General features: G+C 63.0%; 60 protein-coding genes and 1 tRNA gene (1 of these 61 only partly in view). 7 read left to right on the top strand and 54 right to left on the bottom strand.

The window, feature by feature from the left end:
- On the top strand, positions 1-751 hold the 3' portion of the coding sequence (gene waaF, locus CK222_RS13335) for a lipopolysaccharide heptosyltransferase II (RefSeq protein WP_245433042.1). The gene continues 254 nt to the left of window position 1, outside the view; the window shows 751 of its 1,005 coding nt (coding positions 255-1,005); the start codon falls outside the window, past its left edge; it ends in the stop codon at positions 749-751.
- Positions 752-755: 4 nt separating this feature from the next.
- Here waaF and CK222_RS13330 read toward each other — a convergent pair whose 3' ends face one another.
- Positions 756-1,883: a hypothetical protein gene (locus CK222_RS13330; RefSeq protein ID WP_245433026.1), complete on the bottom strand. Its 1,128-nt coding sequence runs from the start codon at positions 1,881-1,883 to the stop codon at positions 756-758.
- A 60-nt stretch (positions 1,884-1,943) separates the two neighbouring features.
- On the bottom strand, positions 1,944-3,470 hold the full coding sequence (locus CK222_RS13325) for an NAD(P)H-hydrate dehydratase (RefSeq protein ID WP_095800864.1): 1,527 nt from the start codon (positions 3,468-3,470) through the stop codon (positions 1,944-1,946).
- Positions 3,471-3,816: 346 nt separating this feature from the next.
- Between CK222_RS13325 and CK222_RS13320 the strand changes: the two genes are divergently transcribed.
- The gene (locus CK222_RS13320; RefSeq protein ID WP_006205430.1) at positions 3,817-4,155 is read left to right on the top strand and encodes a P-II family nitrogen regulator; all 339 of its coding nucleotides are present in this window, start codon (positions 3,817-3,819) and stop codon (positions 4,153-4,155) included.
- Positions 4,156-4,215: 60 nt separating this feature from the next.
- Entirely contained in the window at positions 4,216-5,625 is a 1,410-nt protein-coding gene (glnA, locus tag CK222_RS13315) for a type I glutamate--ammonia ligase (RefSeq protein WP_066989632.1), read from the top strand.
- Between the two features lie 242 nt (positions 5,626-5,867).
- On the opposite strand, the gene CK222_RS13310 is transcribed toward glnA, so the two are convergent.
- Positions 5,868-6,908 (bottom strand): glutamine synthetase beta-grasp domain-containing protein, encoded by a 1,041-nt coding sequence (locus tag CK222_RS13310; protein WP_066989630.1) that lies wholly within the window; start codon positions 6,906-6,908, stop codon positions 5,868-5,870.
- A 309-nt stretch (positions 6,909-7,217) separates the two neighbouring features.
- On the opposite strand from CK222_RS13310, the gene CK222_RS13305 reads away from it, so the two are divergent.
- Positions 7,218-7,412, top strand: a complete 195-nt coding sequence (locus CK222_RS13305) for a DUF2735 domain-containing protein (protein WP_067321438.1) — start codon at positions 7,218-7,220, stop codon at positions 7,410-7,412.
- A 78-nt stretch (positions 7,413-7,490) separates the two neighbouring features.
- On the opposite strand, the gene CK222_RS13300 is transcribed toward CK222_RS13305, so the two are convergent.
- From CK222_RS13300 to CK222_RS13270, 7 genes are all read right to left on the bottom strand, one after another.
- Positions 7,491-9,380, bottom strand: coding sequence for an MFS transporter (locus CK222_RS13300; protein WP_095800677.1), 1,890 nt, complete (start codon positions 9,378-9,380; stop codon positions 7,491-7,493).
- 180 nt (positions 9,381-9,560) lie between these two features.
- A complete protein-coding gene (locus CK222_RS13295; RefSeq protein WP_095780451.1) occupies positions 9,561-10,352 on the bottom strand; it encodes an ATP12 family chaperone protein in 792 nt (263 codons plus the stop codon).
- A gap of 10 nt (positions 10,353-10,362) precedes the next feature.
- Positions 10,363-11,238, bottom strand: coding sequence for a DMT family transporter (locus CK222_RS13290; RefSeq protein ID WP_176477645.1), 876 nt, complete (start codon positions 11,236-11,238; stop codon positions 10,363-10,365).
- 41 nt (positions 11,239-11,279) lie between these two features.
- A complete protein-coding gene (locus tag CK222_RS13285) occupies positions 11,280-12,266 on the bottom strand; it encodes an RluA family pseudouridine synthase (RefSeq protein ID WP_095800675.1) in 987 nt (328 codons plus the stop codon).
- A 122-nt stretch (positions 12,267-12,388) separates the two neighbouring features.
- On the bottom strand, positions 12,389-13,219 hold the full coding sequence (locus CK222_RS13280) for an aspartyl/asparaginyl beta-hydroxylase domain-containing protein (RefSeq protein ID WP_067321452.1): 831 nt from the start codon (positions 13,217-13,219) through the stop codon (positions 12,389-12,391).
- A 200-nt stretch (positions 13,220-13,419) separates the two neighbouring features.
- Entirely contained in the window at positions 13,420-14,727 is a 1,308-nt protein-coding gene (locus CK222_RS13275; protein WP_066989617.1) for a replication-associated recombination protein A, read from the bottom strand.
- Positions 14,728-14,771: 44 nt separating this feature from the next.
- Positions 14,772-16,265: a DegQ family serine endoprotease gene (locus tag CK222_RS13270; RefSeq protein ID WP_095800674.1), complete on the bottom strand. Its 1,494-nt coding sequence runs from the start codon at positions 16,263-16,265 to the stop codon at positions 14,772-14,774.
- Positions 16,266-16,414: 149 nt separating this feature from the next.
- Here CK222_RS13270 and CK222_RS13265 point away from each other — a divergent pair, with 149 nt between their 5' ends.
- Positions 16,415-17,008 (top strand): hypothetical protein, encoded by a 594-nt coding sequence (locus CK222_RS13265; RefSeq protein ID WP_141247060.1) that lies wholly within the window; start codon positions 16,415-16,417, stop codon positions 17,006-17,008.
- A 66-nt stretch (positions 17,009-17,074) separates the two neighbouring features.
- Here CK222_RS13265 and rplQ read toward each other — a convergent pair whose 3' ends face one another.
- The 31 genes from rplQ to rpsL form a co-directional block, all read right to left on the bottom strand.
- Positions 17,075-17,506 carry a 50S ribosomal protein L17 gene (rplQ, locus tag CK222_RS13260; protein WP_095800672.1) on the bottom strand — a complete coding sequence of 144 codons (432 nt, stop codon included), beginning with the start codon at positions 17,504-17,506 and terminating at the stop codon, positions 17,075-17,077.
- Between the two features lie 104 nt (positions 17,507-17,610).
- Positions 17,611-18,621 (bottom strand): DNA-directed RNA polymerase subunit alpha, encoded by a 1,011-nt coding sequence (locus CK222_RS13255; protein ID WP_059188661.1) that lies wholly within the window; start codon positions 18,619-18,621, stop codon positions 17,611-17,613.
- Positions 18,622-18,720: 99 nt separating this feature from the next.
- On the bottom strand, positions 18,721-19,110 hold the full coding sequence (rpsK, locus tag CK222_RS13250; RefSeq protein ID WP_006205444.1) for a 30S ribosomal protein S11: 390 nt from the start codon (positions 19,108-19,110) through the stop codon (positions 18,721-18,723).
- 157 nt (positions 19,111-19,267) lie between these two features.
- Complete coding sequence (rpsM, locus tag CK222_RS13245; protein WP_027170351.1) at positions 19,268-19,636, bottom strand: 30S ribosomal protein S13; 369 nt, start codon at positions 19,634-19,636, stop codon at positions 19,268-19,270.
- A gap of 223 nt (positions 19,637-19,859) precedes the next feature.
- Positions 19,860-20,450 carry an adenylate kinase gene (locus tag CK222_RS13240; protein WP_095800671.1) on the bottom strand — a complete coding sequence of 197 codons (591 nt, stop codon included), beginning with the start codon at positions 20,448-20,450 and terminating at the stop codon, positions 19,860-19,862.
- Complete coding sequence (secY, locus tag CK222_RS13235; RefSeq protein ID WP_066989608.1) at positions 20,447-21,787, bottom strand: preprotein translocase subunit SecY; 1,341 nt, start codon at positions 21,785-21,787, stop codon at positions 20,447-20,449. Before secY ends, CK222_RS13240 begins: the two co-directional genes overlap by 4 nt.
- A 278-nt stretch (positions 21,788-22,065) precedes the next feature.
- Positions 22,066-22,539, bottom strand: coding sequence for a 50S ribosomal protein L15 (gene rplO / locus CK222_RS13230; protein ID WP_067321465.1), 474 nt, complete (start codon positions 22,537-22,539; stop codon positions 22,066-22,068).
- A gap of 23 nt (positions 22,540-22,562) precedes the next feature.
- A complete protein-coding gene (gene rpmD / locus CK222_RS13225) occupies positions 22,563-22,760 on the bottom strand; it encodes a 50S ribosomal protein L30 (protein ID WP_027170355.1) in 198 nt (65 codons plus the stop codon).
- A 25-nt stretch (positions 22,761-22,785) separates the two neighbouring features.
- Positions 22,786-23,355: a 30S ribosomal protein S5 gene (rpsE, locus tag CK222_RS13220; RefSeq protein ID WP_027046810.1), complete on the bottom strand. Its 570-nt coding sequence runs from the start codon at positions 23,353-23,355 to the stop codon at positions 22,786-22,788.
- A gap of 126 nt (positions 23,356-23,481) precedes the next feature.
- Positions 23,482-23,844 carry a 50S ribosomal protein L18 gene (gene rplR, locus CK222_RS13215; protein ID WP_066989604.1) on the bottom strand — a complete coding sequence of 121 codons (363 nt, stop codon included), beginning with the start codon at positions 23,842-23,844 and terminating at the stop codon, positions 23,482-23,484.
- A gap of 89 nt (positions 23,845-23,933) precedes the next feature.
- On the bottom strand, positions 23,934-24,467 hold the full coding sequence (gene rplF, locus CK222_RS13210; RefSeq protein WP_067321468.1) for a 50S ribosomal protein L6: 534 nt from the start codon (positions 24,465-24,467) through the stop codon (positions 23,934-23,936).
- A gap of 113 nt (positions 24,468-24,580) precedes the next feature.
- Complete coding sequence (gene rpsH, locus CK222_RS13205) at positions 24,581-24,979, bottom strand: 30S ribosomal protein S8 (protein WP_095800670.1); 399 nt, start codon at positions 24,977-24,979, stop codon at positions 24,581-24,583.
- Between the two features lie 12 nt (positions 24,980-24,991).
- Entirely contained in the window at positions 24,992-25,297 is a 306-nt protein-coding gene (gene rpsN / locus CK222_RS13200) for a 30S ribosomal protein S14 (RefSeq protein WP_059188495.1), read from the bottom strand.
- 26 nt (positions 25,298-25,323) lie between these two features.
- Positions 25,324-25,902 carry a 50S ribosomal protein L5 gene (rplE, locus tag CK222_RS13195; protein ID WP_095777622.1) on the bottom strand — a complete coding sequence of 193 codons (579 nt, stop codon included), beginning with the start codon at positions 25,900-25,902 and terminating at the stop codon, positions 25,324-25,326.
- A complete protein-coding gene (gene rplX / locus CK222_RS13190) occupies positions 25,895-26,209 on the bottom strand; it encodes a 50S ribosomal protein L24 (RefSeq protein ID WP_059188493.1) in 315 nt (104 codons plus the stop codon). Before rplX ends, rplE begins: the two co-directional genes overlap by 8 nt.
- A 12-nt stretch (positions 26,210-26,221) precedes the next feature.
- The gene (gene rplN, locus CK222_RS13185) at positions 26,222-26,590 is read right to left on the bottom strand and encodes a 50S ribosomal protein L14 (RefSeq protein WP_006205457.1); all 369 of its coding nucleotides are present in this window, start codon (positions 26,588-26,590) and stop codon (positions 26,222-26,224) included.
- Positions 26,591-26,671: 81 nt separating this feature from the next.
- Positions 26,672-26,911 (bottom strand): 30S ribosomal protein S17, encoded by a 240-nt coding sequence (rpsQ, locus tag CK222_RS13180; RefSeq protein ID WP_040970380.1) that lies wholly within the window; start codon positions 26,909-26,911, stop codon positions 26,672-26,674.
- Between the two features lie 11 nt (positions 26,912-26,922).
- Positions 26,923-27,123: a 50S ribosomal protein L29 gene (gene rpmC / locus CK222_RS13175; RefSeq protein WP_095800669.1), complete on the bottom strand. Its 201-nt coding sequence runs from the start codon at positions 27,121-27,123 to the stop codon at positions 26,923-26,925.
- Positions 27,124-27,135: 12 nt separating this feature from the next.
- A complete protein-coding gene (gene rplP / locus CK222_RS13170) occupies positions 27,136-27,549 on the bottom strand; it encodes a 50S ribosomal protein L16 (RefSeq protein WP_027170364.1) in 414 nt (137 codons plus the stop codon).
- 27 nt (positions 27,550-27,576) lie between these two features.
- Entirely contained in the window at positions 27,577-28,299 is a 723-nt protein-coding gene (gene rpsC / locus CK222_RS13165) for a 30S ribosomal protein S3 (protein WP_066989596.1), read from the bottom strand.
- Positions 28,299-28,688: a 50S ribosomal protein L22 gene (gene rplV / locus CK222_RS13160; protein WP_066989594.1), complete on the bottom strand. Its 390-nt coding sequence runs from the start codon at positions 28,686-28,688 to the stop codon at positions 28,299-28,301. Before rplV ends, rpsC begins: the two co-directional genes overlap by 1 nt.
- A gap of 2 nt (positions 28,689-28,690) precedes the next feature.
- Entirely contained in the window at positions 28,691-28,969 is a 279-nt protein-coding gene (gene rpsS, locus CK222_RS13155; RefSeq protein WP_006205463.1) for a 30S ribosomal protein S19, read from the bottom strand.
- A 16-nt stretch (positions 28,970-28,985) separates the two neighbouring features.
- Positions 28,986-29,819, bottom strand: coding sequence for a 50S ribosomal protein L2 (gene rplB / locus CK222_RS13150; protein ID WP_040970375.1), 834 nt, complete (start codon positions 29,817-29,819; stop codon positions 28,986-28,988).
- A gap of 22 nt (positions 29,820-29,841) precedes the next feature.
- Positions 29,842-30,135 (bottom strand): 50S ribosomal protein L23, encoded by a 294-nt coding sequence (locus CK222_RS13145; protein ID WP_040983033.1) that lies wholly within the window; start codon positions 30,133-30,135, stop codon positions 29,842-29,844.
- Positions 30,132-30,752, bottom strand: coding sequence for a 50S ribosomal protein L4 (gene rplD, locus CK222_RS13140; RefSeq protein ID WP_066989592.1), 621 nt, complete (start codon positions 30,750-30,752; stop codon positions 30,132-30,134). The genes CK222_RS13145 and rplD overlap by 4 nt, the downstream gene beginning before the upstream one ends.
- Positions 30,752-31,468 (bottom strand): 50S ribosomal protein L3, encoded by a 717-nt coding sequence (gene rplC / locus CK222_RS13135; RefSeq protein ID WP_067321479.1) that lies wholly within the window; start codon positions 31,466-31,468, stop codon positions 30,752-30,754. Before rplC ends, rplD begins: the two co-directional genes overlap by 1 nt.
- A 94-nt stretch (positions 31,469-31,562) precedes the next feature.
- Positions 31,563-31,871: a 30S ribosomal protein S10 gene (gene rpsJ / locus CK222_RS13130; RefSeq protein ID WP_006205468.1), complete on the bottom strand. Its 309-nt coding sequence runs from the start codon at positions 31,869-31,871 to the stop codon at positions 31,563-31,565.
- 66 nt (positions 31,872-31,937) lie between these two features.
- The gene (gene tuf, locus CK222_RS13125) at positions 31,938-33,113 is read right to left on the bottom strand and encodes an elongation factor Tu (RefSeq protein ID WP_066989565.1); all 1,176 of its coding nucleotides are present in this window, start codon (positions 33,111-33,113) and stop codon (positions 31,938-31,940) included.
- 100 nt (positions 33,114-33,213) lie between these two features.
- Positions 33,214-35,304 carry an elongation factor G gene (gene fusA, locus CK222_RS13120; RefSeq protein ID WP_067321482.1) on the bottom strand — a complete coding sequence of 697 codons (2,091 nt, stop codon included), beginning with the start codon at positions 35,302-35,304 and terminating at the stop codon, positions 33,214-33,216.
- Between the two features lie 29 nt (positions 35,305-35,333).
- A complete protein-coding gene (gene rpsG / locus CK222_RS13115) occupies positions 35,334-35,804 on the bottom strand; it encodes a 30S ribosomal protein S7 (RefSeq protein WP_041003106.1) in 471 nt (156 codons plus the stop codon).
- A gap of 62 nt (positions 35,805-35,866) precedes the next feature.
- The gene (rpsL, locus tag CK222_RS13110; protein WP_006202128.1) at positions 35,867-36,238 is read right to left on the bottom strand and encodes a 30S ribosomal protein S12; all 372 of its coding nucleotides are present in this window, start codon (positions 36,236-36,238) and stop codon (positions 35,867-35,869) included.
- A 463-nt stretch (positions 36,239-36,701) separates the two neighbouring features.
- Here rpsL and CK222_RS13105 point away from each other — a divergent pair, with 463 nt between their 5' ends.
- Together CK222_RS13105 and CK222_RS13100 are read left to right on the top strand one after the other, a co-directional pair.
- Positions 36,702-36,983 (top strand): transcriptional regulator, encoded by a 282-nt coding sequence (locus CK222_RS13105; protein ID WP_066989908.1) that lies wholly within the window; start codon positions 36,702-36,704, stop codon positions 36,981-36,983.
- 97 nt (positions 36,984-37,080) lie between these two features.
- Positions 37,081-38,010 (top strand): Gfo/Idh/MocA family oxidoreductase, encoded by a 930-nt coding sequence (locus CK222_RS13100; protein WP_067321488.1) that lies wholly within the window; start codon positions 37,081-37,083, stop codon positions 38,008-38,010.
- A gap of 25 nt (positions 38,011-38,035) precedes the next feature.
- Here CK222_RS13100 and CK222_RS13095 read toward each other — a convergent pair whose 3' ends face one another.
- From CK222_RS13095 to CK222_RS13035, 13 genes are all read right to left on the bottom strand, one after another.
- Positions 38,036-38,701 (bottom strand): O-methyltransferase, encoded by a 666-nt coding sequence (locus CK222_RS13095; protein WP_095800668.1) that lies wholly within the window; start codon positions 38,699-38,701, stop codon positions 38,036-38,038.
- Positions 38,702-38,776: 75 nt separating this feature from the next.
- Positions 38,777-42,973, bottom strand: a complete 4,197-nt coding sequence (rpoC, locus tag CK222_RS13090; RefSeq protein ID WP_066989905.1) for a DNA-directed RNA polymerase subunit beta' — start codon at positions 42,971-42,973, stop codon at positions 38,777-38,779.
- Between the two features lie 145 nt (positions 42,974-43,118).
- Entirely contained in the window at positions 43,119-47,255 is a 4,137-nt protein-coding gene (rpoB, locus tag CK222_RS13085) for a DNA-directed RNA polymerase subunit beta (protein WP_066989583.1), read from the bottom strand.
- Between the two features lie 265 nt (positions 47,256-47,520).
- Positions 47,521-47,901: a 50S ribosomal protein L7/L12 gene (rplL, locus tag CK222_RS13080; protein ID WP_066989581.1), complete on the bottom strand. Its 381-nt coding sequence runs from the start codon at positions 47,899-47,901 to the stop codon at positions 47,521-47,523.
- Between the two features lie 54 nt (positions 47,902-47,955).
- Complete coding sequence (rplJ, locus tag CK222_RS13075) at positions 47,956-48,474, bottom strand: 50S ribosomal protein L10 (protein ID WP_095800667.1); 519 nt, start codon at positions 48,472-48,474, stop codon at positions 47,956-47,958.
- Between the two features lie 436 nt (positions 48,475-48,910).
- A complete protein-coding gene (gene rplA / locus CK222_RS13070; RefSeq protein WP_095800666.1) occupies positions 48,911-49,609 on the bottom strand; it encodes a 50S ribosomal protein L1 in 699 nt (232 codons plus the stop codon).
- A 4-nt stretch (positions 49,610-49,613) separates the two neighbouring features.
- Positions 49,614-50,042 (bottom strand): 50S ribosomal protein L11, encoded by a 429-nt coding sequence (gene rplK, locus CK222_RS13065; protein WP_059189557.1) that lies wholly within the window; start codon positions 50,040-50,042, stop codon positions 49,614-49,616.
- A gap of 159 nt (positions 50,043-50,201) precedes the next feature.
- Entirely contained in the window at positions 50,202-50,726 is a 525-nt protein-coding gene (nusG, locus tag CK222_RS13060) for a transcription termination/antitermination protein NusG (protein ID WP_066989575.1), read from the bottom strand.
- Between the two features lie 27 nt (positions 50,727-50,753).
- Positions 50,754-50,957, bottom strand: a complete 204-nt coding sequence (gene secE, locus CK222_RS13055) for a preprotein translocase subunit SecE (protein WP_095800665.1) — start codon at positions 50,955-50,957, stop codon at positions 50,754-50,756.
- A gap of 358 nt (positions 50,958-51,315) precedes the next feature.
- Positions 51,316-51,391 (bottom strand) — tRNA-Trp (locus CK222_RS13050).
- 36 nt (positions 51,392-51,427) lie between these two features.
- Positions 51,428-51,817 carry a metal-dependent hydrolase gene (locus CK222_RS13045; RefSeq protein WP_245433025.1) on the bottom strand — a complete coding sequence of 130 codons (390 nt, stop codon included), beginning with the start codon at positions 51,815-51,817 and terminating at the stop codon, positions 51,428-51,430.
- Between the two features lie 210 nt (positions 51,818-52,027).
- The gene (locus tag CK222_RS13040; protein WP_067321502.1) at positions 52,028-52,513 is read right to left on the bottom strand and encodes a group II truncated hemoglobin; all 486 of its coding nucleotides are present in this window, start codon (positions 52,511-52,513) and stop codon (positions 52,028-52,030) included.
- 98 nt (positions 52,514-52,611) lie between these two features.
- A complete protein-coding gene (locus CK222_RS13035) occupies positions 52,612-54,156 on the bottom strand; it encodes a hypothetical protein (RefSeq protein WP_095800863.1) in 1,545 nt (514 codons plus the stop codon).
- Positions 54,157-54,393: the final 237 nt, after the last annotated feature.

Below are 54,393 nucleotides of genomic sequence, written 5' to 3'. Positions count from 1 at the left end.
CACCAAGGCGGCCCTGGTGCCGTGGCTGGCGGGCATTCCCGAGCGCATTGGATATCCGCGCGAGCTCCAGTTCGGCATCGTCAACCGGCTGCCGGCGGGATGGCTGAAAACCTTCGTGGCCTTCGGCCCGCGTAAGACAAGGCTCGTCGAACAGGTCTGTGCGATCGCGCTCCTCGGCAAGCAGCCCGCCGAGGAAAAACAGCTGCCGGCCCCGCGGCTGGCGATTTCGTCCGAAGACGTTGCCAAGTGGCGCCGGCGCAACGGCATCGATCCGGCAAGGCCGGTGCTTTCCCTCTATACTTCCGATTTCGAGAACATGCGCTCCTGGCCGCCCGAGCGCTTCGTCTCGGTCGCGCGAAAGCATATGGAACGGGGCTGGTCCGTCTGGCTTGTCGGCGGTCCGCGCGAACGCCAGGCTGCCGCCCAGATTCGCGCCTTGTTGCCTGAGGCGATCGACTTCACCTCGACGCCCGACATTGCGGAGGCCATGCACCAGATCGCGGCCTCCACCGTCTTTCTCGGTGTCGATGGCGGTGTGTCCCATGCAGCCGGCGCCTTGGGCATTCCAAGCGTGCTCATCTTCGGCTCGAACCGATCCTACGTGCATGGACCCTTGAACGAGCAGGTAACCTTCATCGAGCCTCCGATCTCGATACCGAGCTGGGTCCTGAACACGCGCGGTATCAGTGAGCAGCGTGTGCTCGAAGCGCTGGCGGCAAGCGTCGGAAAATACGCACCCCAACCGGTATGACCGCTTACTCCTCGGTGGCGCCAAAGCCCGCGCTCATGCTCGCGCGGGCGGTGTTCGTCCACGGCGTCGCATGATTGTCGATGCGCATCTGGAACAGGAAATAGGTCGGCGAGCAGAAGCCGATGCCCTTGACCCTGCCAGCACCCGGCGTGTCGGACGGCAGCGACTGGCACATATAATCCTCGCGGCAGAAACGATCGGCCGAGCAGGCCGGACGGTTACCGCGATTAACGGCGCCGCCGAGGCATTGGTCGAAATTGTTGGTCGCCACGCAAATATCGAACTTCTTGCCGCCGACCAAGCCGCAGATTTCGCTCGGCATCGGCTTGCCAGCCTTGAAAGCGGAGAAGGCCAGATCCTTCGCGTCGCAGCCGCGATAGGCGAAGCCGCCTGGCACACCGATCTTGGGCGGCCGGCAGGTATAGGCGGTGCGTGAAATGGCGGGCGCGAACGCCGCGAACTGGCCGGTGACGTTGTAACGGTCGTTGAAGGGCTGCGCGGTGTCGCTGGCAATCGTTCCAGTCAAGCAGGGATGGCCGGAAAAGATGTTCCGGCTCTCCTTCGGCAGCAGGCATTGCGCCAGTTTCGTCCTAACCCCTGTAGCGGTCGCGATCGGTGTGCAGACCGTGCCGGCTCCGCATTGCCAGCTGCTGCCGAAGCGGGCGGCGTCTTCCGGCACCAGGCACGGCATGGTCGTCTCGGCCGGCGTATAGGCGATCTCGCCGGTGTCTTTCCACGCGGCGGGTGGTGCGAAGGACAACGGGCGAAACCCGTTCGCTTCTCTGCCTTCCACAGTCTCCTGCAGCCACGCCTCGCGGCGCGGAATCTCGGCATGGAGATGCGGCGAGATGCCGACTTCGATGCGGTTGAGCGGCGAAGTCGCGCTATCGTCGAGGCCGATGAAATGGATTCCTGCGGTCGAGCCCGCCTGATGGCAGCCATGGCAGGCGCCGTTGTCGAGCCGCTCGATCAGGGCTTCAGCCGTGCGCGCCAATGTCAGTTTCGAATAGTCGACCCCGGCAAGCGCCTCCGGTTCGAACAGTGGCGTGAATGGATGATTGGCCTGCCTGGCCGTCGAGCTTGGCGAGCACCTGCGGATCGTCCACGACCGTGACCGGACGACCGGCAGCATCAGCCGCCCGCACGCCAAGAACAGCGATGGCAGCGACCGCGACAAGGATCGCCAGCCTCATCATCGGGCAGCCATCCCATTCTCGACCAACGCGTGCAGCACAGGCACCATGGCCAAAGGCAAATCCTCGGCGATCAGGCCGGGTCCGAACCGGCTGCCGGCTTCGGCGTGTATCCAGACAGCCGCGCAGGCCGCTTCGAACGCCGGCATGCCTTGTGCCAGGAGCCCGGCGATGATGCCCGCCAGCACGTCGCCCGAACCCGCGGTGGCAAGCCATGGCGCGCCATTGCCGTTGATCGCGGCGCGGCCGTCAGGTGCTGCGATCACCGTGTCGGCGCCTTTGTAGACGATGACGGCGTTGGCTCGCGCCGCCGCCGCGCGGGTCTTGCTGAGTTTGGAAAGAGCCTTGTCGCCCGTGACCTCGGGGAACAGCCTGCCGAACTCGCCTTCATGCGGCGTCATCACCAGCGCCGGGGCGCCGGACTTTCGGGCAGCCTGGAAAAGCGTCTCAGCCACGTCGCGAAACGAGGTGATGCCGTCGGCGTCGAGCACCAGCCCTTCAACGCCGGTCTCCTGCGCGTGCCCGGCGCCGAGCAGCGCCAGGACAAAATCGCGCGCCTTTTCGCCGACGCCAAACCCCGGGCCGAGCACAAAGGACGAGGGGCGGCTGTCGGCAAGGAACGCACCGAGATCGGCAACTGCGTCGACCTTGCGCAGCATGATCGATGTCAGATGAGCGGCATTGACCTGCATGGCGTTCGCCGGCGACAGCACCGTCACCGCCCCTGCCCCGCTTCTTGCGGCTGCGAGCGCCGACAGGCGCGCGGCACCGGTGGCCGCAGGACCGCCCGAAAAGACACTGGCATGACCGCGCTTATATTTATGCGCATCGACGGCCGGAACCGGAAAGACAGGCAGCCAGAGCGCCGGCGCATTCTCGAAACTGCGCGGCGCGACTCGAGCGATGATGTCGTCACCGATGCCGATGTCGGCGAGCACGATCTCGCCGCTCATTTCCCGCCCCGGCAGCAGCAGATGCCCCGGCTTCTTTCGCGCGAACGTCACGGTAACCGCCGCCCGAAATGCGCTGCCGAGGATGGCGCCGCTTTCGCCGGAAACGCCCGAGGGCAGGTCCACGGCGATGACCGGCAAGCCGAGATCCGCAACGACCTGGACGGCCCGGGCGGCATCGCCCGACAGTGCTTTCGAGAGCCCCGCTCCGTACAGCGCGTCGACCACCAGCGATCCCGGTTCGGCCGCGAAGGCAGATAGCGGTCGTGGCTCCAACGGGCAATCGGCTGCAGCCAGCGCGGCATCGCTGCCCGCGCGCGGTTCGCCCGATCTCCACAACGCAACGTCGACACCGCTCTTCCGGAGCAGGCTCGCCACGACATAGCCGTCGCCGCCATTGTTGCCGGGTCCGCAAAGCACGTGCACCCGTGCCGCCGCCGGATAGCGCGCCATGAGCACGGCCGCCACGGCCTCGCCGGCCCGGCGCATCAATCCGCAGCCGTCGAGCGGGCCTTGGGCGATCGCCAGCCGGTCGGCTTCGGCCATTTCGGACGGGGAAAGAAGTTCATTGCGCATGGGATTGCCGATCTCCATGCGATCAAGCATTGTCCGATTTGCGGCTCGAAGCAAACAGCGGCGGGCGTATGCATCCCAGAGCGGTGGGCGCCCGGAGGGGAATCTGCCTGCAAATTGCGCTATCTGCTCAAGTTTTGCGCAGACGGATGGAGGAGCGATGTATAGGCTTTGGGCGTCGATGACGCATCCGATGCAGCGGATGACGCGGATTTGCATTCGGGTGCAGCAAGGCATGGAAATCGCCCGATACCGCCCTCAACCTCTGGTATTTGGCACGCTTCGTGCTTGATGAAGGCGCAAGCGGGGCGCGCAACCCGTCTCTTTGGCAGTGGAGGCCACTTTCTACATGAAAAAGATCGAAGCGATCATCAAGCCATTCAAGCTGGACGAAGTGAAGGAAGCGCTTCAGGAAGCCGGGCTGCAAGGCATCACCGTCACCGAAGCCAAGGGTTTCGGTCGGCAGAAGGGCCATACCGAGCTTTATCGGGGCGCCGAGTATGTCGTCGACTTCCTGCCCAAGGTGAAGATCGAGGTCGTGCTCGGCGACGACGCCGTCGAAGGCGCCATCGAAGCCATACGCAAGGCGGCGCAGACCGGCCGCATCGGCGACGGCAAGATCTTCGTCTCCAACATCGAGGAAGTCGTCCGCATCCGCACCGGCGAGACCGGCATGGACGCGGTCTGACTCCACCCGTCTTCCTGAACCGTCATCATCAAAAAACGTCAGCACACAGGGATACATGACATGACGACAGCCAAAGACATCATGAAGCAGATCAAGGACAACGATGTAAAATTCGTCGACCTGCGCTTCACCGATCCGAGGGGCAAGCTGCAGCATGTGACGATGGACGTCGTCGAGGTCGAGGAAGACATGTTCGCCGACGGCGTCATGTTCGACGGCTCCTCGATCGCGGGCTGGAAGGCGATCAACGAGTCCGACATGGTGCTGATGCCGGACACGGATACGGTCCACATGGATCCGTTCTTCGCCCAGTCGACCATGGTGATCCTGTGCGACATCCTCGATCCGATCTCGGGCGAGGCCTATAATCGCGACCCGCGCGGCACTGCCAAGAAAGCCGAAGCCTACATGAAGTCGGAAGGCATCGGCGACACCATCTATGTCGGCCCGGAAGCTGAGTTCTTCGTGTTCGATGACGTCAAGTACAAGGCCGATCCCTATAACACCGGGTTCCGCCTGGACTCGACCGAGCTGCCGTCCAACGACGACACCGACTATGAGACCGGCAATCTCGGCCATCGGCCGCGCATCAAGGGCGGCTACTTCCCTGTGCCGCCGATCGACTCCTGCCAGGACATGCGTTCCGAGATGCTGACAGTGCTCGCTGAAATGGGCGTGCGCGTCGAAAAGCATCACCACGAGGTCGCGGCCGCCCAGCACGAACTCGGCATCAAGTTCGACACGCTGGTGCGCAACGCCGACAAGATGCTGATCTATAAGTATGTCGTGCACCAGGTCGCCAATGCCTATGGCAAGACGGCCACTTTCATGCCGAAGCCGGTGTTCGGCGACAACGGCTCGGGCATGCACGTGCACCAGTCGATCTGGAAGGGCGGCAAGCCGACCTTCGCCGGCAACGAATACGCCGGCTTGTCGGAAACCTGCCTCTTCTACATCGGCGGCATCATCAGGCACGCCAAGGCGATCAACGCCTTCACCAACCCGCTCACCAACTCCTATAAGCGTCTGGTGCCGGGTTACGAAGCGCCGGTGCTGCTCGCCTATTCGGCGCGCAACCGTTCGGCCTCCTGCCGCATTCCGTTCGGCTCCTCGCCGAAGTCGAAGCGCGTCGAGGTCCGCTTCCCCGATCCGGGCGCGAACCCCTATCTCGGCTTTGCCGCCATGCTGATGGCGGGTCTCGACGGCATCAAGAACAAGATTCATCCCGGACAGCCAATGGATAAGGATCTCTACGACCTGCCGCCGAAGGAATTGAAGAAGATCCCGACGGTCTGCGGCTCCCTGCGCGAAGCGTTGCAGAACCTCGACAAGGACCGCGGCTTCCTGAAGGCAGGCGGCGTCTTCGACGACGACCAGATCGACTCTTATATCGAGCTCAAGATGGCCGAGGTGATGCGCTTCGAAATGACCCCGCACCCGGTCGAGTACGACATGTACTATTCGGTGTAAGCGACTGCATTCCCGACAGAAAACAACCCCGGCGAAAGCCGGGGTTTTTTCGTGAACAGCTCGCCAGAGGGCGGAAAGGCCGCAGGACGGGCCTCGTCAGAACAGCAGGCCAGCACTGTCGCGAGAGCGCGGATCTCATCGCCGCCAAGCAAGCCAGGCCTAAAAAAAGCCCCGGCATTTTCGCCAGGGCTTTTTTGATGTTCGCTGGCCTGGCGCGGACTGCCGCCCACGCCGTAGAAGCATCACGCGGCAGCCGAGACCTTTGCGTCGGTCGCGACCTCCGAGATCGTCTTCAGGACCTGCGAGGCGATCTGGTAGGGGTCGCCCTGGGAGTTCGGGCGGCGGTCTTCCAGATAGCCCTTGTAGTCGTTCTTGATGAAGGAGTGCGGCACGCGGATCGAGGCGCCGCGGTCGGCAACGCCATAGGAGAACTTGTTCCACGGCGCAGTCTCATGCTTGCCAGTCAGGCGCTTGTCGTTGTCCGGACCATAGACGGCGATGTGATCCATCAGGTTCTTTTCGAACTGGGCCATCAGCGCCTCGAAATAGGCCTTGCCGCCGACTTCGCGCATGTACTTGGTCGAGAAGTTGCAGTGCATGCCCGAGCCGTTCCAGTCGGTATCGCCAAGCGGCTTGCAGTGGAACTCGATGTCGATGCCGTACTTTTCGGTAAGGCGCAGCAGCAGGTAGCGCGCCATCCAGATCTGGTCGGCGGCCTTCTTGGAGCCCTTGCCGAAGATCTGGAACTCCCACTGGCCCTTGGCCACTTCGGCGTTGATGCCTTCATGATTGATGCCGGCTGCGAGACAGAGGTCGAGATGCTCCTCGACGATCTGGCGCGCGACATCGCCGACATTCTTGTAGCCGACGCCGGTGTAATAAGGTCCCTGCGGCGCCGGATAGCCGCTCTCGGGGAAGCCGAGCGGGCGGCCATCCTTGTAGAAGAAATATTCCTGCTCAAAGCCGAACCAGGCGTCCTCGTCGTCCAGGATCGTCGCGCGGCTGTTCGATGCATGCGGGGTGACGCCATCGGGCATCATGACTTCGCACATGACGAGAACGCCGTTGGTGCGCGCCGGATCCGGATAGAGCGCAACCGGCTTCAGCACGCAGTCGGAGCTGCGGCCTTCGGCCTGGTTCGTGGAAGAGCCGTCGAAGCCCCACAGTGGCAGCTGCTCGAGCGTCGGGAACTCGGCAAACTCCTTGATCTGGGTCTTGCCGCGCAGATTGGGGGTCGGGGTGTAGCCGTCGAGCCAAATATACTCGAGTTTGTATTTGGTCATTCCAGTGCCTCTCGTTGCTTGGACGCCGGGGCGGCATCAACGCATGGCCGGACCGAGCCGGCCTGCCGTGCGCTAAAATGCAATTCGTATGCCACTCTCCTCGTCCAGGGTGCGGCAAAATGGTCATCGCAAAGCGTTGATTTTGCTGAGCCTGCGCAGCAATGCGCGGCGATCGTTCAGGCGCGCTTTCTGCATAAATATTGTGCAGCGACTGATCTTTTTGTGAGCATATTGCCTAAATGAATCGCAGAACCTATCTTGGGAACAGATTTGAATCGACTTGCTCCTGAAGAGGGTAGGAGGCCGCCAATGGATGTCACCACGTCCCGTCCTTCGGCAAAGATCCTGATGTTCCCGCTTGCAGGCCGGGCGTCTGCCTCAAATTTAGGCGCAAAGGCGAAATTCGCGGCAGAGCTTGCCTCGTTGCGCAATACGCACGCAGATTTCGACGGCTGGTACCATCAGGCGGCAATCGAGGAAGAACACAAGCAGCGCAAGAGCTGACCAAATTCTTTCCAGCTCGAGACGAGAAAAAGCCCGGCGCGATCGCTCGCGCCGGGCTCTTCATTTGCCGAGGATCGGCTACTGCTTGGCGTCCAGATCGGTGCCCAGCGTATCCCTGACGAAGATCATGCCGATGATCAGCGACATCGCGGCGATCACCACTGGGTACCAGAGGCCGTAATAGATGTCGCCCTTGTAGGCGCTGAGTGCGAACACCGTTGCCGGCAGCAGGCCGCCGAACCAGCCATTGCCGATATGGTAAGGCAGCGACATGCCGGTATAGCGGATGCGGGTCGGGAACATCTCGACCAGAATCGCGGCGATCGGCCCGTAGACCATGGTCACGAACACGACTAGGATGAACAGGATGCCGATCGTCACCGGCCAATTCACCGCCTCCGGATCGGCGACCATGGCAAAGGCACCACCGCCCGGGATGTTGTAGACAGTGACCTCGGGGGCGCCGGCCGCTTCCTCCTTGGTCAGCAGCTTGTCGGCCACCGCCTTGTCGGTCGGAACGGTCGTCTTCTCGCCGCCGCGGATCGCCGCCGCATCGAGCTTCAGTTCCGGATTGGCTGCGACGAAGGCGTCGAGCTTCTGGTCCGGCACCTTGGCCGCGGCCCGCTTCAGCGGATAGCCGCCATCCTGCAGTGACATGTTGACGGCCTTTTGGAAGGCGGCCTCCTTGGCCTTGGCCTGATCGCCGGCGGCGACGGCGTCATAGGACTGCACCGTCTCGTTGCCGATCTTGACCGTCGCGGCCGTGCCGGGTGCCGCCGTCGAAACGACGGCGTAAGGCACCGAGTTCTTGGTCAGGAACGAGGTCGCGATATCGCAGGATGTCGTGAACTTCGCCGTGCCGACCGGATTAAACTGGAACCTGCAGTCGCCGGGGGCCGCGGTCACCGTTGCGCGCGTGTTCTGCTGTGCGGTGGCCAGCGCCGGATTGGCGGCCCAGGTCAGCGCCTTGAACAGCGGGAAGGTGCAGACGATTCCCAAAGCAAGGCCGGCCATGATGATCGGCTTGCGGCCGATCTTGTCGGACAGCCAGCCGAACACGACGAAGAAGATCGAGCCGACGGCAAGCGCGATCGCGATCATAACGTTGACCGACCACGCGTCGACCTTCAGCACGTTCTGCAGGAAGAACAGCGCGTAGAACTGGCCGTTGTACCAGATCACGGCCTGGCCTGCGGTGAGGCCGAGCAGCGCCAGAAGCGCGATCTTGGCATTCTTCCACTGGCCGAAGGCTTCTGACAGCGGCGCCTTGGAGCCCTTGCCCTCCTCCTTCATGCGCTGGAAGGTCGGCGACTCCGAAAGCGACAGCCGGATCCAGATCGAAATGGCAAGCAGCAGGAAGGAGACGATGAAGGGAATGCGCCAGCCCCAGGCAGCGTAGGTTTCCTTGCTGAGCGAACCCTGGACGATGAGGATGACGATCAGCGACAGGAATAGGCCGAGCGTTGCCGTCGTCTGGATCCAGGAGGTGTAGAAGCCGCGGCGATCGTCCGGCGCGTGCTCTGCGACATAGGTTGCGGCACCGCCATATTCGCCGCCAAGCGCCAGCCCCTGCAGCATGCGCAGCCCGATCAGTATCACCGGCGCCGCGATGCCCCAGCTGGCATAGCCGGGCAGCAGCCCGACCAGGAAGGTCGACAGGCCCATGATCGTCATGGTGACGAGGAAGGTGTATTTGCGGCCGACGAGGTCGCCGATGCGGCCGAACACAAGCGCGCCGAAGGGACGGACGAGGAAGCCGGCGGCGAAAGCCAGCAGCGCGAAGATGTTGCGCGTCGCCTCGGGGATGGTCGGGCTGAAGAAGGTCGCGCCGATGAAGGCGGCCAGCGAACCGTAAAGATAGAAATCGTACCATTCGAAAACGGTACCGAGCGAGGAGGCGAAGATGACCTTCTTTTCCTCCCGCGTCATGCCGCGGCTTTTTCCGCCGGCGGTCGATGCCATTGCCATTGATATATCCTCCCGTGGATCCCGTCTGTCCTCGATGGCTGCGCGCCACCGTCCGCAATTCCTCCGAACGCGGACTCAAAAAACGCGGCCAACGAAGGAAAAAATGGCAGAAAGCGCCCCGGAAAGGCACCGCGACGATGGGATTATGACTTTGGTATTAGATGCAATGCGAAGCGGCGCTCAGGCTTTGAGCGCCTCAAGCAGGCTGACTGCCGCCATCATGTCGCGCTTGCGGGCGGAGCGGCGCGCGACGGCTTCGGCATCCTGGCCCCAGTGCTCGATCTGCCAGTCTTCGTCGACATGGCCGGCGGCCCAGGCCTCCTCGCCGTCGAGCTCGCCGAAGTCGACGGCAAGCGCCAGCAGCGCTGAGCCGGTCAGCGAGGTCATGACGTGGATCGCGGCCAGACGCAGCGGCTCGGCGCGCTGGGCAAGATGAGCGCCAAGGACGGCGATCGTCTCGCGCGGCTGCTCGACATGGATGACACCTTCGGCGAGGTTGAAGCGCACGCCGAGGTTGCTTCTTGCCCAATCGAGAACCGGATCCCAGAGCCTGTTCTGACGGTCTACCAGCCCCTGCGGGCCATCGGCTCGGTAGCAAAGCAGGTCCGACGAAGCGAAGCGCAGGACATCCTCCAGCACCGCTTGCGGGTCGCTGGCCACACCGTCGAGTGCCGTGTTGGCAAGGCGCATCACCGGCATGGTCACAGGGTCGATGATCTCGCGCTGGGCGGAAAATTCGTCAGCAACCAGCGTCGCGGCTCCTTCAGTCGGCAACACCAGCAGCGCCTTTCCCGGCGTGCGGACCGGCCTGCCGTCCAGATGGACGGCAAAACCGCCTTCGACCGGCACTACCGAAACCGCCTTGTAGAAGCGCTTCGGCAGCGGCGTCTTCATCTGGATCTGGGCGCGGCGCACCGGATCGGGATCTGAAAGCTGCTTTCCCGCTTCGAGGTCGTTGAGGATGTCGCGCATCTCGAACTCCTTACGCTGGGACCTGCTTGCGCGACGGCCGATTGACGATGATCAGCCCGGCCGCGATCAGGCCCAGTGCCAGGAAGATCCTGATCGTCAGCGGCTCGCCCAAAAGCACGGCGCCGCACAGAACACCGAACACCGGCGACAGGAAGGCGAAGCTGGACAGGCCTGCCGCCGGATAGCGCGTGAGCAGCCAGAACCACAAAACATAGGTGAAAGCGACGATATAGAAAGACTGGAACATCAATGCCAGTGTCGGCAATGCAGCGATTTCGCGGATCGGCGGGCCGGCGAACGGCATCACAAGGGCACCGACGACGGCGGCGCCCGCGAGTTGATAGAGCAGAAGCTTCTTGGCGCTGGTTTCGACCAGCTTCGATCGCTTGATGACGATGCTGGTCAACGCCCACAGGATGCCCGAGCCAAGACTGAGCAGATCGCCCGTCAGCGTCGCGTCATTGCCGGCGAAGATGCCGTCTGAGAACACGGCCAGAAGGCCGCAGAAGGCAAGCACGAGGCCCCCAAGCTTGCGCGCGTTGATGCGCTCGCCGAGTAAAAAATGGCCGCCGATCAGGACCCAGAACGGCATGGTGTTGACCAGGAGCGTGTTGCGAGCGACGGTCGTGTATTCCAGCCCGATATAGAGAAACAGGAACTCGACGCCGAAGAGCACGCCGACGACAATACCGGCGCTGAGCGTCCCATCCGCTTCAAACAGCTTGATGCCGCGCAACCGGCACCAGCCGAGAACGCACAGCCCGCCGATGATCGAGCGCGCGATCGATACGAAGACCGGATCGTAGCCGGCATAGGAGACCTTGGCGGCGACGTAGTTCAGGCCCCAGGACAATGTCAGCCCGACCATCATGGCGGCCGCGGTCATGTCGACCGCGTCGCGTCGGCCGAATGTATCGGCAGCACCGCTCAATTGTCGTCCTCCGCGCTCTGCTCATCGAAGCCGAGCAAGTTCCAGCTTTGGCGCATATGCGGCGGCATCGGCGCGGTAACATCGATGACGCCCTGGTCTGGATGCGGGATAACGATGCGGCGCGCGAGAAGATGAAGGCGGTTCTGGATGCCGCCGGGAAACTCCCAATTGGTGTCGGCCTCGAAATATTTGGGATCGCCGATGATCGGGCAGCCGATATGGGCGGCATGGACGCGAAGCTGGTGGGTGCGGCCGGTATAAGGTTCCATTTCCAGCCAGGACAGCGACTGCGCCGCCTGCTCGACCACGCGGTAATAGGAAACGGCATGGTCGGCGCCCTTCTCGCCATGCTTGGCGATGCGCACGCGGTCGCCGTCCGGCGTCGCCTCCTTGACCAGCCAGGTCGAGATCTTGTCCTCGCGCTTCGGCGGCACGCCCTTGACCAAGGCCCAATAGGTTTTCTTCGTCTCGCGCGCCCGGAACGCTTCCGACAGCTTCATCGCGGCAAGGCGGGTGCGGGCAACGACCAGCACGCCGGAAGTGTCGCGGTCGAGGCGATGGACGAGGCGCGGCTTCTCGCCCTTCTGGTTGCGCCAGGCCTCGAGCATGTCGTCGACATTGCGCGTGACGCCGGAGCCGCCCTGCACGGCAAGCCCGGCAGGCTTGTTGAAGACGAAGACCTTCGGGTCCTCGTGCAGCAGCATCTTGGCCAGCACATCGGCATCGCCCTGGTTGCGGATCGAATGGCCGGTGAGCGGGGCGTCGCCCTTCTTGTCGACTTCGAGCGGCGGAATGCGCACGGTCTGCCCGGGCTCGACGCGCGTGTCGGCCTTCACGCGGCCGCCATCAACGCGGACCTGGCCCGAGCGCAAGAGCTTTTGCAGGTGACCGAAGCCGAGGCCCGGATAATGGACCTTGAACCAGCGGTCGAGCCGCATGCCCGCTTCGCCAGCCTCCACCGTGATTTGTTCGACACCTGCCATGGTTACGCTTTTCCGGTTGAAAGCGGCGCCATAGCACTAAGGCAGAGAGGTTGCGAGCCAAAGACCCAACAACGGACAAAGATCGCGCCAAAGAGCGTTGCAGAGCCGCGGGCGCGGACGCCTCAGTTTGCGGCCGCCTTTTTGGCCTTGGACGAGCCGATCATCTTCCAGTTCTTGTAGAACATGGAATTGACGCGCTCGACGCTGACCGAGACGATGGCGAGAAGGTTGGCGATCAGGCCGGGGAATGGCGATGGACGGATGATATCCATGAACACGCAGTAGCGGCGTCCGTCATATTCGTTCACTGAACGGTGCAGCAGCGTGTCGTCGAAAATGTAAAGCGGGTTGTCGTGCCAGTAGTTCCTGGCGCCGTTGCACTCGACGAAAATCTCAGCCTTGACCGGCAACAGGTTGTAGAGGATGCGCAGGCTGAGCCGCAGCGGCCCGAAATGCCAGGAAGTCGATTCCTTGCCTCTGAAGACTGAGACGGCGATGGTCTTGATGTATTTGAAGTCCTTGTTGAATTCCGCGACGTTGTCGATCTTGTGCTTGCCATACCACTGATAGACATACATGCCGCGCCGACCGGTGCCGAAATTGGCGTCGATATCGGCGATGATCTCGTCCTTGCGAGCTTTGAAGACGTCGAGAACCTCGTTGACCTCGCGCTGATAGTCTGCAGGGAACTGCTCCAGCTTCCATACGCCCGGGTTCCGATAGCAAAGCAGGTCGACCAAAAGGTTGAACGGCGACAGCAGCCAGGTGAAGATGCCGTTGCCGAGGAAATAGCCGCGGAACAACGACAGATCCTTGTTTGCATTGCGCATCACGTCGATCAGGCCGCAGACGATCCAGATCGTGGTCAGGATCGGGATAAAATAAAAGCCAAGCGCGAGAAGCGGGACTGCGATAGCAGCCTGACGAAGAGTCTTACGGGTTTGCTTTGTCATAGTCTTTCGCTTGGGAGCGCGATCCTGTTCGCATGAGCCAAATCACGGCGACCCCCGCCAGCCGTGCGCCTTCATAGGATTTTTCATGACGCGGCACAATCTGGAACAGGTTTGCCCGCTCACGATCGCGCCAGCATCTCGACTTTGCTGTCATGCCGACGAAGCTTCGCCGCCAAGGGCCCGCCGAGTCGCGGAAGCGGCTATTCCCGCTCTTTGCGCAGCTTTGCCCAGTATTCCAACCGCTTCTTGACCTCGCGCTCGAAGCCGCGCTCGGGCGGATCGTAGAAAGTGCGGCGGCCCATCTTTTCCGGGAAATAGTCCTGGCCGGAAAAGGCATCCGGCTCGTCGTGGTCGTAGCGGTAGCCGGCGCCGTAATCCTCTTCCTTCATCAGCTTGGTCGGCGCGTTGAGGATGTGCTTGGGCGGCAGCAGCGAGCCGAATTCCTTGGCCGCTTGTGTCGCCGCCTTGAAGGCGGTGTAGACGGCATTCGACTTGGGCGCGGTGGCGAGGTAGACGGTGGCCTCGGCGAAGGCGAGTTCGCCCTCGGGCGAGCCGAGATAATCGTAGGCGTCCTTTGCGGCATTGGCGACGACCAGGGCCTGCGGATCGGCAAGCCCGATATCTTCCACCGCCATGCGCACCAGCCGGCGGCCGAGATAGAGCGGATCCTCACCGGCATCGAACATGCGGGCGAGGTAATACAGCGCAGCGTCCGGATCCGAGCCGCGCACCGATTTATGCAGCGCCGAGATCAGGTTGTAATGGCCGTCCTGGCCCTTGTCGTAGATCGGCGCGCGACGCTGGATGACGCGCTGCAGGCCTTCGGGCCCAAACACCTCGCCCGGCTTGGCGGCGCGCCAGACCTCCTCGGCGAGCGTCAGCGAGGCACGACCGTCGCCATCGCTCATGCGGATCAGCATGGCCCGCGCCTCGTCGTCGAGCGGCAGCGCCCTGCCCTCGGTCGCCTCGGCCCGCTCCAGCAGCTTGGCGATGCTCTCCTCGTCCAGCGAGCGGAAGACGAGCACCCGCGCGCGGGACAGAAGCGCCGCGTTCAGCTCGAAGGATGGGTTCTCCGTCGTGGCGCCGACCAGCACCACCGTGCCGTCTTCCATGACCGGCAAAAAACCATCCTGCTGGGCACGATTGAAGCGATGGATCTCGTCGACGAAGAGCAGCGTCTGGCGGCCATTGGTCCGGCGCAGTTTTGCTGCCTCGAACACTTTCTTCAGGTCGGCGACGCCGGAAAACACCGCCGATATCTGCTCGAAGGCAAGGTGGGTTTCGCCGGCGAGCAACCGCGCCACCGTCGTCTTGCCGGTGCCGGGCGGGCCCCAGAAGATCATCGAGCCGAGCGTGCCGGAATTGATCAGCCGCGTCAGCGCGCCATCCGGGCCGGTCAAGTGCTCCTGGCCGACAACCTCGCCAAGGGTCTTCGGGCGCAACCGGTCAGCCAGCGGGCGGCCGGGCGGCGCCTTCTCCGGTTCATCGACGCTGAACAGATCGGCCATGCACTTTTATTTGGTTGGAACGCGGCCCCTTTTCCAGAGCCTGCTCAGTAACGCAACACCTGGCGCAGTATCTGCCCACCGCGCTCGACGGTAAACCGCCACCACCGGGTGTCCTGCTGCGCAATCTGTGCCAGCGTCGCCGCCTTATCGATGCTCGTGCCGTTCACTTCGCGCACGATGTCGCCCGGTTGGAAGCCGAAATCGGCGGCCGGTGAATCGCGGTTGATGTCGACCACGGTGACCCCCTTCATGTCGGTGCGCAGCCCGAGACGCTGGGCAAGGCGCGGCGAAAGCTCTGCCACCTTGGCCCCAGCGAAGGGGCTGCGGCCATGCAGCGTGACCTCGCTCGGCTTCGCGCCTTCGGGCGCGCGCTCCAGCGCAATCTCAAGCGTTGCCTGCTGGCCCTTGCTCAGCACGGCGAAGGTCGCCTTGGTGCCGATCGACAGCGTCGCCATGCGGTAATCCAGCGCCTCGATGCTTTCGACCGGGGTGTTGTTGAGCGACAGCACGACGTCGCCAGGCTTGAGCCCCGCCTTGCCGGCCGGTCCGGCCCCATCGACCGACGAGACCAGCGCGCCTGTCGGCTTTTCCATGCCAAGCGATTCCGCGATCTGGGGTGTCACGGCTTCAAACTCGGCGCCGATATAGGGCCGCTCGAAGAAATCCAGGCCGGCTTTGGCGGCGTCGGCGAAAGCCCTGACCATGTTCGCCGGAATGGCGAAACCGATACCGATCGAGCCGCCGCTGCGGCTATAGATAGCCGTGTTAATGCCGACCAGCTGGCCGCCCATGTTGATCAGCGCGCCGCCGGAATTGCCGGGATTGATGGCGGCATCGGTCTGGATGAAATAGCCGGAGTCGGAAACGCCGATATGGCTGCGGGCAAGCGCCGAAACGATCCCGCTGGTGGTCGTCTGGCCGACGCCGAAGGGATTGCCGATGGCGAGCACCAGGTCGCCGACCTCGAGCGCGTCGGAATCGCCGATGGCGATCACCGGGAACGGCTTGTCGGCGGAGATTTTGAGCACGGCAAGATCCAGTGTCTCGTCCTTCAGCATCACCTTGGATGTGAACTCGCGCCCGTCGGCCGTCGCGACCTTCACCTCGTCGGCATCCTTGATGACATGGTAGTTGGTGACGATCACGCCGCTCGGATCGACCAGCACGCCGGAACCGAGCGAAGACTGCGCGCGCGGCTGCGCGCGGCCGAAGAACTCCTCGAAGAAGGGATCGCCCTCGAATGGCGAGGTCACCTTTGCGGTCTGCGAGGCGTAGACGTTGACCACGGCCGGCGCCGTCTGCTTGACCAGCGGCGCAAACGAAAGCTGCACCTCCTCGCGGCCGAACGGCACGCGCTTGTCGGGCCCGGAAGTGGAGTTCTCGCCCTCGACGCCATGCAAGAGATCGGTCAGCACGTCGGAAAGGCCAGGGTCGGCCGGCTTGGCGGCATCTTCTGCGAATGCCTGTCTGACGCTAGGAGCCGCGGCGAAAGCGGCAAGCGTGCACACCGCAATAAGAAACAGCCGTTTGAGGTGCATTCCGAATCCTCCAGATCAGGCGCCATTGTCCCGACGATTGTGCAGAATGAAAGGCTAAGGCGATGATATCGAATTATTTTCAGCCAGTAGCCGGCTATAGCTACAGGCGCAATCGGGTACCGCGGTAGGTCGCTTCCTTCTGCGATTTCTTGGCAACCGGAACCTTGGGGCCGCTTTCCCCTGAGATGAAGCTGATCGATGTCGCGAAGGTGCTTGGCACGCCCGACGACTGGGACGTCGATGATGATGGTGACGTTCCGCTCTATTGGTGTTTCGGCAAGGTGGAGATTTCGTTCGACATTGCCGCTCCCTACCGGATGAACTGGTTTCAGGTCGAAGGCGCGGCCCAACTCAAGGGCAAATTCGAGCCTGTGACGGAACGGCTAAAGCTGTCCTTGGACAGATTCAGTGGAAAGACAAAACCCTCGGAGTTTCTTTCCGCCGGGCTCTGGGACCTTCAACGCACAAAGGTCCACTACGCCGCACTGAGCGATAGTGTCCTGCTAAACATTTGCGCCGGCTGCATCAAGGTGCACTTTCAAGTCGATACATCATTCATAGGTGATGGCGACCCGGTCAGGCATCTGGAAGAAGCAAAGCTAGGTCGGCTTTTGCGGGATATCGATCCCCGAACCAAGGTCGACAGCATCTATTCATATCCGCAACCTGCCGCCGAGGAGGTGCCTGGGGTGCTCAATTGGCGCGCGTTGTCCGGCCGTGACTATTTGGATATTCTCGGATAGCGCCAGACACAAGAACGCAAAAAGGGGCCCGAGGGCCCCTTGAATTCATTCGCTGAAAACCTGGCCTTATGCGGCCGCGGCTTCCTCGTCGCCGCCTTCGGCTTCGAGACGCGCGCGGTCGGCGGCGCCCTTGGCCGAGGTGTCGCGGTCGACGAACTCGATGACCGCCATGGCGGCATTGTCGCCGTGGCGGAAGCCCGCCTTCATGATGCGCAGGTAGCCGCCGTTGCGGCTGGCGTAGCGCGGTGCGATGGTTTCGAACAGGCGCTTGACGACGCCTTCATTGCCGATCTGCGCGATCACTTGGCGGCGGGCGTGCAGGTCGCCGCGCTTGCCGAGCGTCACCAGCTTCTCGACGATCGGACGCAGGTCCTTCGCCTTCGGCAGGGTGGTGACGATCTGCTCGTGCTCGATCAGAGACACGGCGAGGTTGGCGAACATCGACTTGCGGTGGCTTACGCTGCGGGCGAAGCGACGGCCTTTGAAACCGTGGCGCATGGCTCTTTTCCTTCTTTAGTTGTTCAAGAGGCCACGGCCTCTGATGGTTTTCCGCATGACCGTCGGATCGAGCGGCTCGCGCCGCCGATCCTTGGAATTCATGCTCAATACTGATCCTCGTAACGCTTGGCGAGGTCTTCAATGTTTTCCGGTGGCCAGTCCGGCACTTCCATGCCGAGGTGCAGACCCATCGCCGCCAGCACTTCCTTGATCTCGTTCAGCGACTTGCGGCCGAAATTCGGAGTGCGCAGCATCTCGGCTTCGGTCTTCTGGATCAGGTCGCCGATATAGACGATGTTGTCGTTCTTCAGGCAGTTGGCCGAACGCACCGAAAGCTCGAGTTCGTCGACCTTCTTGAGCAGCGCCGGGTTGAAGGCCAGCTCGGTGACGGCCTCGGTGGCGACTTCCTTCTGCGGCTCGTCGAAGTTGACGAACAGGCTGAGCTGGTCCTGCAGGATGCGGGCCGCGAAAGCCACGGCGTCCTCGCCCGAGATCGAACCGTCGGTCTCGATGGTCATGGTCAGCTTGTCATAGTCGAGAACCTGGCCCTCGCGGGTGTTCTCGACCTTGTAGGAGACCTTCTTGACCGGCGAGTAGAGGCTGTCGACCGGGATCAAGCCGATCGGCGCGTCCTCGGCGCGGTTGCGCTCAGCCGGCACATAACCCTTGCCGGTGTCGACGGTGAATTCCATGCGGATCTCCGCGCCCTCGTCCAGCGTGCAGATCACGTGGTCGGGGTTGAGGATCTCGACGTCGCCGACGGTCTGGATGTCACCGGCAAGCACGGCGCCCGGGCCCTGCTTGCGCACGACCATGCGCTTGGGACCATCGCCTTCCATGCGGATGGCGATTTCCTTGATGTTGAGCACGATGTCGGTCACGTCCTCGCGCACGCCGGCGATGGACGAGAACTCATGCAGCACGCCGTCGATCTGCACGGCGGTGACGGCCGCGCCGCGCAGCGAAGACAGAAGCACGCGCCGCAACGCGTTGCCGAGCGTGAGGCCGAAGCCGCGCTCGAGCGGCTCGGCCACGAGCGTGGTCAGCGTCTTCTTCTTCGACGAGAACTCGATCTTGTTCGGCTTGATCAGTTCCTGCCAGTTTTTCTGGATCATGGTGTCTTCCTTCCTTTGACCCGCCACCATCCAATCGTGGCGGGCAGCCTGGAATTGCCGCGGAGGAGCGCCCTGGCGCTCACGCGGCGTTCAAAAATATTAGACGCGGCGCTTCTTGCGCGGGCGGCAGCCATTGTGCGGGATCGGCGTCACATCGCGGATCGAGGTGATGGTGAAGCCGGCCGCCTGCAGGGCGCGCAGCGCCGATTCACGGCCGGAGCCGGGTCCGCAGACCTCGACCTCGAGCATGCGCATGCCGTGTTCCTGTGCCTTCTTGGCGACGTCCTCGGCGGCCATCTGGGCGGCGAACGGGGTCGACTTGCGCGAACCCTTGAAGCCCTGGGCGCCGGCGGAGGACCAGGCGATCGAATTGCCCTGCGCGTCGGTGATGGTGATCATCGTGTTGTTGAAGGTCGAATTGACGTGGGCAACGCCCGACGAGATGTTCTTGCGTTCGCGACGGCGAACACGAGCGGCTTCCTTGGCCATGGTAGTCCTTTCAGTTGATCTCTACACCGCCGTAGCGCCAGCGGCTCCACCTTCGTAAGGGAGTAGGGGAATAGGGCAGTAAGGGAGTAGGGAAATGAACGATCCGATTTCGGACTATTCCCTACTGCCTTATTCCCCTACTCCCTTATTCCCCTAATTACTTCTTCTTGCCGGCGATCGCCTTGGCCGGGCCCTTGCGGGTGCGCGCATTGGTATGCGTGCGCTGGCCGCGGACCGGCAGCGAGCGGCGGTGACGCAGGCCGCGGTAGCAGCCGAGGTCCATCAACCGCTTGATGTTCATCGAGACCTCGCGGCGCAGGTCGCCTTCGACCTGGTAGTCGCGGTCGATCGTCTCGCGGATCTGCAGCACTTCCGCGTCGGTCAACTGGTTGACGCGGCGGTCTGCCGGGATGCCGACCTTGTCGACGATCTCCTGGGCAAACTTCTTGCCGATGCCGTGAATGTACTGAAGCGCAATGACGACGCGCTTGTTGGTCGGAATGTTGACGCCGGCTATACGAGCCATGTTCTTTCATCTCCATTTGGGCCGGCCATCCTTCAAAAAGGCAGGCCTGGCGCTATCTAAGTTGCCCCGCGTCCGGTGGAGGCCGGCCCTTGCGGGAGTTTCCTGGTTCAAAACAGATGCCCTGCCCTTGCGGGCAAGCAAAGTCCATGCCTGATAGGAAGACGGGCCGCCATACCCCAATGGCTTCTTCCAGTCAAGCGCAATCTTTGCTTGTCGGAGCGGCCTAGCTCACCGCCGCCGTGAGCACCTTCTCGATCTCCGCGGTCACCGCGTCGATGCTGGCCATGCCGTCAACGCTCTTCAGCCTGCCTTTGGCATAGTAGTAGCCGGTCAGCGGCGCCGTCTTCTTGTAATATTCTCGCAGGCGCTCCTCGAACACCGCCGGGTTGTCGTCCTTGCGCACCGGCTGGCCGGCCGCCTTGGCATCCTCGGCCCGCTTGACGATGCGCCCGACCAGCGCCTTGTCGTCGACGACGAGCTCGATGACGCTGTCGAGCGCGATGTTGCGCTCGGCGAGCATGGCTTCGGCGGCATCGGCCTGCACCAGCGTGCGCGGATAACCGTCGAGGATGAAGCCCCTGGCGCAGTCGGGCTGGTCGATCCGCTCGGCAACGATCGCATTGACGATCGCGTCCGATACCAGCTCGCCGGCATCCATAACCGCCTTGGCCCGCTTGCCGACTTCGGTTCCGGTCTGGACGGCGGCACGCAGCATGTCTCCCGTCGAAAGCTGGGGTATGCCGTGTTTTTCTACCAGTCTCTGTGCTTGCGTCCCCTTGCCCGCTCCTGGCGGCCCAAGCAATATCAGCCTCATCTGCTCCTCTTACCCCCGCGCAACTTCGACTTCTTGATCAGGCCCTCATACTGGTGCGCGATCAGGTGACCCTGAATCTGCGCCACCGTGTCGAGCGTGACACTGACCACGATCAGAAGCGATGTGCCACCGAGATAGAAAGGTACGCCAGTCGCTGAAATCAGGAACTCAGGCAGCAGACACACCAGCACCAGGTAGATGGCGCCGATGACGGTGATCCGCGTCAGAACATAGTCGATATATTCGGCGGTGCGCTCGCCCGGACGATAGCCCGGGATGAAGCCGGAATGCTTCTTGAGCTGGTCGGCCGTGTCCTTCGGGTTGAAGACGATCGCCGTGTAGAAGAAGGCGAAGAAAATGATCATCGCCGCATAGAACGCCATATAGAGCGGCTGGCCGTGGCCCAGCGCCGCAAGAACCGTGCTCGCCCAGGCAGGCAGGTTGGTGGTCTGCGAGAAGCCGGCAACCGTTGCCGGGAGAAGCAGCAGCGAGGAGGCGAAGATCGGCGGGATGACGCCCGAGGTGTTGAGCTTCAGCGGCAGATGCGAGGTGTCGCCTTGGAACATGCGGTTGCCGACCTGCCGCTTCGGATACTGGATGAGCAGGCGGCGCTGGGCGCGCTCGAAGAAGACGATGACGCCGATGACGACGACGGCGAGCACGATGATCGCGAGAATCAGGCTCGTGGACAGCGCACCGGTGCGGCCGAGTTCCAGCGTGCCTGAAATGGCGTGCGGCAGACCGGCGACGATGCCCGAGAAGATGATCAGCGAAATGCCGTTGCCGATGCCGCGCGCGGTGATCTGCTCGCCGAGCCACATCAGGAACATGGTCCCGCCGACAAGCGTGACGACGGTCGAGATGCGGAAGAACATGCCGGGATCGGTGACGATACCGTTGCCGCCCTCCAGCCCGACCGAAATGCCGTAGGCCTGCACCAAGGCCAGCAGCACGGTGCCGTAGCGCGTGTACTGGTTGATGATCTTGCGGCCCTGCTCGCCTTCCTTCTTCAGCGCTTCCAGCGACGGGATGACCGAGGTCATCAGCTGCATGATGATGGAAGCGGAGATGTAGGGCATGATGCCGAGCGCGAAGATCGCCATGCGCTGCACGGCGCCGCCGGCAAACATGTTGAACATGCCGAGCACGCCCTTGCTCTGCGAGGAGAAGGCCTGCGCGAAAGCGTCGGGATTGATCCCGGGAAGCGGGATGTAGGTGCCGAGGCGGTAGACGAGCAGCGCGCCGACGGTGAACCAGATGCGCTTCTTCAGATCCTCGGCCTTGGCGAAGGCCGCAAAATTCAGATTGGAGGCTAGTTGTTCAGCAGCCGAAGCCATGCCTGATTTTCTCCGCTAGAGCATGATGCCGAAAAGTGTGAAGCGGTTTTCGGAAGACATCATGCTCTACTTCATTGATTATGCTCTACTTCATTGATTTCTATGTCGCGCTCGATGCCCGCAGCTCAGGCGGCGCGTGTCACCGAAGCTCACGAGATAAGCTCCGGACCGTCAACATGCAAGCGGCCGCGTTGACGCGGCCGCCTAATTGATCAGATCAAAGCGCGGACGGGCGGCAAAAATGAAATCATACCCGCCGGCCGCGCTTCAAATCGCCGTTACTCGGCGGCGGCCGCTTCCGGCAGCTTCACCGAACCGCCGGCCTTCTCGATCTTCTCGATCGCAGCTTTGGAGGCGCCGGCGACGTCGAAGCTGAGCTTGGCCTTGAGCTCGCCGTCGGAGAGCACGCGCACGCCGTCCTTGGCGCGGCGGATGACGCCGGCAGTGATCAGGGTCTCAGCCGTCACGGTCTCCTTCGCGTCGAGCTTCTTGGCATCGACGGCAGCCTGGATGCGAGCAAGCGACACGACGGTGAAGCTCTTGGCGAACAGGTTGTTGAAGCCGCGCTTCGGCAGGCGCCGGTAAAGCGGCATCTGGCCGCCCTCGAAGCCGTTGATGGCAACGCCCGAGCGTGCCTTCTGGCCCTTGACGCCGCGACCGGCGGTCTTGCCAGAGCCGGAGCCGATGCCGCGACCGAGGCGCTTCCTGGAGTGCGTGGCGCCGTCCTTGTCACGCAGATCGTTGAGTTTCATGTTTCTGTCTCCTGCGCTTCCGTTCAGGCCTCGTCCACAACGCGGACGAGGTGCTGGACGGCGGCGATCATGCCGCGCACCGAAGGGGTGTCTTCCAGCGTACGCCGCTTGTGCATCTTGTTGAGGCCGAGGCCGACCAGCGTCGCGCGCTGCTCCTTCGGCCGGCGGATCGGCGAACCGATCTGCTCGACGGTGATGGTCTTGGTAGCTTTCTTGGCCATGGTCGAAATCCCTGGTCAGCGTCGACTATTCTTCGGCCGCGACGGCGGTGCCGCGGCGGGCCTGAAGGGTCGAGTACTTGATGCCGCGCGCAGCAGCCACATCCTTCGGATGCATCTGGCTCTTCAGCGCGTCGAAGGTGGCGCGAACCATGTTGTATGGGTTCGACGAACCCATCGACTTGGCGACCACGTCGTGCATGCCGAGTGTCTCGAAGACGGCGCGCATCGGGCCGCCAGCGATGATGCCGGTACCCTGCTTGGCGGCGCGCAGCAGAACGCGTCCGGCGCCCCAGCGGCCCTCGACGTCGTGATGCAGCGTGCGGCCAGAACGCAGCGGCACGAAGATCATGTCGCGCTTGGCCGATTCGGTCGCCTTGCGGATCGCCTCCGGCACTTCGCGCGCCTTGCCGTGGCCGAAGCCGACGCGGCCCTTCTGGTCGCCGACGACGACGAGCGCGGCAAAGCCGAAGCGACGGCCGCCCTTCACCACCTTGGCGACGCGGTTGATGTGGACAAGCTTGTCCACCATGCCGTCGTCGCGCTCTTCGCGTTCACGCTCGCGGCCGCGGCCGCCTTCCCTACGTTCCTGTGCCATATCCTAGTCCTTGTTCTTTTCCGGAAGCACGGGTTGCTGTTTGCCGGCGCCTCTATCGACACCGGCGGTGAATTTCTCCTTTGCATGATCTTGTCCGAAAAGTCTGCAACTTTTCGGGATCATGCATTAGAAGCTCAGACCGCCTTCGCGGGCAGCCTCGGCCAGCGCCTTGACGCGGCCGTGATAGATGTACGGGCCACGATCGAAGACGACTTCCTTGACGCCGGCCTTCGACGCGCGCTCGGCGATCAGCTTGCCGACCGCGGCAGCAGCGGCGCTGTCGGCGCCGGTCTTGAGCGAGCCCTTCAGCTCCTTCTCCAGCGTCGAGGCGGCGGCCAGCGTGTGGCCCTTGGCGTCGTCGATGACCTGGACGTAGATGTGCTTCGAGGTGCGATGCACCGAAAGCCGCGGCCGCTCGCCGGCGACCTTCTTGAGCTGGCGGCGCACGCGCTGCGCGCGGCGCTGGGTGGTTTCTTTGGGGCTAGCCATCGTGTCTGTTCCTTGCCTTCAGAAAACGGGGGCAACCGTGTGCGGTAGGCCAAGCCTCCCGCGGTCGCGCCCCGCGGCGATCAAAAGTCTTACTTCTTCTTGCCTTCCTTGCGGACAATCCGCTCGTCGGCGTAGCGAACGCCCTTGCCCTTGTAGGGCTCGGGGCCACGATACTCGCGGATCTCGGCCGCGACCTGGCCGACCTGCTGCTTGTCGATGCCGGAGACCGTGATTTCGGTCGGCTTCGGCACCGAGATCGTGATGCCCTGCGGCGTCTCATAGACCACGTCGTGGCTGAAGCCGAGCGCCAGCTGCAGGTTCTTGCCCTGCATGGCGGCGCGATAGCCGACGCCGGTGATCTCGAGCTTCTTCTCGAAGCCGTCCTTGACGCCCTGCAGGATGTTGACGATCTGCGTGCGCGACATGCCCCACTTGGCCCGAGCGGTCTTGGTCTGGTCGCGCGGCTCCACCGAAATCTCGGCGCCTTCCATCTTGACCAGCACTTCGTCGTTGACCACGAACTTCAGCTCGCCCTTGGGGCCCTTGGCCGTCACGGTCTGGCCGTTGACGGTCGCGGAGACGCCCTGCGGCAGCGAAACGGGTTTCTTTCCGATACGAGACATTGTTGTCTCCTCTTTCCTTTACTGCTGTGAATGGTGAATGGTGAAATGGCGAACGGCGCGGTCAAAGTCCCGTGCAGTCTCACCATTCACTATTCACCATTGACCATTCACCCTTAGAAAATCTGGCAGAGGATCTCGCCGCCGACATTCTGCTCGCGCGCTTCGTGATCGGCCATGACGCCCTTCGGCGTCGAAAGGATGGCGATGCCGAGGCCGTTGGCGACATGCGGGATCGACTTGGCCGAGACATAGACGCGGCGGCCGGGCTTCGAGACGCGCTCGATTTCGCGCACGACCGGAGCGCCGTCGAAATACTTCAGCTCGATCTCGATTTCCGACTTGCCGTTCTCGAAGTCGGTCTGGCTGTAGTCGCGGATATAGCCTTCCGACTTCAGCACTTCGAGGACGCGGGCGCGCAGACGCGAGGCCGGAGTCGAGACGGTCGACTTCTTGCGGCCATAGGCGTTGCGGATGCGGGTCAGCATATCGCCGAGAGGATCGCTCAATGACATCTCAGTGTCTCCTTACCAGCTCGACTTGACCAGGCCCGGGATCTGGCCGTTGTTGCCCAGATCGCGAAGCGCGATACGCGAAAGCTTGAGCTTGCGATAGTAGGCGCGAGGACGCCCCGTGACTTCGCAGCGGTTGCGGATGCGGATCTTGGCCGAGTTGCGCGGCAGCGCCGAAAGCTTCAACTGGGCGCGGAAACGCTCTTCCATCGGCTTGGACTGGTCCATGACGATGTCCTTGAGCGCCTTGCGCTTGGCGGCGTACTGACCGGCAAGCTTGCGGCGCCGGTTGTTCTTCTCGACTGAGCTGGTCTTTGCCATTTCAGATTTTTCCTTTTTCGCTGCCGTTACTGGCGGAAGGGGAAGTTGAAGGCCTTGAGCAGCGCCCTGGCCTCGTCATCCGTCTTCGCCGTCGTACAAACGATGACGTCCATGCCCCAGACCTGATCAACCTTGTCGTAGTTGATCTCCGGGAACACGATGTGCTCCTTGATGCCCATGGCGTAGTTGCCACGGCCGTCAAAGCTCTTCGGGTTCAGTCCGCGAAAGTCGCGAACGCGCGGCAGCGCGATGTTCACGAGGCGGTCGAGGAACTCGTACATGCGTTCCTTGCGCAGCGTGACCTTGGCGCCGATCGGCATGTTCTCGCGCACCTTGAAGCCCGCGATCGAATTGCGGGCGCGGGTGACGACAGCCTTCTGGCCGGCGATCAGCGCGAGGTCCTCGGCCGCGACCGAGGGCTTCTTGGAATCGCCGGTCGCTTCGCCGACACCCATGTTCAGCACGATCTTGTCGATGCGCGGAACCTGCATCTCGTTGTCATAGCCGAACTGCTCCTGCAGCGCCTTGCGGATGGTCTCCTGATAGACCTTCTTGAGGCGCGGCTCGTTCTTGGCAGCTGCCTGCTTGGTTTCAGCTTTAGCCATTGATGACTTCTCCCGAACGCTTGGCGACGCGCACCTTCTTGCCGTCCTTCTGGATGGCGAAGCCGACGCGGGTCGGCTTGCCGTCCTTGGGGTCGGCCAGCGCGATGTTCGACAGGTGGATCGGCGCTTCCTTGGTGATGATCCCGCCCTCTTGGGACTGGGTCTGCTTCTGGTGACGGCGAATGAGGTTCACGCCGCGGACCAGCGCGGTGTCTTCCTTCGGCTGCACCGACAGGACTTCGCCCGAACGGCCCTTGTCCTTGCCGGCAAGCACGACGACCTTGTCGCCTTTTCTGATCTTTTGCATGGGTCCGGCTCCTTACAGCACTTCAGGCGCGAGCGAGATGATCTTCATGTGGTTCTTGGCGCGAAGCTCGCGCGGAACCGGCCCGAAGATACGTGTGCCGATCGGCTCTTTCTTGTTGTCGACGAGAACGGCCGCGTTCTTGTCGAAACGGATCACGCTGCCGTCCGGACGGCGGATGTCCTTGGCCGTGCGAACCACGACCGCCTTCATCACGTCGCCCTTCTTAACGCGGCCGCGCGGGATGGCTTCCTTGATCGACACCACGATGATGTCGCCGACGGAGGCATACTTCCGCTTCGAACCGCCCAGCACCTTGATGCACATGACACGACGGGCGCCGGAATTATCCGCGACGTCGAGGTTTGTTTGCATCTGAATCATGACTGGCCGCCTTCTTCTTTTCTAACGGGACGGGCTTTCACCCCTCCCCGGTCTGTCCAAAATTCGTTTCGTTCGCCCGGATCAAGCCTGATCCGCGGTGATGACGACCCAGCGCTTGTCCTTGGAGATCGGCTTCGATTCCTGGATGAACACCTGGTCGCCGACCTTGTGGGCGTTGTTCTCGTCATGCGCCTTGTACTTCTTGGTCAGGCGCACGGTCTTCTTCATCACGGGATGCGTGAAGCGCCGCTCGACCTTGACGACGACCGTCTTCTCGTTCTTGTCGCTGACCACGGTGCCCTGCAGGATGCGCTTTGGCATGGTTCTCGTCCTTAAGCCTTCTTGGCCGCGGCTTTTTCCGCGGCGATGGTCTTGATGCGCGCGATGTCCCTGCGGACCTGCTTCACGCGTGCGGTCTTCTCGAGCTGGCCGGTGGCCTTCTGGAAGCGCAGGTTGAACTGCTCCTTCTTGAGGGCGGCCAGGTCGTCGGCCAGCTGATCCTGGGTCTTGGTCCGGATATTTTCGGCTTTCATGATCGCCTGTCCTTATTCTGCGATGCGCTGCACGAAGCGCGTCTTGACCGAGAGCTTGGCGGCGCCGAGACGCAGCGCCTCACGCGCGGTTTCTTCGCTGACGCCGTCGATCTCGAACATGATGCGGCCAGGCTTGACGCGCGCCGCCCAGTAGTCGACGGCGCCCTTGCCCTTACCCATGCGCACTTCGGTCGGCTTCGAGGTGACCGGCAGATCCGGGAACACCCGGATCCAGACGCGGCCGGCGCGCTTCATCTCGCGGGTGATCGCGCGGCGGGCCGCCTCGATCTCGCGCGCGGTGACGCGGTTCGGCTCAAGCGCCTTCAGCCCGAAACCGCCGAAATCCAGATTGGTGCCGCCCTTGGCGGTACCGTGGATACGGCCCTTGAACTGCTTGCGGAACTTTGTGCGCTTTGGCTGCAGCATCGTTCTAACTCCAAATTCTCAAATTTCTCAGGCGTTCTCGCGACGGCGACCGCGCTCACGCTCGCCGGTCTGACCGCCGTGATCGCCTTCCGTGGCGCGACGCTCCGACGCCATCGGGTCGTGCTCGAGGATCTCGCCCTTGAACACCCACACCTTGACGCCGCAGATGCCATACGCCGTGTTCGCCTCGGCCGTGCCGTAGTCGACATCGGCGCGCAGCGTATGCAGCGGCACGCGGCCTTCGCGGTACCACTCCATGCGCGCGATTTCGGCGCCGCCGAGACGGCCGGAGCAGTTGATGCGGATGCCTTCGGCACCAAGACGCATGGCCGACTGAACGGCGCGCTTCATGGCGCGACGGAACGCGATGCGGCGCTCGAGCTGCTGGGCGATCGACTGGGCGATCAGCGTGGCGTCGATTTCCGGCTTGCGCACTTCAACGATGTTGAGGTGCGTCTCGGACTTCGTCATCTCCATCAGCTTCCTGCGGAGCTTCTCGATGTCGGCGCCCTTCTTGCCGATGATCAGGCCCGGACGCGCGGCATGGATGGTGACGCGGCACTTCTTGTGCGGACGCTCGATCACGACCTTGGAGATCGCGGCCTGCTTGAGTTCCTTCTCAAGATACTTACGGATCTTGATGTCTTCATGCAGCAGCTGACCGTATTCGCCGGTGTTCGCGAACCAGCGCGAATCCCAGGTGCGGTTGATGCCGAGACGCAGCCCGATCGGATTGACTTTCTGGCCCATTATGCGGCCTCCCCTTTTTCCTCGACTTCACGAACGACGATCGTGAGGTGCGAGAACGGCTTTTCGATACGGCTGGCGCGACCACGGCCACGCGCGTGGAAACGCTTCATGACGATCGACTTGCCGACATAGGCTTCCGATACGATCAGTGCGTCGACATCGAGGTCGTGGTTGTTTTCCGCGTTGGCGATCGCCGACTCCAGGGTCTTCTTGACCGTGCCGGAAATCCGCTTGGCCGAGAATTCGAGGTCGGAAAGCGCTGTCGCGACCTTCTTGCCGCGGATCAGCGCGGCAACCAGGTTCAGCTTCTGCGGGCTGATACGGATGGTGCGCAGAACGGCGCGCGCCTCGTTGTCAGCAAGCCTGCGCGGAGCTTTGGCCTTGCCCATGATTATTTCCTCTTCGCCTTCTTATCCGCGCCATGACCGTAGTAGGTCCGGGTCGGAGCGAATTCACCGAACTTGTGGCCGACCATGTCCTCGTTCACGGAGACGGGAACGTGCTTCTGGCCGTTGTAGACACCGAAGGTGAAGCCGACGAACTGCGGCAGGATGGTGGAGCGACGGCTCCACATCTTGATCACCTCATTGCGACCGCCTTCACGAACCTTGTCCACCTTCTTGAGAAGGTAGCCGTCGATGAAGGGGCCTTTCCAAATCGAACGAGTCACTTGGCGTTACCTCTTCTTAGCTCTTGCGCTGATGGCGCGAGCGCACGATGAACTTGTCGGTCGCCTTGTTGGACCGCGTCTTCTTGCCCTTGGTCGGCTTGCCCCAGGGCGAAACCGGGTGACGGCCACCCGAGGTGCGGCCTTCGCCACCACCGTGCGGATGATCGACCGGGTTCATGGCCACGCCGCGATTGTGCGGGCGCTTGCCACGCCACACCGTGCGGCCGGCCTTGCCGTCGTTGATGTTGCCGTGATCGGGGTTCGACACGGCGCCGACGGTGGCCATGCACGAGCCGTGCACGACGCGCTGCTCGCCCGAGTTGAGGCGCAGGATCGCCATGCCCTGGTCGCGGCCGACGAGCTGGGCGTAGCCGCCGGCCGAACGGGCGACCTGGCCGCCCTTGCCCGGCTTCAGCTCAATATTGTGGACGATCGTGCCGACCGGCATCGAGGCCAGCGGCATCGCGTTGCCCGGCTTCACGTCGACCGCTTCGCCGGCCACGATCTTGTCGCCGGCAGCCAGACGCTGCGGCGCCAGGATGTAGGACAGCTCGCCGTCGTCATACTTGATCAGCGCGATGAAGGCGGTGCGGTTCGGATCGTATTCGATGCGCTCGACCGTGCCAACGACGTCGTACTTCTTACGCTTGAAGTCGATGATGCGGTACGAACGCTTGTGACCGCCGCCGATGAAGCGGGCCGTGATGCGGCCGTAATTATTGCGGCCGCCCGACTTGGTCAGGCCTTCGGTCAGGCCCTTGACGGGCTTGCCCTTGTAGAGGCCCGAGCGGTCGACGATGACCAGCTGACGGGTGCTCGGCGTTACCGGGTTGAATTTCTTGAGTGCCATTGTCCTGTCCTCGCGGCCTTGCTCAGAGACCCGTCGCGACGTCGATCGACTGGCCGTCGGCCAGCGTCACAACCGCCTTCTTGACATCGCCCTGGCGGCCAACCGTGCCGCGGAAGCGCTTGATCTTGCCCTTGCGGACGAGCGTGTTCACGGCCGTAACCTTGACGCCGAAGAGAGCTTCCACGGCAGCCTTGATTTCCGGCTTCGACGCCTTCTTGGCGACATTGAAGACGACCTGGTTCTGCTCGGAAGCCATGGTCGACTTTTCGGTGATCGCCGGCGAGACGATCACGTCGTAGTGACGGAGGTCGGTCATTTGAAGCGCTCCTCGAGAGCCTCGACGGCGGCCTTCGAAAGGACCAGCGTGCCGCGGCGCAGAATGTCGTAGACGTTGATGCCCTGGATCGGCAGCACGTCGATGTTGGGAATATTGGTCGCCGCCAGCTTGAAGTTCTGGTCAAGCTCGGCGCCGCCAATCACCAGGGCATTGGTGAGCCCGAGCGTCTCGAGGCTCGCCACCAGCGCCTTGGTCTTGGCTTCGGCGAGCTTCAGCTCGTCAACGATGATCAGCGAAGCGCTCTTGGCCTTGGCCGAGAGAGCGTGCTTCAAGCCCAGCGCGCGCACCTTCTTCGGCAGCTCGTGCTCATGGCTGCGCACGACCGGGCCGTGCGCCTTGCCACCGCCGCGGAACTGCGGAGCGCGAGCCGAATGGTGACGGGCGCGGCCCGTACCCTTCTGCTTGTACATCTTGGCGCCGGTGCGCGCGATCTCGGCGCGGCCCTTGGCCTTGTGCGTGCCCTGCTGCTTCTTGGCCAGCTGCCAGCGCACCACGCGCTGCAGGATGTCCTCACGCGGGTCAAGGCCGAAGATCTCCTCGGAGAGCTTTACCTTGCCAGCGTCCTTGCCGCCGAGGGTTGTGATCTTGAGGTCCATTATTCCGCTCCCTCATTGGCCGGGGCATCGTTCTTGGCGGCAGCGGCACGGATCGCGGCTGGCTTCGGCGCGTTGGCCGGCAGCGCAACCTTGGCCGCGTCACGGACCAGGATCCAGGCGCCCTTCACTCCCGGGACGGCGCCGCGGATCAGGATCAGGCCGCGGTCGGCATCGGTCGAGACGACCTCGACATTCTGGGTGGTGACGCGGACGTCGCCCATGTGGCCGGCCATCTTCTTGCCCTTGAACACCTTGCCGGGGTCCTGGCGCTGACCGGTCGAGCCGTGCGTGCGGTGCGAGACCGAGTTACCGTGCGTGGCGCGGCCGCCACCCATGTTGTGCCGCTTGATCACGCCCTGGAAACCCTTGCCGGTCGAGGTGCCCGTCACGTCGACCTTCTGGCCGGCGACGAAGTGCTCGACGGTGAGCTCGGCGCCGACGTCGATCATGTTGTCGGCGGAGACGCGGAACTCGGCGAGCTTCGCCTTTGGCTCGACGGAGGCGGCAGCGAAATGGCCGCGCATCGCCTTCGACGTGTTCTTCACCTTGGCAAGGCCAACGCCGAGCTGGACGGCGGTGTAGCCGTTCTTCTCCTGCGTGCGCTGCGCCACGACCTGGCAGTTCTCCATCTGGAGAACGGTGACGGGAACGTGTTCCCCGGCATCGTTATAGATGCGGGTCATTCCCACCTTCTTTGCAATCACACCTGAACGCATCGGTTCAATTCCTTTAGAGTTCCCTGTCGGGGCTGACGCCCCTCCACGCCTCTTGCTTCCTTCAGAGTTCCGGGTCGCCCCGCCCTCTTGTTCCTTAGAGCTTGATCTCGACGTCGACACCGGCGGCCAGATCGAGCTTCATCAGAGCATCGACCGTCTGCGGGGTCGGATCGACGATGTCGAGCAGCCGCTTGTGGGTGCGCATCTCGAACTGCTCGCGGCTCTTCTTGTCGACGTGAGGCGACCGGTTGACCGTGAACTTTTCGATCCGCGTCGGCAGCGGAATGGGGCCGCGGACGTTGGCGCCGGTGCGCTTGGCGGTCGACACGATTTCGCGCGTCGAGGCGTCGAGCACCCGGTGGTCAAACGCCTTAAGGCGGATGCGGATATTCTGTCCGTTCATGCGTCAATTCCTTGTTCTGGCGCGGCGCGGGCAGCCCCGCGCCCGCGACAGATCCGTTTCGTCCAATTATTCTTTGATGGTGACGACGATGCCGGCACCGACGGTGCGGCCGCCTTCACGGATGGCGAAGCGCAGCTTCTCTTCCATCGCGATCGGCACGATCAGCTCGACATCGACGGTGATGTTGTCGCCGGGCATCACCATCTCGGTGCCGGCCGGCAGCGTCACGATGCCGGTCACGTCGGTGGTGCGGAAGTAGAACTGCGGACGGTAGTTGGTGAAGAACGGCGTGTGCCGGCCGCCCTCGTCCTTGGTCAGGATGTAGGCTTCGGCCACGAACTTCTTGTGCGGCTTCACCGAGCCCGGCTTGGCCAGAACCTGGCCGCGCTCGACACCCTCGCGGTCGATGCCGCGCAACAGCGCGCCGATGTTGTCGCCGGCCTGGCCCTGGTCGAGCAGCTTGCGGAACATCTCCACGCCCGTGCAGGTGGTCTTGGCCGTCGGACGGATGCCGACGATCTCCAATTCCTCGCCGACCTTGACCACGCCGCGCTCGACGCGGCCGGTCACGACCGTGCCGCGGCCCGAGATCGAAAACACGTCCTCGATCGGCATCAGGAACGGCTTGTCCAGCGGACGGACCGGCGTCGGGATATAGGCGTCGACCTGCGCCATCAGCTCGCGGATGGCGTCCTCGCCGATGGTCTTGTTCGAATCCTCAAGTGCTGCCAGCGCCGAACCCTTGACGATCGGAATGTCGTCGCCGGGGAACTCGTTCTTGGTCAACAGCTCGCGAACCTCGAGCTCGACCAGCTCGAGCAGCTCGGCGTCGTCGACCTGGTCGACCTTGTTCAGGAACACCACGATCGAGGGCACGCCGACCTGGCGGGCAAGCAGGATGTGCTCGCGGGTCTGCGGCATCGGGCCGTCGGCGGCCGAAACCACCAGGATCGCGCCGTCCATCTGGGCGGCGCCGGTGATCATGTTCTTGACATAGTCGGCATGGCCGGGGCAGTCGACATGGGCGTAGTGACGGTTGGCCGTCTCATACTCGACATGCGCCGTCGAGATGGTGATGCCGCGCGCCTTCTCTTCCGGCGCCGCGTCGATCTGGTCATAGCGCTTGTATTCGCCAAAATACTTCGTGATCGCCGCCGTCAGCGACGTCTTGCCATGATCGACGTGGCCGATCGTGCCAATGTTCACATGCGGCTTGGTGCGCTCGAATTTACCTTTTGCCACTGTATTTCTCCGTCTTACTCATCCCGCTCGGGGAAATTGATATTCGCTCCAGCCGAACCGGAAACGCGTAAGAGCCGCGGTTCCGGTGGCACAGGCATTCTCACGCGTACTTTTTCTGGACTTCCTGGGCCACCGCCGTAGGGACCGGCTCATAGTGGTCGAACTGCATCGTGTACTGGGCGCGGCCCTGCGACATCGAACGCAGATTGTCGACGTACTTGAACATGTTGGCCAAAGGCACCATCGCGTTGATGACGACGGCCACGCCACGCGCTTCCTGGCCCTGGATCTGGCCGCGACGGCCGTTGAGGTCGCCGATAACGCCGCCGACATAGTCTTCCGGCGTCACGACCTCGACCTTCATGATCGGCTCCAGGAGCTGCACACCAAGCCGGGGTGCGGCTTCCTTGAAGCAGGCGCGGGAGGCAATTTCGAACGCCAGCACCGAGGAGTCGACGTCGTGGAAGGCACCGTCGATCAGCGTCGCCTTGACGCCGATCATCGGGAAGCCGGCAAACGGGCCGGAACCCATGACGCTCTGGATGCCCTTCTCGACGCCGGGGATGTATTCCTTCGGCACCGCGCCGCCGACGATCTTGGACTCGAACAGGAACTCTTCGCTCTCGGTGTTCGGCTCGAACACGATCTTGACGCGAGCGAACTGGCCGGTACCGCCCGTCTGCTTCTTGTGCGTGTAGTCCTGCTCATGGGTGCGGGTGATCGTCTCGCGATAGGCCACCTGCGGAGCGCCGACATTGGCTTCGACCTTGAACTCGCGGCGCATGCGGTCGACGATGATGTCGAGATGCAGCTCGCCCATGCCGGCGATGATGGTCTGACCGCTTTCCTCGTCGGTCTTGACGCGGAAGGACGGATCCTCTGCCGCCAGGCGATGCAGCGCGAGGCCCATCTTTTCCTGGTCGTTCTTGGTCTTCGGCTCGATGGCGATCTGGATGACCGGATCGGGGAATTCCATGCGCTCGAGGATGACCGGATGCAGTGGATCGCAGAGCGTGTCGCCGGTCGTCGTGTCCTTGAGGCCGGCCAGCGCGACGATGTCGCCGGCATAGGCTTCCTCGATATCGGCGCGCGAATTCGCATGCATCTGCAGCATGCGGCCGATGCGCTCCTTCTTGCCCTTCACGGTGTTGTCGAGCGAGGTGCCCTTGGTGAGCTTGCCCGAATAGATGCGAGCGAAGGTCAGCGAGCCGACGAACGGGTCGTTCATGATCTTGAACGCCAGCATCGACAGCGGCTCGTTGTCGTCGGCATGACGCTCGATCTCGGCGTCGGTCTTGGCGTCGACACCCTTGATGGCCGGCACGTCAATCGGCGACGGCAGGTATTCGACAACGGCGTCCAGCAGCGGCTGCACGCCCTTGTTCTTGAAGGCCGAGCCGCAGAACATCGGGAAGAACTTGACCGCGATGGTGCCCTTGCGGATCAGCGCACGGATCTCGTCGTTCGACGGCATGTTGCCTTCGAGGTAATTCTCGAGCGCAGTCTCGTCCATCTCGACGGCGGCCTCGATCATCTTCTCGCGATACTGAGCGGCCTTGTCCTTGAGGTCGGCCGGGATCTCGACGACATCCCAGGCAGCGCCCAGCGTCTCGTCGCGCCAGACAAGCGCATTCATTTCGACGAGGTCGACGACGCCCTTGAACTCGGTCTCGGCGCCGATCGGCAGCTGCATGACGACGGCCTGCGCGCCGAGGCGCGAGCCGATCATTTCCACCGAGCGGTAGAAGTCGGCGCCGATCTTGTCCATCTTGTTGCAGAAGATCATGCGCGGCACGTGGTACTTGTCGGCCTGGCGCCACACGGTCTCAGTCTGCGGCTCGACGCCTGCGTTGGCATCGAGCAGCGCGATGGCGCCGTCGAGCACGCGCAGCGAGCGCTCGACCTCGATGGTGAAGTCGACGTGTCCGGGAGTGTCGATGATGTTGAAGCGGCGCATCTTGCCGTCGCGACCCTTCCAGAAGGTCGTGGTCGCGGCCGAGGTGATGGTGATGCCGCGTTCCTGCTCCTGCTCCATCCAGTCCATGGTGGCAGCGCCGTCATGGACTTCGCCGATCTTGTGCGACTTGCCCGTGTAGTACAGGACGCGCTCGGTCGTCGTCGTCTTGCCGGCGTCGATATGCGCCATGATACCGAAATTGCGGTAGTCTTCGATTTTGTATTCGCGGGCCATGGGAGGTGCCTCTCAGTCTCGTTCGCGCTTTACCAGCGGTAGTGCGCGAAGGCGCGGTTGGCTTCCGCCATCTTGTGGGTGTCTTCACGCTTCTTGACGGCCGTGCCGCGGTTGTTGGCCGCGTCCATCAGCTCGCCCGAGAGGCGGTCGACCATCGTGGTCTCGTTGCGGTTGCGTGCGGCGGCGATCAGCCAGCGGATGGCGAGCGCCTGGCGGCGCTCGGGGCGCACGTCCACCGGAACCTGGTAGGTGGCGCCGCCGACGCGACGCGAACGCACTTCCACATGCGGCGCGACATTGTCGAGCGCCTGGTGGAAGACAGCGACCGGCTCCTGCTTGGTCTTGGCCTGGACCTGGTCCAGCGCGCCGTAGACGATGGTCTCGGCAACCGACTTCTTGCCGTCATACATGACGGCGTTCATGAACTTGGTGACGACCAGATCGCCGAACTTGGGGTCCGGATTGATCTCACGCTTTTCTGCACTGTGACGACGGGACATGGCTCTTGTCTCTCAATCTCGTGGCACGGCGCAGTCAAAAAAAGCGCCGAAGCCGGAAACCCTTACTTCGGACGCTTGGCACCGTATTTCGAACGGCGCTGCTTGCGGTTCTTCACACCCTGGGTGTCGAGCACGCCGCGGATGATGTGATAGCGGACGCCCGGCAGATCCTTGACGCGGCCGCCACGGATCATGACCACCGAGTGCTCCTGAAGGTTATGGCCTTCGCCCGGGATGTAGCCGATCACTTCGAAACCATTGGTCAGACGGATCTTGGCCACCTTGCGCAGCGCCGAGTTCGGCTTCTTCGGCGTCGTGGTGTAGACGCGCGTGCAGACGCCCCGCTTCTGCGGGTTCTGCTGCATGGCCGGGACCTTGTTGCGCTTCACCGGCGCCAGGCGCGGCTTGCGGATCAGCTGGTTGACGGTAGGCATTAAACCCTCTTGTCTCTCAATTCCGTGTCTTGCCCTGTCAGGGCCGCTCAAAGCGTCATGTCCATACGCGAATTCGGGCAACACACCGCGCCTCGCGGTCCTGCCCGAACAAATTGCAGAGGAAGCGGAAGCCGCTTCATGCGCGCCGGAGATGTCTTTTCGCTCGTAAAACGAACCCTGTTTGAGGCAAACTCCAAGGCGCGTCGCCTCGGAAAAGCAAGTCTCACATCGGTTCTGACGTGGCGGCTTCTACTCGCAAGCCCCCTATCCGTCAACCCCGGAACGGCAAATATTGCGCCCGATCCGGAGCTTGGCAGCCATGCGGAAAACGCATGTAATTTTCTTGCGTCTTTTTTCAAGAGCGAGGAAGAAAGTGACCCGCTTTCGCCTGTCATCTCGGCCGGCTTCGTGCAAATAAGGCGGCATGAATGGCAAGACTCCACGCTTCCGGAGGAATCAGCCCGTGAACGACAACGAGGAGCGCCCGGTCACCATCATCACCGGCCGGGTGTGGCGGCGAAAAGGCGGCAAGCCGGAAGGCGTGCATGTGATGCTGGTCGCGCCCGACGATGATTCTGCCGTGCGCCGCGCGCTCGAATCGCTCGCCGCCGAAGGATTCGCCGAAGCCGAGCTCGACCAGATCGGCGACATGGAAGGCACCCCCGACGAAGAGCCGCATCTGTCCGCCTATCAGGGCGCGCTGGAGGGCGAAGTCTCGATCGTTACCTTCGACGAGCCGAGCTGATCCCGGACGGGAACCGCGAGATCACGATTTCGTCCAGGCTTGCCGGGCACCGTTGTCCTGCCTAAGAACACCTACTTCTTCCACCCTCGGAGTCCCAATGACCAGCAACCCCATCAGGATCGGTATCGTCGGCGTGGGAAAGATCGTCCGCGACCAGCATCTTCCAGCACTGGCCAAGGACAGCAGTTATCGGCTTGCGGCCGCCGCCAGCCGCCACGGCAAGGTGGACGGCATCCCGAACTATCCGACGATCGAGGCGATGCTCGAGGCCGAGCCGGGCCTGGAAGCCGTCTCGCTCTGCATGCCGCCGCAGTTCCGCTATGACGCCGCGCGCACCGCGCTCGAGGCCGGAAAGCACGTCTTCATGGAGAAGCCGCCGGGCGCCACCGTCAGCGAGGTCGAGCACCTGAAGGCGATTGCCGCGAAGAAAGGCGTTTCGCTTTTCGCCAGCTGGCATTCGCGCTACGCGCCGGCGGTCGAGGCCGCGCGCGCCTTCCTGGCTTCGGCCAGAATCGACTCGGCGGCGATCAACTGGAAGGAAGACGTGCGCCGCTGGCACCCGAACCAGGAATGGATCTGGGCGCCGGGCGGTTTCGGCGTGTTCGATCCCGGCATCAACGCGCTATCGATCGCCACCCACATCCTGCCGCCGATGTTCATCACCTCGGCCGTGCTCGACTTCCCCGAGAACCGCGCCTCGCCGGTCGCGGCGCATGTCACCTTCCGCACCTCGAACGGGCTCCCGGTGACAATGGAGCTCGACTGGCTGCAGACCGGTCCGCAGAGCTGGGACATCCTGGCCGAGACCGACAAGGGCAAGATGGTGCTTTCGGGCGGCGGCGCAAAGCTCGCCGTCGACGGCAAGATCATCCATGACGAGCCGGAAGCCGAATATCCGATGCTCTACAAGCGTTTCGCCGAGATTGTCCGCGCCGGCATCTCCGACGTCGACCTGGCCCCGCTCCAGCACGTCGCCGACGCCTTCATGCTCGGCAAGCGCAATGTGGTCGAGCCTTTCTTCGATTAACAGCAAGCCCCGTGCAGCGCCGGCGTCAGTCCACGATCGCAATCGCAAATCCGTCATAGCCCTTGGCGCCGACGGTCTGGATGGCGGTGCCGTCAAGCCGCTTCTCGCCGCCGATGAAGGAGAACGCCGCGCGGGCGCCGACGACGTTTTCGTCGCGGCCGTCATCCTTCAGCACGGCGCCGTCGCGGATGACGTTGTCGCAAACGATGACCGTTCCGGAGCGCGACAGCCGCATGGCCCAGCTGAGATAATTCGGGTTGTTCGGCTTGTCGGCGTCGATGAAGATCAGGTCGAACGGACCGGCATTTTCGCTGACCAAGGCTGCTAGCGATTGAAGAGCTGGCCCGAGCCGCAGATCCACCTTGTCGGAAACCCCTGTCCGCTCGAACTTCGAGCGCGCGACCTTGGCATGGTGCGGCTCAAGCTCCAGCGTCACTACTCTGCCATCGGCAGGCAGGCCCCTTGCCATCCAGATGGTCGAGTAACCACCGAGCGTGCCGATCTCGAGCACCTTCCTTGCGCCGCGAATTCGCACCAGAAGCGAAAGCAATTTGCCCTGTGCGGCCGAGACGTCGATCGCCGGCAGGCCCTGCTCGCGGTTGGCCGCAAGCACCGCGTCTAGCGCGGGATCCGCATCGAAAAGAGAGGAGACGATGTAGTCGTCGACAGCTGTCCAGGTCCTGGCGCTCATGGTTTTTCCTCGTTCATAACCCGAATGAAAAAGGGGCCACGCGGGCCCCTTTTCTTTCTCTCATTGCATCCGCGCTTACTGCGCGGCGTTGACCATGTTGGTCAGCATCGGCTCGGCGACCTCGACACCGGAGGCCTTGCGGCGCTCGTCGATGATGAGTTCGTCGCGCGAGGTGGCGATGCGCCTTATCTGGCTCATCGTGCCGCCCGTGCCCGCCGGGATGAGGCGGCCGACGATGACATTCTCCTTCAGACCCTGCAGCATGTCGGTCTTACCGGCGACCGCGGCTTCCGTCAGTACCCTGGTCGTCTCCTGGAAGGACGCGGCCGAGATGAAGGACGGCGTCTGCAGTGAGGCTTTGGTGATGCCGAGCAGCACCGGCTGACCTTCGGCCGGCTTCTTGCCGTCCTCGATCAACCGCTCGTTGACCTCTTCCAGCTCGATCACGTCGACGTGGTCGCCCGGAATGTAGGTCGAGTCGCCCTGCGTGGTGATCTCGACCTTCTGCAGCATCTGGCGAACGATCACCTCGATGTGCTTGTCGTTGATCGACACGCCCTGCAGGCGGTAGACCTCCTGGATCTCGTTGACGAGGTAGGACGCAAGCGCCTCCACGCCCTTGATCGCCAGGATGTCGTGCGGCGCCGGGTTGCCGTCGAGGATGTAGTCGCCCTTCTCGATGACGTCGCCGTCCTGCAGATGGAACGGCTTGCCCTTCGGGATCAGGTACTCGACCGGCTCCAGCGTCGAGTCGTGCGGCTCGATGATGATGCGGCGCTTGTTCTTGTAGTCGCGGCCGAAGCGGACCGTGCCATCGATCTCGGCGATGATGGCGTGATCCTTCGGACGGCGAGCCTCGAACAGTTCGGCCACCCGCGGCAGACCGCCGGTGATGTCCTTGGTCTTGGCGCTTTCCATCGGGATACGCGCAAGCACGTCGCCCGGACGGACATGCGCGCCCGGCTCGACCGAGAGAATGGCCTCGACCGAGAGCAGGAAACGTGCATCGCCGCCCTTCGACAGCTTGCCCACCTTGCCCTTGGCGTCCTGCACGACGATCGCCGGCTTCAGGTCGCTGCCGCGCGGCGTCGAACGCCAGTCGATGACCTCACGCTTGGTGATGCCGGTCGACTCGTCGGCCGTCTCCTGCACGGAGATGCCGTCGACCAGATCCTCGAACGCCACCTTGCCCTCGATTTCGGTGAGGATCGGGCGGGTGTAAGGATCCCACTCGGCGATGCGCTGCCCGCGCTTCACCTTGTCGCCGTCATCCACGAAAATGCGCGAGCCGTAGGCGACGCGGTGCGTGGCGCGTTCCTTGCCGGCCTCGTCGAGGATCAGAACCGCCATGTTGCGGCCCATCACCATCTGCTGACCTTCGGAGTTGCGCACCACGTTGCGATTGCGGATCTCGACCTTGCCCTCATAGGAGGCTTCGAGGAACGAAGAGTCCACCACCTGCGCGGTGCCGCCCATGTGGAACGTGCGCATGGTGAGCTGGGTGCCCGGCTCGCCGATCGACTGCGCCGCGATGACGCCGACGGCCTCGCCCTGGTTGACGGGCGTGCCGCGGGCAAGATCGCGACCGTAGCAGACCGCGCAGACGCCGGTCCTGACCTCGCAGGTCAACGCCGAGCGGATGCGGACCGACTGGACGCCGGCCTTCTCGATCTGCTCCACGTCACGCTCGTCCATCAGCTTGCCGGCCTTGACCAGCACTTCGCCGGAGACCGGGTGGTTGATGTCGTCGAGCGCCGTGCGGCCGAGCACGCGCTGACCGACCGAGGCGACGATCTGGCCGGCATCGACGATCGGCTGCATGGTGAGGCCCTTGTCGGTGCCGCAATCCAGCGAATTGACGATGCAGTCCTGCGCCACGTCGACCAGACGGCGGGTCAGGTACCCCGAGTTCGCCGTCTTCAAGGCGGTGTCGGCCAGACCCTTGCGGGCGCCGTGGGTCGAGTTGAAGTACTCGAGCACGGTGAGGCCTTCCTTGAAGTTCGAGATGATCGGCGTCTCGATGATCTCGCCCGAAGGCTTGGCCATCAGGCCGCGCATGCCGGCGAGCTGGCGCATCTGGGTGGGCGAACCGCGCGCACCCGAATGCGACATCATATAGATCGAGTTCATCGGCTTCTGACGGCCGTTTTCCTCGAACTCGACCGCCTTGATGCGGGCCATCATCTCGTCGGCGACTTTCTCCGAGCACTTGGCCCAGGCGTCGACCACCTTGTTGTACTTCTCGCCCTGCGTGATCAGGCCGTCATTGTACTGCTGCTCGTACTCCTTGGCCAAAGCCTCGGTATCGGAGACCAGCTTCAGCTTGGTGTCCGGAATCACCATGTCGTCCTTGCCGAACGAAATGCCGGCGCGGCAGGCATGCGCAAAGCCGAGAGCCATGATGCGGTCGCAGAAGATGACCGTCTCCTTCTGCCCGCAGTGGCGGTAGACGGTGTCGATCATCTTGGAGATGTTCTTCTTGGTCATCTCCTGGTTGGCGATGTCGTACGGTACGTTGACGTTCTTCGGCAGAAGCTCGCCGATGATCATGCGGCCGGGCGTGGTTTCATAGATCTTCGACACCGTCTTGCCTTCGGCATCGACGGTGCGGAAGCGGCCCTTGATCTTGGCGTGCAGGGTCACCGCCTTGGTCTCCAGCGCATGCTGGAGCTCGCCCATGTCGGCGAACACCATGCCTTCGCCCGGCTCGTTCTGGTTGACGATCGACAGATAGTAGAGACCGAGAACCATGTCCTGCGACGGCACGATGATCGGCGCGCCGGAGGCCGGGTGCAGGATGTTGTTGGTCGACATCATCAGCACGCGCGCTTCGAGCTGCGCTTCCAGGGACAGCGGCACATGGACCGCCATCTGGTCGCCGTCGAAGTCGGCATTGAAGGCCGTGCAGACCAGCGGATGCAGCTGGATCGCCTTGCCTTCGATCAGGATCGGCTCGAACGCCTGGATGCCGAGGCGGTGCAGCGTCGGCGCGCGGTTCAAGAGCACCGGATGCTCGCGGATAACCTCGTCGAGGATATCCCAGACCTCCGGACGCTCCTTCTCGACCAGCTTCTTCGCCTGCTTGACGGTCGAGGAGAAACCCTTGGCGTCGAGGCGGGCGTAGATGAAAGGCTTGAACAGCTCCAGCGCCATCTTCTTCGGCAGGCCGCACTGATGCAGCTTGAGTTCCGGACCGGTCACAATGACCGAGCGGCCGGAATAGTCGACACGCTTGCCGAGCAGGTTCTGGCGGAACCGGCCCTGCTTGCCCTTGAGCATGTCGGACAGCGACTTCAGCGGACGCTTGTTGGCGCCGGTGATGACGCGCCCGCGGCGGCCGTTGTCGAACAGCGCGTCGACGGCCTCCTGCAGCATGCGCTTTTCATTGCGCACGATGATGCCGGGCGCGCGCAGCTCGATCAGCCGCTTCAAGCGATTGTTGCGGTTGATGACGCGGCGATAGAGGTCGTTGAGGTCGGACGTGGCGAAGCGGCCGCCGTCCAGCGGGACCAGCGGGCGCAGGTCCGGCGGGATCACCGGAACGACCTTCATGATCATCCATTCCGGACGGTTGCCGGATTCCATGAAGTTCTCGACGACCTTGAGCCGCTTCAGAAGCTTCTTCTGCTTGAGCTCGGACGAGGTCGAAGCCAGCTCCGAGCGCAGGTCGCCGGCGATCTTCTCCAGATCCATGCCGGCCAACAGGTCATGGATGGCCTCGGCGCCGATCATGGCGGTGAAAGAGTCTTCGCCATACTCGTCGACGGCCAGCATGTACTCTTCCTCGCTGAGCAGTTGGTGCTCCTTCAGCGCGGTGAGGCCAGGCTCAGTGACGATGTAGTTCTCGAAGTAGAGGACGCGCTCGATATCCTTCAGCGTCATGTCGAGCAGCGTGCCGATGCGCGAAGGCAGCGACTTCAGGAACCAGATATGGGCGACGGGCGCGGCGAGCTCGATATGGCCCATGCGCTCGCGGCGGACGCGCGACAGCGTGACTTCGACGCCGCACTTCTCGCAGATAACGCCCTTGTACTTCATGCGCTTGTACTTGCCGCACAGGCACTCGTAGTCCTTGATCGGACCAAAAATGCGCGCGCAGAACAGACCGTCACGCTCCGGCTTGAAGGTGCGGTAGTTGATGGTCTCCGGCTTTTTGATCTCACCGAACGACCAGGACAGAATCTTCTCAGGGCTGGCGAGCGAGATCCGGATGGAATCGAACACCTGCGCAGGCGCCTGGGGGTTGAAGAGATTCATGACCTCTTGGTTCATGCCGTTCTCCTTTTCGGGGTCCTCGAAAACCCCTTGCATCGAGCGCGGGCCGAATGCCCGCAGACTGGCCGGCCTGACCGGCCGAGAATTTGTTGGGCGCGCCACGTTGTTCGCGGCGCGCCATTACCCTTGTTCGGCCGCGCCCTTATTCGGCAGCATCGGGCAGCCGCACGGCAGCGTCTTCGAACTTGGTGTTCTCCAGTTCGACATTGAGGCCGAGGGAGCGCATCTCCTTGACGAGAACGTTGAAGCTCTCGGGAATGCCGGCTTCGAACGTATCGTCGCCGCGCACGATTGCCTCGTAGACCTTGGTGCGTCCGGCAACGTCATCCGACTTCACCGTCAGCATCTCCTGCAGCGTATAAGCGGCGCCGTAGGCTTCCAGCGCCCAGACCTCCATTTCGCCGAAGCGCTGGCCACCGAACTGCGCCTTGCCGCCCAGCGGCTGCTGGGTGACGAGCGAGTACGGACCGATCGAGCGCGCGTGGATCTTGTCGTCCACCAGGTGGTGAAGCTTGAGCATATAGATGTAGCCCATCGTCACCTTGCGATCGAACGGCTCGCCGGTGCGGCCGTCATAAAGCTGCGACTGACCGCTGGTGTGCAGGCCCGCCTGCTGCAGCATGGTGTTGATGTCGGCTTCGTGCGCGCCGTCGAACACCGGAGTCGCGATGGAGACGCCGCGGCGCATCTGTTCGCTCAGGCGAATGATGCTCTCGTCGTCATAGTCGCGGACCGGCTCGTTGCGGTCGTTGGAAGGCATGAAGCTTTCCAGCGTCTTGCGCAGCGGCTTGATGTCGCCGCCAGCCTTGTAGGCGTCGATCAGCTCGCCGATCTTCCTGCCCATGCCGGCGCAGGCCCAGCCCAGATGCGTTTCCAGGATCTGGCCGACATTCATGCGGCTCGGCACACCCAGCGGGTTAAGCACGATATCGGCATGCGTGCCGTCCTCGAGGAAAGGCATGTCCTCGACCGGAACGATGCGCGACACCACGCCCTTGTTGCCGTGACGGCCGGCCATCTTGTCGCCCGGCTGCATCTTGCGCTTCACCGCCACGAAGACCTTGACCATCTTCATGACGCCCGGAGGCATCTCGTCGCCGCGCTGCACCTTCTCGACCTTGTCCATGAAGCGCTGCTCGAGCGCCTTCTTGGAGTCGTCGTACTGGCCGCGCAGGGCTTCCAGCTCGCTCTGGAGCTTTTCGTTCTCCACGGCGAACTGCCACCACTGCGAGCGCGGATACTCGTCGAGCGTGTCCTTCGACAGCTTCGAGCCCTTCTTGAAGCCCTTCGGCCCGGCAATCGCTTCCTTGCCGACCAGCATGTCCGACAGGCGCGAATAGACGTTGCGGTCGAGGATCGCCTGCTCGTCGTCGCGGTCCTTGGCCAGACGCTCGATCTCCTCGCGCTCGATCGCCATGGCGCGCTCGTCCTTCTCCACGCCGTGGCGGTTGAAGACGCGCACTTCGACGACCGTGCCGAAGGTGCCCGGAGGCATGCGCATGGAGGTGTCGCGAACGTCCGAGGCCTTTTCGCCGAAGATGGCGCGCAGGAGCTTCTCTTCCGGCGTCATCGGGCTTTCGCCCTTCGGCGTGATCTTGCCGACCAGGATGTCACCCGGCTGCACTTCCGCGCCGATATAGACGATGCCGGCCTCGTCGAGGTTCTTCAGCGCTTCCTCCGAGACGTTCGGAATGTCGCGCGTAATCTCCTCCGGTCCGAGCTTGGTGTCGCGGGCCATGACCTCGAACTCCTCGATGTGGATCGAGGTGAAGACGTCGTCGGCCACGATGCGCTCGGAGAGCAGGATCGAGTCCTCGTAGTTGTAGCCGTTCCACGGCATGAACGCGACCAGCACGTTGCGGCCGAGCGCCAGATCGCCGAGCTCGGTCGAAGGACCGTCGGCGATGATGTCGCCCTTGTTCACCCGGTCGCCGACACGCACCAGCGGACGCTGGTTGATGCAGGTATTCTGGTTCGAACGCTGGAACTTCATCAGCCGGTAGATGTCGACGCCGGACTTGCCCGGGTCGAGATCTTCGGTGGCGCGGATAACGATACGGGTGGCGTCCACCTGGTCGACCACGCCGCCGCGGCGGGCGCCGATGGCGGCGCCTGAGTCACGGGCGACGACCGGCTCCATGCCGGTGCCGACGAACGGCGCCTCGGCGCGCACCAGCGGCACGGCCTGACGCTGCATGTTCGAGCCCATCAGCGCGCGGTTGGCGTCGTCGTTCTCGAGGAACGGGATGAGGGCCGCGGCCACCGACACCATCTGCTTCGGCGACACGTCCATCAGGTCGACGTTCTCGCGCGGCGCCATCATCACCTCGCCGGCGTTGCGGCAGATGACGAACTCGTCGACGAAGCTGCCGTTCTTGTCGAGCTCGGCGTTGGCCTGCGCGACGTGGTGCTTGGCCTCCTCCATCGCCGACAGATAGACGACTTCATTGGTCAGCTTGCCGTTGACGATCTTGCGGTACGGGCTCTCGATGAAGCCGTACTTGTTGACACGCGCGAAGGTGGCGAGCGAGTTGATCAGACCGATATTCGGGCCTTCCGGCGTCTCGATCGGGCAGATACGGCCGTAGTGCGTCGGATGCACGTCGCGCACCTCGAAGCCGGCACGCTCGCGGGTCAGACCGCCCGGTCCAAGCGCCGACAGGCGACGCTTGTGGGTGATCTCCGACAGCGGGTTGGTCTGGTCCATGAACTGCGAGAGCTGCGAGGAGCCGAAGAACTCGCGCACGGCGGCGGCCGCCGGCTTGGCGTTGATCAGGTCCTGCGGCATGACCGTGTCGATCTCGATCGAGGACATACGCTCCTTGATCGCGCGCTCCATGCGCAGCAGACCGACGCGGTACTGGTTCTCCATCAGCTCGCCGACCGAGCGGACGCGGCGGTTGCCGAGATTGTCGATGTCGTCGATCTCGCCCTTGCCGTCGCGCAGCTCGACCAGCGTCTTGACCACGGCCAGGATGTCTTCCTTGCGCAGCACGCGCACGGTGTCCTCGGCCTTGAGCTCGAGGCGCATGTTCATCTTGACGCGGCCGACAGCCGACAGGTCATAGCGCTCGCTGTCGAAGAACAGCGAGTTGAACATGGCTTCGGCGGTCTCGAGCGTCGGCGGCTCGCCCGGACGCATGACGCGGTAGATGTCGAACAGCGCGTCCTGGCGGCTCTCGTTCTTGTCGACGGCGAGCGTGTTGCGAATGTAGGCGCCGACATTGACGTGGTCGATGTCGAGGATCTGGATCTCGTCCTCGCCGGTGCCGAGCAGCACCTTCAGCGTCTTCTCGTCGATCTCGTCGCCGGCCTCGAGGAAGATCTCGCCGGTGGCGTAGTTGACGATGTCCTCGGCCAGGTAGTTGCCGAGCAGGTCCTCGTCGGTCGCCTTGATCGCCTTGAGACCCTTTTCGCCGAGCTGGCGGGCCTGGCGGGCGGTGATCTTCTTGCCGGCCTCGACGACGATCTCGCCCGTGTCGGCGTCGACCAGGTCGCCGACAGCCTTGAGGCCGCGGAAGCGCTCGACATTGAACGGGATGCGCCAGTGGTCGCCGGCACGCTTGTAGGTGATCTTGTTGTAGAAGGTCGACAGGATCTCTTCGCCGTCCATGCCGAGCGCCATCAGCAGCGACGTCACCGGAATCTTGCGGCGGCGGTCGATGCGGGCGTGGACCACGTCCTTGGAATCGAACTCGATGTCGAGCCACGAGCCGCGATAGGGGATGACGCGCGCGGCAAACAGAAGCTTGCCCGACGAGTGCGACTTGCCCTTGTCGTGGTCGAAGAAGACGCCCGGCGAACGGTGCATCTGCGAGACGATGACGCGCTCGGTGCCGTTGACGATGAAGGTGCCGTTCGACGTCATGAGCGGCATGTCGCCCATATAGACGTCCTGCTCCTTGATGTCCTTGATCGACTTCGCGCCGGTATCCTCATCGATATCGAACACGATGAGGCGCAGCGTCACCTTCAGCGGCGCAGCATAGGTCAGGTCGCGCTGACGGCATTCGTCGACGTCGAATTTCGGTCCTTCGAACTCATACTTCACGAATTCCAGCATCGAGGAGCCGGAAAAATCGGAGATCGGGAAGACCGACTTGAAAACAGCCTGCAGCCCCTCGTCCGGACGCCCGCCCTTGGGCTCGTCCACCATCAGGAACTGGTCATAGGATGCCTTCTGAACCTCGATCAGGTTCGGCATCTCCGCAACTTCCGGGATCTTCCCGAAGAACTTGCGTACGCGTCTGCGGCCATTGAAAGTCTGGGTCTGGGCCATCGTCGCTCCTTAGCTCAAAACTCGGGGCGAACCTCGCCGCGGTTCGCCTTGCACCAACGGGCCGCTCGCCGGCCGCCCCTGTCTGTTTTCCGGCCGCCGTTCCAATTGCTTGGCGGCTGCCGGTAAAAACGGGAGAAAACCCGTTTCCTGAAGGCCGCTTCCGGCCCTCAGGAAAGAGGTTTTCAAACGTCTCGCGCAACGAAGCCTCCCTTTCATCAAGGGAGGGGGCGGCCGGCGCGAGGCCGTCCGCCCTCAACCATAAGGCTTACTTCAGCTCGACCTTGGCGCCAGCTGCTTCCAGCTGAGCCTTGAACTTGTCGGCATCGGCCTTGGAAACGCCTTCCTTGACCGGCTTCGGAGCGGCCTCGACCAGGTCCTTGGCTTCCTTGAGGCCAAGGCCGGTGATGGCGCGGACTTCCTTGATGACGTTGATCTTCTGGGCGCCGGCGTCGGCGAGAACGACGTCGAATTCCGTCTTCTCTTCAGCCGGAGCAGCAGCAGCGGCAGCGCCACCGCCAGCAGCGGCAACCGCCACCGGAGCAGCAGCCGAAACGCCCCACTTCTCTTCCAGGAGCTTCGACAGCTCGGCCGCCTCGAGGACGGTCAGCTTCGAAAGGTCGTCTACGATCTTCGCGAGATCAGCCATTTTGATATTCCTTTGGTTGGTTCGAACGTGTGTTGTTGACAGCGAGGAACGGCCTCATGCCGCCTCGTCCTTCCGGGCGTAAGCGCCGATGACGCGCGCGACCGAAGCCGCGGGCGCATTGACGATCTGGGCGATCCGGGTAGCCGGCGTGGCGATCATGCCAACCAGCTTGGCGCGCAGCTCGTCGAGCGACGGCATCGTGGCGAGCGCCTTGACACCATCGGCGTTGAGCGAGGTCGAGCCCATTGCGCCGCCGAGAATGATCAGCTTGTCATTCCCCTTGGCGAAATCGGACGCGATCTTCGGCGCCGCAACCGGATCCTCCGAATAAGCGACCAGCGTCTGTCCCTTGAACAGATCGACGATCGATGCGGAGTCCGTGCCCTGAAGAGCGATCTTGGCGAGACGGTTCTTCGCGACTTTGACGGTGCCGCCGGCGGCGCGCATCTTCGACCGGAGGTCGTTCATTTGCGCCACGGTGATACCGGCGTAGTGGGCCACGACGACTGAACCCGCGCTCGAGAACGCTTCGTTCAGGCCCGTGACGAGTTCGCGCTTTTCCGCTCTGTCCACTGCCTATCTCCAGTTGACCCCTGCCCCATTCACGAGGTCAGAAGTCGGGTTGCCTTTTGCCGGCCGGGCCATCCACAAACGGATCTCCCGAACGGCGCTCGAGGATCCTGCCCCCTTTCGCCACATCCGCCGGCAAAGCCGGTTGATGTGCTGACAAAAGGCAAACACGGTTCGAACCTTTCATTGGAGCTTTTCGCTCCTTTGTCGGGTCTTCACCCGTCTCATGCAGGCCCACATGAATTAAGGCCCCCTTTTGAACCAAGGCCGGCCGCCTGCAATCTCGGACAGGATATCCGGAAACCTTTCAGCCTCCGGGTTACCGGGCCGCCGACGGATCGGCGGTCCGGAATTCTTCTTTGTTGGAGCATGATCTTTTCCGAAATCCACTTTTCGGGATCATGCTCTAGCGACCGGCCTGAAGCCGGCCAGACGACGCTTACGACGCGGCGAGCGTCGCGATGTCGAGCTTGAGGCCGGGACCCATCGTCGAGGTGACCGACACCTTCTTGACGTAGTTGCCCTTGGCGCCGGCGGGCTTGGCCTTGTTCACCGCATCGGCGAAGGCCCGCACATTCTCTTCCAGCGCCTTGACGTCGAACGAGACCTTGCCGACGCCGGCCTGGACGATGCCGGCCTTCTCGACGCGGAACTCGACGGCGCCGCCCTTCGAGGCCTTGACGGCGGCCGCGACATCGGGGGTCACGGTGCCGACCTTCGGGTTCGGCATCATGCCGCGCGGGCCGAGCACCTTACCCAGACGGCCGACCAGCGGCATCATGTCCGGGGTAGCGATGCAGCGATCGAAATCGATCGTGCCCTTCTGGACGACGTCGACCAGGTCCTCGGCGCCAACGATATCGGCGCCGGCCGCCTTGGCTTCCTCGGCCTTGTCGCCGCGCGCGAACACCGCGACGCGCACCGACCGGCCGGTGCCGTTCGGCAGGTTGACAACGCCGCGGACCATCTGGTCGGCATGGCGCGGATCGACGCCGAGATTCATCGCGACCTCGACCGTCTCGTCGAACTTCACCGTGGACCGGTCCTTCAGCAGCTGCAGCGCCTCAGAGAGCGCATAGGCCTTGTTCGGATCGATGCCTTCACGGCTCTTGGCAACACGCTTTGCAATCTTTGCCATGATCTTAGCCCACCACTTCCAGGCCCATCGAGCGGGCGGAGCCCTCGACCATTCGCATGGCCGCTTCGACGTCGTTTGCGTTCAGGTCCTTCATCTTCTGCTCGGCGATCTGGCGCACTTTGTCGCGCGAGATCGTGCCGGCCTTGACCTTGCCCGGTTCCTTCGAACCAGACTTCAGGTTGGCGGCCTTCTTCAGGAAGTAGCTCACCGGCGGCGTCTTCATGACGAAGGTGAACGACTTGTCCTGGTAGTAGGTGATGACGACCGGGATGGGCGAGCCCTTTTCCAGTTCCTGGGTCTGCGCGTTGAACGCCTTGCAGAACTCCATGATGTTGATGCCGCGCTGACCAAGCGCCGGGCCGATCGGGGGCGACGGCGTGGCCGAGCCCGCGGCAACCTGGAGCTTGAGCTGGCCTGCAACTTTCTTAGCCATCTCTATTCCTGCCTTTTCTCATACCGGGAAAACCGGCGGTTGCAGTCTGGTGGTGCGGTTCCAGCGGCCGGCTAAGCCGCATTCGCCTCCCACCCGCTCATGGCAGCGCCATTCCTTCGCGCCGCCGATCCCTTCGCCTCTCGGACGGGGACCTTCGGATCAGCCCTTTTCGACCTGTCCGAATTCGAGATCGACGGGCACCGCGCGCCCGAAGATCGAAACTTCCACCTTGAGGCGCGCCCGCTCCTCGTCCACTTCCTGGACGAAGCCGTTGAACGACGCGAACGGACCGTCCGAGACGCGGATCGCCTCGCCGATCTCGAAGGTGACCGACGGCTTCGGACGCTCGACGCCTTCCTGAACCTGGTTCAGGATGCGCTGCGCCTCGGCTTCGGTGATCGGCACGGGCTTCGAGTCACCGAGGAAGCCGGTGACCTTCGGCGTGTTCTTGACCAGCGAGAATACGGCGTCCGTCAGGTTGGCCTTCAAGAGCACATAACCGGGGAAGAACTTGCGCTCCGCATCGACCTTGCGGCCGCGGCGTATCTCGACGACTTTCTCCGTCGGCACCACGATCTGCTCGATCTCGCCCGACAGGCCCTTCTGCTTGGCCTTGTTCTCGATGTCCTCGGCGACCTTCTTCTCGAAGTTCGAATAAGCGTGGACGATGTACCACCGCGTCATTTCACGACCTCTCCGTAATCGCCGAACTTAATGTCCGAGGCCCAGAATCCACTCGATCGCATAGCCCATGGCTATGTCGGCGGTGAAGAAGAAGATCATGGCGACGAGCGCAAACACCAGGACCATCACCGTCGAGATCATGGTCTCGCGGCGCGAGGGCCATGTCACCTTGGCCGTCTCCGCGCGAACCTGCTGGAGAAAGGTGAAAGGGTTTGTGGTTTTCGAAGCCATCTGCCGCCTGTCTTCGAGACCCGTTGGCCGGGTCTCCTGGATGATCCCGCTGGCCGGGACGTGCCGCCTGGACTTCGTGCCGGCGCCGAATCAGCACCACCATTTCGCCCACGCAAATCAGACGCGTAAAGCCGGCTTCCCAGCTCCACGCGTCGCGTGTCTGTTCAGTCTACATAAAACCGATTCTTGGTCCACGCAAGTGGCAAGTGTTCCGCTTTATGTTTTAGCGCCGCCTCGGAACCATCCAGTCGTTCCGTCCCGGCTATGCGGGGCCTTATGCCCCAGTTTTCGTTATATGGCAAGCCGCCCCCCGGTTTTCAACGGCGGAGCGCGCCCACCTTCAGCCTATCTTGGGAGGTGGCACGGGCAGCAGGGCTCGAACCTACGACCTGCGGTTTTGGAGACCGCCGCTCTACCAACTGAGCTATGCCCGTATACGGGCGCTGCTATTTCACAAAGCCGATGAGAACTCAAGAGCCCTTTTGAGACGCGTCGGCCGGAAGCGCCGATCGCAGCCATCCAAGCCCCAGGGCCCATGCGCAGATCACGAGTTCAAGCGCGAAAGTCCAATGCAGAACGAAGTTCAGGACCCAGTTCCCATGGCTGGCCGGAACCGCCACGAGCTCAAACGGGCGATGACTGAACGGCGCCAACCACATGATCGGCGATGCGACCGTGTCGAGCGCCATATGCAACATGGCTCCGGCTAAGAAGATGGCGATCGACGGCAGACGCCGCGACCCCAACAACCGACCGACCGACACGCCTACCGTCCCGATCGTGGCCCAGAACAACGGCCAATGCGTGATGTAGGCATGATGGTGCGTGCGACCGCCATCGATCAGGTAAAAATAGAGCATGTCGATGTCCGGGATGACACGCTGCCGAGCATTGCGGCAGCCACCACATCGGATGCCTCCCGTCGCCGTCTTCGCGCGAGCCTTCCCAGAATATAGCCCGATGGGAGATGGGCAATCAGCATGCAAGGTCGTCTCACATTGATGCAACGACCCTGCGGTGTCTTTGCGGCGTCATCTTTTCGGAATTTTGCAGAAACCCAGCATCTTCGGCTACGATTTCCCGGCCGGCGGCTTGTAAGGCCCGCCCGGCACGCCCCAGCCCCAGCTTGGCATTGGCTCGGTCTCAGGGTCGCAAGTCTCGCCGAGATTGGAATTAATCTTGGCCAGCCGCGATCCCCACTCGACATAGCCCATCAAGGCGGAACGGAACTCGGGATCGTCCGGCAGGCCGGCTTCGTCCGCCGCGTCCGCCAGAAGGTTGATCCAGCGCCGGCGCTGCTCCTCGGTCAGATGCTTGCCGAGATGATGCCTGACCATCTCGCGGTGGCCACCATGCCGTTCGCTGTAGGTCTTCGGCCCGCCGAAAACCTCGCCGATGAAGGCGGCGACATGCGCCGGATGGTCCGGCGACATGTGCCTGAACACCGGACCGACGATCGGGTCCAAGGTCACTCTGTTGTAAAAGATCTGCGTCAGCCGGTTGAGCGCCTCGCTGCCGCCGGCCCATTCGAACAAAGTCGGGACGCCCTCGCTCATCTCCGGTCCTCCTACGTTTGAGCCTAGAAGGATAGCGGGAAGCTCGGAACCGGCTCAACCTGCCTCCATGGCCAGTGCTGGCATGGCGCCGAATGCTGCTAAAGCTTGGCCGGCGATTCCGCTTCGGCGTTGGCGGACGGCAGCACCCGGCAGTTATCGGGTTTTGGCGAAGATTTGCAGATAGTGGCGCCCGTCAGAGCGTCTACCGACTGGCGGCTGGTGGTGAGCCCGAACCCCGCCAATTCGTCCTGGCTGAGCTCCCTGTGCTTGGCGGATTGGGCCGACTGCATCGCGACGAACAAGCCCGAGCCGATCGCCATCTCCTCGAGATACGACCGGACCTTGTCTTCCATGCCCATGGAATGCACCAGGAAACGCGTATCGGCGCCTACCAAGCGCCTGGTGCCGCCGGCGATCATCAGCACGCAGGCTGTATCGCATTCGGCGCCGGCTTCAACGGTGAGACCATTATGAAGGTTGTCCTTGGAGACGCACCCTGCCGTGCCGGGATCGCAATCGAGAAAATCCGTCCGGGCGACCGCAACATCCAATCTGCGCTCGCGGATCAGCCGGCCGGCGGCGAGCGCGCCCTGGACATCGCCGCCCTGTGAGTTGAGGACGATGGGCAGCCTGCGCCCGCCGACCTCGTCCAGCAGCTCGCGCAGCCTGTCGGGCGTGCCGGCAACGATCGTTCCCTCCGCCGAAATCCATTCCGGACAATCGGGGTTGCAGAGCGGATTGCTGCCGCGAACGAGGATGAAACGCATTTCCTGCTGCGGCTTTGGCGGTGATGCTGCCTCCGCCGGCTGACTGTAGGCCTGTTTGACTGCGACCGTCGCCACCTCGGCCGGCTTGGCCTTGCCATTGGCCGGTATCTCGCGGCAGTTCGCTGGCACCGGATCGCGCCGGCATATGGCTGCTTCGGTCATCAGGTCGAGGGAATCGAGGCTGGTGACGAGCTTCATCTCCAGCATATCGTCGGGCTCGATCTGCTTTATGTCGCTTGCCGGCGTCGCTTTCATCACGTCCAGCACGCCCTGCCCAATACCCATTTCTTTCAGATAGCCGGACAGCCGTTTCTCGACCGCCTTGCTCATCTCGTAGGTCTTGTAGCTGCCGGCATTCTTGCGGCTGACGACCTTGGTGCTGAGGACCTTCTTCTTGCCGTTCACAATTCTGTAGGTGGTGCGGTAGAGCAGCTTTTCCCTGTGATATGTCGTGGTGATTTGATGAACTCCGAGAAAAGCCCACTCGCCGACCACACGGCGGACGCCACCGGCAAACATCAGGGGACATGCGGAATTGCACATGGCGCCGCTGTCATAGGCGATGCCGGAATACGGCGTGTTCTTGCTGTCATTGTCCCGGCAGTTCTTCATTTCGGGCGAGCAGCCGGAAAACCCCGTAGTGCCCACGGCGATGTCGAGCTTGTTCTTACGGATCATACGGCCGAGTTGGAGCGCGGCGTCGACATTGCCTCCAGGAGAATTGACGACGATCGGCAGTTGCCGGCCGCCGAGCGTCTTTAAGAGGCGCTTGAACCGCGCCGGCGTGCCGGCCTCGATGCTGCCTTCGGCAGAAATCCATTCCGGGCAGTTCGGCTCGCAGCCTGGCGCGCTGCTGCGCACCACGACGAAGCGCATGGCAGGGCCGTAATCCGGCGGCGTTTCCTTCGCTGCGGCGGCAAACGCGGTAGGCCCAATAGCGATGGCCAGCCCGAGCCGAACCAGCCCTAGCGGCCACGAAATACCCTTTGAAAGGAACGCGGAAATCACGCCTGCCAAGCCCCCGGTCCAACCCATACTAGGTCCAATCTACATTCAGGATTCTCAACGCGGTTTGGCGTTGATTCATTGTGTTCCGAGGGTTCTGATTCGGAG

Source organism: Mesorhizobium sp. WSM3866 (assembly GCF_002294795.1).
GTDB lineage: Bacteria > Pseudomonadota > Alphaproteobacteria > Rhizobiales > Rhizobiaceae > Mesorhizobium.
This window is presented reverse-complemented; position numbering and strand designations above follow the sequence as displayed.

What these genes read in the sequence shown, in the direction of transcription:
- rpmD (WP_027170355.1), bottom strand. Translation starts at nt 22,760, where the DNA reads ATGGCCAAGAAAGCTACCAAGACCATCACCGTCGAGCAGATCGGTTCG.
- rpoB (WP_066989583.1), bottom strand. Translation starts at nt 47,255, where the DNA reads ATGGCCCAGACCCAGACTTTCAATGGCCGCAGACGCGTACGCAAGTTC.
- fusA (WP_067321482.1), bottom strand. Translation starts at nt 35,304, where the DNA reads ATGGCCCGCGAATACAAAATCGAAGACTACCGCAATTTCGGTATCATG.
- CK222_RS13045 (WP_245433025.1), bottom strand. Translation starts at nt 51,817, where the DNA reads ATGCTCTATTTTTACCTGATCGATGGCGGTCGCACGCACCATCATGCC.
- CK222_RS13320 (WP_006205430.1), top strand. Translation starts at nt 3,817, where the DNA reads ATGAAAAAGATCGAAGCGATCATCAAGCCATTCAAGCTGGACGAAGTG.
- rpsC (WP_066989596.1), bottom strand. Translation starts at nt 28,299, where the DNA reads ATGGGCCAGAAAGTCAATCCGATCGGGCTGCGTCTCGGCATCAACCGC.
- rpsM (WP_027170351.1), bottom strand. Translation starts at nt 19,636, where the DNA reads ATGGCTCGTATAGCCGGCGTCAACATTCCGACCAACAAGCGCGTCGTC.
- CK222_RS13145 (WP_040983033.1), bottom strand. Translation starts at nt 30,135, where the DNA reads ATGACCGACCTCCGTCACTACGACGTGATCGTCTCGCCGGCGATCACC.
- rplE (WP_095777622.1), bottom strand. Translation starts at nt 25,902, where the DNA reads ATGGCTAAAGCTGAAACCAAGCAGGCAGCTGCCAAGAACGAGCCGCGC.
- rpsJ (WP_006205468.1), bottom strand. Translation starts at nt 31,871, where the DNA reads ATGAACGGACAGAATATCCGCATCCGCCTTAAGGCGTTTGACCACCGG.
- CK222_RS13275 (WP_066989617.1), bottom strand. Translation starts at nt 14,727, where the DNA reads ATGGCCGATCTGTTCAGCGTCGATGAACCGGAGAAGGCGCCGCCCGGC.
- CK222_RS13310 (WP_066989630.1), bottom strand. Translation starts at nt 6,908, where the DNA reads ATGACCAAATACAAACTCGAGTATATTTGGCTCGACGGCTACACCCCG.
- secY (WP_066989608.1), bottom strand. Translation starts at nt 21,787, where the DNA reads ATGGCTTCGGCTGCTGAACAACTAGCCTCCAATCTGAATTTTGCGGCC.
- rplL (WP_066989581.1), bottom strand. Translation starts at nt 47,901, where the DNA reads ATGGCTGATCTCGCGAAGATCGTAGACGACCTTTCGAAGCTGACCGTC.
- rpmC (WP_095800669.1), bottom strand. Translation starts at nt 27,123, where the DNA reads ATGAAAGCCGAAAATATCCGGACCAAGACCCAGGATCAGCTGGCCGAC.
- CK222_RS13270 (WP_095800674.1), bottom strand. Translation starts at nt 16,265, where the DNA reads ATGCACCTCAAACGGCTGTTTCTTATTGCGGTGTGCACGCTTGCCGCT.
- CK222_RS13040 (WP_067321502.1), bottom strand. Translation starts at nt 52,513, where the DNA reads ATGAGCGAGGGCGTCCCGACTTTGTTCGAATGGGCCGGCGGCAGCGAG.
- CK222_RS13330 (WP_245433026.1), bottom strand. Translation starts at nt 1,883, where the DNA reads ATGCTGCCGGTCGTCCGGTCACGGTCGTGGACGATCCGCAGGTGCTCG.
- rplC (WP_067321479.1), bottom strand. Translation starts at nt 31,468, where the DNA reads ATGCGTTCAGGTGTGATTGCAAAGAAGGTGGGAATGACCCGCATCTAT.
- CK222_RS13280 (WP_067321452.1), bottom strand. Translation starts at nt 13,219, where the DNA reads ATGACAAAGCAAACCCGTAAGACTCTTCGTCAGGCTGCTATCGCAGTC.
- rplK (WP_059189557.1), bottom strand. Translation starts at nt 50,042, where the DNA reads ATGGCTAAGAAAGTTGCAGGCCAGCTCAAGCTCCAGGTTGCCGCGGGC.
- CK222_RS13240 (WP_095800671.1), bottom strand. Translation starts at nt 20,450, where the DNA reads ATGAGGCTGATATTGCTTGGGCCGCCAGGAGCGGGCAAGGGGACGCAA.
- CK222_RS13035 (WP_095800863.1), bottom strand. Translation starts at nt 54,156, where the DNA reads ATGCGCTTCGTCGTGGTGCGCAGCAGCGCGCCAGGCTGCGAGCCGAAC.
- rpsE (WP_027046810.1), bottom strand. Translation starts at nt 23,355, where the DNA reads ATGGCACAGGAACGTAGGGAAGGCGGCCGCGGCCGCGAGCGTGAACGC.
- CK222_RS13325 (WP_095800864.1), bottom strand. Translation starts at nt 3,470, where the DNA reads ATGCGCAATGAACTTCTTTCCCCGTCCGAAATGGCCGAAGCCGACCGG.
- rplN (WP_006205457.1), bottom strand. Translation starts at nt 26,590, where the DNA reads ATGATTCAGATGCAAACAAACCTCGACGTCGCGGATAATTCCGGCGCC.
- rplQ (WP_095800672.1), bottom strand. Translation starts at nt 17,506, where the DNA reads ATGCGCCACGGTTTCAAAGGCCGTCGCTTCGCCCGCAGCGTAAGCCAC.
- CK222_RS13290 (WP_176477645.1), bottom strand. Translation starts at nt 11,238, where the DNA reads ATGACCGCGGCCGCCATGATGGTCGGGCTGACATTGTCCTGGGGCCTG.
- rpsH (WP_095800670.1), bottom strand. Translation starts at nt 24,979, where the DNA reads ATGTCATTGAGCGATCCTCTCGGCGATATGCTGACCCGCATCCGCAAC.
- CK222_RS13305 (WP_067321438.1), top strand. Translation starts at nt 7,218, where the DNA reads ATGGATGTCACCACGTCCCGTCCTTCGGCAAAGATCCTGATGTTCCCG.
- rplP (WP_027170364.1), bottom strand. Translation starts at nt 27,549, where the DNA reads ATGCTGCAGCCAAAGCGCACAAAGTTCCGCAAGCAGTTCAAGGGCCGT.
- rplX (WP_059188493.1), bottom strand. Translation starts at nt 26,209, where the DNA reads ATGCAAAAGATCAGAAAAGGCGACAAGGTCGTCGTGCTTGCCGGCAAG.
- nusG (WP_066989575.1), bottom strand. Translation starts at nt 50,726, where the DNA reads ATGACGCGGTGGTACATCGTCCACGCTTATTCGAACTTCGAGAAGAAG.
- CK222_RS13100 (WP_067321488.1), top strand. Translation starts at nt 37,081, where the DNA reads ATGACCAGCAACCCCATCAGGATCGGTATCGTCGGCGTGGGAAAGATC.
- CK222_RS13300 (WP_095800677.1), bottom strand. Translation starts at nt 9,380, where the DNA reads ATGGCAATGGCATCGACCGCCGGCGGAAAAAGCCGCGGCATGACGCGG.
- CK222_RS13295 (WP_095780451.1), bottom strand. Translation starts at nt 10,352, where the DNA reads ATGCGCGACATCCTCAACGACCTCGAAGCGGGAAAGCAGCTTTCAGAT.
- rpsG (WP_041003106.1), bottom strand. Translation starts at nt 35,804, where the DNA reads ATGTCCCGTCGTCACAGTGCAGAAAAGCGTGAGATCAATCCGGACCCC.
- rplV (WP_066989594.1), bottom strand. Translation starts at nt 28,688, where the DNA reads ATGGGCAAGGCCAAAGCTCCGCGCAGGCTTGCTGACAACGAGGCGCGC.
- rpoC (WP_066989905.1), bottom strand. Translation starts at nt 42,973, where the DNA reads ATGAACCAAGAGGTCATGAATCTCTTCAACCCCCAGGCGCCTGCGCAG.
- rpsK (WP_006205444.1), bottom strand. Translation starts at nt 19,110, where the DNA reads ATGGCCAAGGAAGCCGCTCGTGTTCGCCGTCGCGAACGCAAGAACATC.
- rplB (WP_040970375.1), bottom strand. Translation starts at nt 29,819, where the DNA reads ATGGCACTCAAGAAATTCAACCCGGTAACGCCGAGCACCCGTCAGCTG.
- rplA (WP_095800666.1), bottom strand. Translation starts at nt 49,609, where the DNA reads ATGGCAAAGATTGCAAAGCGTGTTGCCAAGAGCCGTGAAGGCATCGAT.
- rpsQ (WP_040970380.1), bottom strand. Translation starts at nt 26,911, where the DNA reads ATGCCAAAGCGCATCCTGCAGGGCACCGTGGTCAGCGACAAGAACGAG.
- rplD (WP_066989592.1), bottom strand. Translation starts at nt 30,752, where the DNA reads ATGGACCTCAAGATCACAACCCTCGGCGGCAAGGACGCTGGCAAGGTA.
- glnA (WP_066989632.1), top strand. Translation starts at nt 4,216, where the DNA reads ATGACGACAGCCAAAGACATCATGAAGCAGATCAAGGACAACGATGTA.
- CK222_RS13255 (WP_059188661.1), bottom strand. Translation starts at nt 18,621, where the DNA reads ATGATCCAGAAAAACTGGCAGGAACTGATCAAGCCGAACAAGATCGAG.
- CK222_RS13285 (WP_095800675.1), bottom strand. Translation starts at nt 12,266, where the DNA reads ATGGCAGGTGTCGAACAAATCACGGTGGAGGCTGGCGAAGCGGGCATG.
- rplO (WP_067321465.1), bottom strand. Translation starts at nt 22,539, where the DNA reads ATGAAACTCAACGATCTGCGTGACAAGGACGGCGCCACGCACTCCAGG.
- rpsN (WP_059188495.1), bottom strand. Translation starts at nt 25,297, where the DNA reads ATGGCAAAGACCAGCTCAGTCGAGAAGAACAACCGGCGCCGCAAGCTT.
- rpsL (WP_006202128.1), bottom strand. Translation starts at nt 36,238, where the DNA reads ATGCCTACCGTCAACCAGCTGATCCGCAAGCCGCGCCTGGCGCCGGTG.
- secE (WP_095800665.1), bottom strand. Translation starts at nt 50,957, where the DNA reads ATGGCTTCGAAAACCACAAACCCTTTCACCTTTCTCCAGCAGGTTCGC.
- rplR (WP_066989604.1), bottom strand. Translation starts at nt 23,844, where the DNA reads ATGGCTAGCCCCAAAGAAACCACCCAGCGCCGCGCGCAGCGCGTGCGC.
- rplF (WP_067321468.1), bottom strand. Translation starts at nt 24,467, where the DNA reads ATGTCTCGTATCGGAAAGAAACCCGTTTCGCTGCCGCAGGGCGTCTCC.
- CK222_RS13095 (WP_095800668.1), bottom strand. Translation starts at nt 38,701, where the DNA reads ATGAGCGCCAGGACCTGGACAGCTGTCGACGACTACATCGTCTCCTCT.